This is a genomic window from Bradyrhizobium sp. WYCCWR15520, assembly GCF_056174665.1.
In genome coordinates, this window is the sequence record NZ_JBWBWM010000041.1 from 1 (window position 1) to 55,906 (window position 55,906).

At 63.6% G+C, this 55,906-nt stretch carries 55 protein-coding genes and 1 pseudogene (1 of these 56 cut by a window edge); 23 read left to right on the top strand and 33 right to left on the bottom strand.

Annotated elements, in window-relative coordinates; all coding sequences use genetic code 11:
• A pseudogene (locus tag AC0QUY_RS34105) lies at window positions 1–280 on the bottom strand (hypothetical protein); the annotation flags it as partial.
• 37 nt (window positions 281–317) lie between these two features.
• A complete protein-coding gene (locus AC0QUY_RS34110) occupies window positions 318–1,610 on the bottom strand; it encodes an adenylosuccinate synthase (RefSeq protein WP_161849616.1) in 1,293 nt (430 codons plus the stop codon).
• A 337-nt stretch (window positions 1,611–1,947) separates the two neighbouring features.
• On the opposite strand from AC0QUY_RS34110, the gene ybaK reads away from it, so the two are divergent.
• On the top strand, window positions 1,948–2,421 hold the full coding sequence (ybaK, locus tag AC0QUY_RS34115; protein ID WP_161849617.1) for a Cys-tRNA(Pro) deacylase: 474 nt from the start codon (window positions 1,948–1,950) through the stop codon (window positions 2,419–2,421).
• A 17-nt stretch (window positions 2,422–2,438) separates the two neighbouring features.
• On the opposite strand, the gene AC0QUY_RS34120 is transcribed toward ybaK, so the two are convergent.
• Window positions 2,439–2,630, bottom strand: coding sequence for a hypothetical protein (locus AC0QUY_RS34120; protein WP_475390381.1), 192 nt, complete (start codon window positions 2,628–2,630; stop codon window positions 2,439–2,441).
• Between the two features lie 358 nt (window positions 2,631–2,988).
• Here AC0QUY_RS34120 and AC0QUY_RS34125 point away from each other — a divergent pair, with 358 nt between their 5' ends.
• The 3 genes from AC0QUY_RS34125 to AC0QUY_RS34135 all read left to right on the top strand — a co-directional run bounded on the left by AC0QUY_RS34125 (window position 2,989) and on the right by AC0QUY_RS34135 (window position 6,100).
• Window positions 2,989–3,915, top strand: coding sequence for a DMT family transporter (locus AC0QUY_RS34125; RefSeq protein WP_475390382.1), 927 nt, complete (start codon window positions 2,989–2,991; stop codon window positions 3,913–3,915).
• Between the two features lie 116 nt (window positions 3,916–4,031).
• Complete coding sequence (locus AC0QUY_RS34130; protein ID WP_475390383.1) at window positions 4,032–4,847, top strand: MlaD family protein; 816 nt, start codon at window positions 4,032–4,034, stop codon at window positions 4,845–4,847.
• Window positions 4,848–4,945: 98 nt separating this feature from the next.
• Window positions 4,946–6,100 carry an alpha-hydroxy acid oxidase gene (locus AC0QUY_RS34135; RefSeq protein ID WP_161856174.1) on the top strand — a complete coding sequence of 385 codons (1,155 nt, stop codon included), beginning with the start codon at window positions 4,946–4,948 and terminating at the stop codon, window positions 6,098–6,100.
• Window positions 6,101–6,104: 4 nt separating this feature from the next.
• Here the strand turns inward: AC0QUY_RS34135 and AC0QUY_RS34140 are convergent, their stop codons facing one another.
• The 4 genes from AC0QUY_RS34140 to AC0QUY_RS34155 form a co-directional block, all read right to left on the bottom strand.
• A complete protein-coding gene (locus tag AC0QUY_RS34140) occupies window positions 6,105–6,929 on the bottom strand; it encodes a hypothetical protein (RefSeq protein WP_475390384.1) in 825 nt (274 codons plus the stop codon).
• 397 nt (window positions 6,930–7,326) lie between these two features.
• Window positions 7,327–7,908 carry an amino acid synthesis family protein gene (locus AC0QUY_RS34145; protein WP_161849622.1) on the bottom strand — a complete coding sequence of 194 codons (582 nt, stop codon included), beginning with the start codon at window positions 7,906–7,908 and terminating at the stop codon, window positions 7,327–7,329.
• Window positions 7,905–8,771 carry a fumarylacetoacetate hydrolase family protein gene (locus AC0QUY_RS34150; protein ID WP_161849623.1) on the bottom strand — a complete coding sequence of 289 codons (867 nt, stop codon included), beginning with the start codon at window positions 8,769–8,771 and terminating at the stop codon, window positions 7,905–7,907. Before AC0QUY_RS34150 ends, AC0QUY_RS34145 begins: the two co-directional genes overlap by 4 nt.
• A gap of 158 nt (window positions 8,772–8,929) precedes the next feature.
• Complete coding sequence (locus tag AC0QUY_RS34155; RefSeq protein WP_475390385.1) at window positions 8,930–9,631, bottom strand: GntR family transcriptional regulator; 702 nt, start codon at window positions 9,629–9,631, stop codon at window positions 8,930–8,932.
• A gap of 121 nt (window positions 9,632–9,752) precedes the next feature.
• Between AC0QUY_RS34155 and AC0QUY_RS34160 the strand changes: the two genes are divergently transcribed.
• From AC0QUY_RS34160 to AC0QUY_RS34180, 5 genes are all read left to right on the top strand, one after another.
• Window positions 9,753–10,748 (top strand): zinc-dependent alcohol dehydrogenase family protein, encoded by a 996-nt coding sequence (locus tag AC0QUY_RS34160; RefSeq protein ID WP_475390386.1) that lies wholly within the window; start codon window positions 9,753–9,755, stop codon window positions 10,746–10,748.
• A gap of 51 nt (window positions 10,749–10,799) precedes the next feature.
• Window positions 10,800–11,708, top strand: coding sequence for a VOC family protein (locus tag AC0QUY_RS34165; protein WP_475390387.1), 909 nt, complete (start codon window positions 10,800–10,802; stop codon window positions 11,706–11,708).
• A gap of 56 nt (window positions 11,709–11,764) precedes the next feature.
• Window positions 11,765–12,775, top strand: a complete 1,011-nt coding sequence (locus AC0QUY_RS34170) for a tripartite tricarboxylate transporter substrate binding protein (RefSeq protein WP_475390388.1) — start codon at window positions 11,765–11,767, stop codon at window positions 12,773–12,775.
• A 284-nt stretch (window positions 12,776–13,059) separates the two neighbouring features.
• Window positions 13,060–13,998: a DMT family transporter gene (locus AC0QUY_RS34175; RefSeq protein WP_475390389.1), complete on the top strand. Its 939-nt coding sequence runs from the start codon at window positions 13,060–13,062 to the stop codon at window positions 13,996–13,998.
• Window positions 13,999–14,157: 159 nt separating this feature from the next.
• Entirely contained in the window at window positions 14,158–15,075 is a 918-nt protein-coding gene (locus AC0QUY_RS34180; RefSeq protein WP_246738628.1) for a Bug family tripartite tricarboxylate transporter substrate binding protein, read from the top strand.
• 113 nt (window positions 15,076–15,188) lie between these two features.
• On the opposite strand, the gene AC0QUY_RS34185 is transcribed toward AC0QUY_RS34180, so the two are convergent.
• Window positions 15,189–16,874 (bottom strand): methyl-accepting chemotaxis protein, encoded by a 1,686-nt coding sequence (locus AC0QUY_RS34185; protein ID WP_475390390.1) that lies wholly within the window; start codon window positions 16,872–16,874, stop codon window positions 15,189–15,191.
• Window positions 16,875–17,130: 256 nt separating this feature from the next.
• Between AC0QUY_RS34185 and AC0QUY_RS34190 the strand changes: the two genes are divergently transcribed.
• From AC0QUY_RS34190 to AC0QUY_RS34205, 4 genes are all read left to right on the top strand, one after another.
• Entirely contained in the window at window positions 17,131–18,174 is a 1,044-nt protein-coding gene (locus AC0QUY_RS34190) for a C-terminal binding protein (RefSeq protein WP_161849630.1), read from the top strand.
• Window positions 18,175–18,246: 72 nt separating this feature from the next.
• A complete protein-coding gene (locus AC0QUY_RS34195; protein ID WP_161849631.1) occupies window positions 18,247–19,593 on the top strand; it encodes an ABC transporter substrate-binding protein in 1,347 nt (448 codons plus the stop codon).
• Window positions 19,594–19,724: 131 nt separating this feature from the next.
• The gene (locus tag AC0QUY_RS34200; RefSeq protein ID WP_161849632.1) at window positions 19,725–20,681 is read left to right on the top strand and encodes a carbohydrate ABC transporter permease; all 957 of its coding nucleotides are present in this window, start codon (window positions 19,725–19,727) and stop codon (window positions 20,679–20,681) included.
• Between the two features lie 52 nt (window positions 20,682–20,733).
• The gene (locus tag AC0QUY_RS34205; protein WP_371419443.1) at window positions 20,734–21,576 is read left to right on the top strand and encodes a carbohydrate ABC transporter permease; all 843 of its coding nucleotides are present in this window, start codon (window positions 20,734–20,736) and stop codon (window positions 21,574–21,576) included.
• A gap of 3 nt (window positions 21,577–21,579) precedes the next feature.
• On the opposite strand, the gene AC0QUY_RS34210 is transcribed toward AC0QUY_RS34205, so the two are convergent.
• From AC0QUY_RS34210 to AC0QUY_RS34235, 6 genes are all read right to left on the bottom strand, one after another.
• Window positions 21,580–22,410 carry an energy transducer TonB gene (locus tag AC0QUY_RS34210; protein ID WP_161849634.1) on the bottom strand — a complete coding sequence of 277 codons (831 nt, stop codon included), beginning with the start codon at window positions 22,408–22,410 and terminating at the stop codon, window positions 21,580–21,582.
• A 6-nt stretch (window positions 22,411–22,416) separates the two neighbouring features.
• Window positions 22,417–22,860 carry a TonB system transport protein ExbD gene (gene exbD / locus AC0QUY_RS34215; RefSeq protein ID WP_475390391.1) on the bottom strand — a complete coding sequence of 148 codons (444 nt, stop codon included), beginning with the start codon at window positions 22,858–22,860 and terminating at the stop codon, window positions 22,417–22,419.
• A 16-nt stretch (window positions 22,861–22,876) separates the two neighbouring features.
• The gene (gene exbB, locus AC0QUY_RS34220; protein ID WP_475390392.1) at window positions 22,877–23,662 is read right to left on the bottom strand and encodes a tonB-system energizer ExbB; all 786 of its coding nucleotides are present in this window, start codon (window positions 23,660–23,662) and stop codon (window positions 22,877–22,879) included.
• A gap of 31 nt (window positions 23,663–23,693) precedes the next feature.
• Window positions 23,694–24,209 (bottom strand): heme utilization cystosolic carrier protein HutX, encoded by a 516-nt coding sequence (gene hutX / locus AC0QUY_RS34225; protein WP_475390393.1) that lies wholly within the window; start codon window positions 24,207–24,209, stop codon window positions 23,694–23,696.
• Window positions 24,210–24,222: 13 nt separating this feature from the next.
• Window positions 24,223–24,558, bottom strand: coding sequence for a heme-degrading protein HmuQ (hmuQ, locus tag AC0QUY_RS34230; RefSeq protein WP_057839794.1), 336 nt, complete (start codon window positions 24,556–24,558; stop codon window positions 24,223–24,225).
• 134 nt (window positions 24,559–24,692) lie between these two features.
• Window positions 24,693–27,044 (bottom strand): TonB-dependent hemoglobin/transferrin/lactoferrin family receptor, encoded by a 2,352-nt coding sequence (locus AC0QUY_RS34235; protein WP_475390394.1) that lies wholly within the window; start codon window positions 27,042–27,044, stop codon window positions 24,693–24,695.
• A gap of 258 nt (window positions 27,045–27,302) precedes the next feature.
• On the opposite strand from AC0QUY_RS34235, the gene AC0QUY_RS34240 reads away from it, so the two are divergent.
• The 5 genes from AC0QUY_RS34240 (at window position 27,303) to AC0QUY_RS34260 (ending at window position 31,833) form a co-directional block, all read left to right on the top strand.
• Window positions 27,303–27,509, top strand: coding sequence for a hemin uptake protein HemP (locus AC0QUY_RS34240; RefSeq protein ID WP_475390395.1), 207 nt, complete (start codon window positions 27,303–27,305; stop codon window positions 27,507–27,509).
• Between the two features lie 19 nt (window positions 27,510–27,528).
• Window positions 27,529–28,482 carry a heme/hemin ABC transporter substrate-binding protein gene (locus AC0QUY_RS34245; RefSeq protein WP_475390396.1) on the top strand — a complete coding sequence of 318 codons (954 nt, stop codon included), beginning with the start codon at window positions 27,529–27,531 and terminating at the stop codon, window positions 28,480–28,482.
• Entirely contained in the window at window positions 28,479–29,570 is a 1,092-nt protein-coding gene (locus AC0QUY_RS34250) for a FecCD family ABC transporter permease (protein WP_475390397.1), read from the top strand. The genes AC0QUY_RS34245 and AC0QUY_RS34250 overlap by 4 nt, the downstream gene beginning before the upstream one ends.
• On the top strand, window positions 29,567–30,373 hold the full coding sequence (locus tag AC0QUY_RS34255) for a heme ABC transporter ATP-binding protein (protein ID WP_475390398.1): 807 nt from the start codon (window positions 29,567–29,569) through the stop codon (window positions 30,371–30,373). The genes AC0QUY_RS34250 and AC0QUY_RS34255 overlap by 4 nt, the downstream gene beginning before the upstream one ends.
• 107 nt (window positions 30,374–30,480) lie before the next feature.
• Window positions 30,481–31,833: an esterase-like activity of phytase family protein gene (locus tag AC0QUY_RS34260; RefSeq protein ID WP_475390399.1), complete on the top strand. Its 1,353-nt coding sequence runs from the start codon at window positions 30,481–30,483 to the stop codon at window positions 31,831–31,833.
• 65 nt (window positions 31,834–31,898) lie between these two features.
• Here the strand turns inward: AC0QUY_RS34260 and AC0QUY_RS34265 are convergent, their stop codons facing one another.
• The gene (locus tag AC0QUY_RS34265) at window positions 31,899–32,756 is read right to left on the bottom strand and encodes a hypothetical protein (protein WP_246738398.1); all 858 of its coding nucleotides are present in this window, start codon (window positions 32,754–32,756) and stop codon (window positions 31,899–31,901) included.
• Between AC0QUY_RS34265 and AC0QUY_RS34270 the strand changes: the two genes are divergently transcribed.
• The 3 genes from AC0QUY_RS34270 (at window position 32,722) to AC0QUY_RS34280 (ending at window position 34,902) form a co-directional block, all read left to right on the top strand.
• Entirely contained in the window at window positions 32,722–32,970 is a 249-nt protein-coding gene (locus AC0QUY_RS34270; RefSeq protein WP_475390400.1) for a hypothetical protein, read from the top strand. The genes AC0QUY_RS34265 and AC0QUY_RS34270 overlap by 35 nt on opposite strands.
• 68 nt (window positions 32,971–33,038) lie before the next feature.
• Entirely contained in the window at window positions 33,039–33,614 is a 576-nt protein-coding gene (locus AC0QUY_RS34275; RefSeq protein WP_475390401.1) for an alpha-ketoglutarate-dependent dioxygenase AlkB, read from the top strand.
• 49 nt (window positions 33,615–33,663) lie between these two features.
• Window positions 33,664–34,902 carry a DUF763 domain-containing protein gene (locus AC0QUY_RS34280; protein WP_475390402.1) on the top strand — a complete coding sequence of 413 codons (1,239 nt, stop codon included), beginning with the start codon at window positions 33,664–33,666 and terminating at the stop codon, window positions 34,900–34,902.
• 61 nt (window positions 34,903–34,963) lie between these two features.
• Here the strand turns inward: AC0QUY_RS34280 and AC0QUY_RS34285 are convergent, their stop codons facing one another.
• From AC0QUY_RS34285 to AC0QUY_RS34340, 12 genes are all read right to left on the bottom strand, one after another.
• The gene (locus AC0QUY_RS34285) at window positions 34,964–36,646 is read right to left on the bottom strand and encodes a mucoidy inhibitor MuiA family protein (protein ID WP_475390403.1); all 1,683 of its coding nucleotides are present in this window, start codon (window positions 36,644–36,646) and stop codon (window positions 34,964–34,966) included.
• 180 nt (window positions 36,647–36,826) lie between these two features.
• Window positions 36,827–38,416 (bottom strand): phosphoglycerate dehydrogenase, encoded by a 1,590-nt coding sequence (gene serA / locus AC0QUY_RS34290; RefSeq protein ID WP_475390404.1) that lies wholly within the window; start codon window positions 38,414–38,416, stop codon window positions 36,827–36,829.
• Window positions 38,417–38,452: 36 nt separating this feature from the next.
• Complete coding sequence (locus tag AC0QUY_RS34295) at window positions 38,453–39,196, bottom strand: enhanced serine sensitivity protein SseB C-terminal domain-containing protein (protein WP_475390405.1); 744 nt, start codon at window positions 39,194–39,196, stop codon at window positions 38,453–38,455.
• A 66-nt stretch (window positions 39,197–39,262) separates the two neighbouring features.
• Window positions 39,263–40,435 carry a phosphoserine transaminase gene (locus AC0QUY_RS34300; RefSeq protein WP_161856177.1) on the bottom strand — a complete coding sequence of 391 codons (1,173 nt, stop codon included), beginning with the start codon at window positions 40,433–40,435 and terminating at the stop codon, window positions 39,263–39,265.
• Between the two features lie 79 nt (window positions 40,436–40,514).
• Window positions 40,515–40,709: a hypothetical protein gene (locus AC0QUY_RS34305; RefSeq protein WP_475390406.1), complete on the bottom strand. Its 195-nt coding sequence runs from the start codon at window positions 40,707–40,709 to the stop codon at window positions 40,515–40,517.
• Between the two features lie 254 nt (window positions 40,710–40,963).
• Window positions 40,964–41,434 (bottom strand): GNAT family N-acetyltransferase, encoded by a 471-nt coding sequence (locus tag AC0QUY_RS34310; RefSeq protein WP_475390407.1) that lies wholly within the window; start codon window positions 41,432–41,434, stop codon window positions 40,964–40,966.
• Window positions 41,435–41,451: 17 nt separating this feature from the next.
• A complete protein-coding gene (locus AC0QUY_RS34315; RefSeq protein WP_475390408.1) occupies window positions 41,452–42,042 on the bottom strand; it encodes a glutathione S-transferase family protein in 591 nt (196 codons plus the stop codon).
• Window positions 42,043–42,124: 82 nt separating this feature from the next.
• Window positions 42,125–42,952, bottom strand: a complete 828-nt coding sequence (locus AC0QUY_RS34320; RefSeq protein WP_475390409.1) for an outer membrane protein — start codon at window positions 42,950–42,952, stop codon at window positions 42,125–42,127.
• A gap of 214 nt (window positions 42,953–43,166) precedes the next feature.
• Window positions 43,167–43,991 carry an outer membrane protein gene (locus AC0QUY_RS34325; RefSeq protein WP_475390410.1) on the bottom strand — a complete coding sequence of 275 codons (825 nt, stop codon included), beginning with the start codon at window positions 43,989–43,991 and terminating at the stop codon, window positions 43,167–43,169.
• Window positions 43,992–44,337: 346 nt separating this feature from the next.
• Entirely contained in the window at window positions 44,338–45,597 is a 1,260-nt protein-coding gene (locus AC0QUY_RS34330; RefSeq protein WP_475390411.1) for an MFS transporter, read from the bottom strand.
• A gap of 149 nt (window positions 45,598–45,746) precedes the next feature.
• Window positions 45,747–47,093 carry a phosphoglucosamine mutase gene (gene glmM, locus AC0QUY_RS34335; RefSeq protein WP_161849655.1) on the bottom strand — a complete coding sequence of 449 codons (1,347 nt, stop codon included), beginning with the start codon at window positions 47,091–47,093 and terminating at the stop codon, window positions 45,747–45,749.
• A 218-nt stretch (window positions 47,094–47,311) separates the two neighbouring features.
• Window positions 47,312–47,545, bottom strand: coding sequence for a hypothetical protein (locus AC0QUY_RS34340; protein WP_475390412.1), 234 nt, complete (start codon window positions 47,543–47,545; stop codon window positions 47,312–47,314).
• A 55-nt stretch (window positions 47,546–47,600) separates the two neighbouring features.
• Here AC0QUY_RS34340 and AC0QUY_RS34345 point away from each other — a divergent pair, with 55 nt between their 5' ends.
• Complete coding sequence (locus AC0QUY_RS34345; RefSeq protein ID WP_475390413.1) at window positions 47,601–48,737, top strand: alpha-hydroxy acid oxidase; 1,137 nt, start codon at window positions 47,601–47,603, stop codon at window positions 48,735–48,737.
• 253 nt (window positions 48,738–48,990) lie between these two features.
• On the opposite strand, the gene AC0QUY_RS34350 is transcribed toward AC0QUY_RS34345, so the two are convergent.
• From AC0QUY_RS34350 to AC0QUY_RS34375, 6 genes are all read right to left on the bottom strand, one after another.
• Window positions 48,991–49,431, bottom strand: a complete 441-nt coding sequence (locus AC0QUY_RS34350; RefSeq protein ID WP_161849658.1) for a YybH family protein — start codon at window positions 49,429–49,431, stop codon at window positions 48,991–48,993.
• Window positions 49,432–50,209: 778 nt separating this feature from the next.
• Window positions 50,210–50,836 (bottom strand): single stranded DNA-binding domain-containing protein, encoded by a 627-nt coding sequence (locus tag AC0QUY_RS34355; protein WP_161849659.1) that lies wholly within the window; start codon window positions 50,834–50,836, stop codon window positions 50,210–50,212.
• An 83-nt stretch (window positions 50,837–50,919) separates the two neighbouring features.
• Window positions 50,920–51,498 carry a hypothetical protein gene (locus AC0QUY_RS34360; RefSeq protein ID WP_475390421.1) on the bottom strand — a complete coding sequence of 193 codons (579 nt, stop codon included), beginning with the start codon at window positions 51,496–51,498 and terminating at the stop codon, window positions 50,920–50,922.
• Window positions 51,499–51,632: 134 nt separating this feature from the next.
• Window positions 51,633–52,466, bottom strand: a complete 834-nt coding sequence (locus tag AC0QUY_RS34365; protein WP_475390414.1) for a shikimate dehydrogenase — start codon at window positions 52,464–52,466, stop codon at window positions 51,633–51,635.
• Between the two features lie 134 nt (window positions 52,467–52,600).
• A complete protein-coding gene (locus AC0QUY_RS34370; protein WP_475390415.1) occupies window positions 52,601–54,649 on the bottom strand; it encodes an elongation factor G in 2,049 nt (682 codons plus the stop codon).
• Window positions 54,650–55,065: 416 nt separating this feature from the next.
• Window positions 55,066–55,545, bottom strand: coding sequence for a DUF992 domain-containing protein (locus AC0QUY_RS34375; RefSeq protein ID WP_475390416.1), 480 nt, complete (start codon window positions 55,543–55,545; stop codon window positions 55,066–55,068).
• 279 nt (window positions 55,546–55,824) lie between these two features.
• On the opposite strand from AC0QUY_RS34375, the gene AC0QUY_RS34380 reads away from it, so the two are divergent.
• Window positions 55,825–55,906: the beginning of a type II toxin-antitoxin system RelE/ParE family toxin gene (locus AC0QUY_RS34380; RefSeq protein ID WP_161849663.1), read on the top strand. 290 nt of this gene lie beyond the right edge of the window; 82 of the gene's 372 nt are visible here — the first part of the coding sequence; the start codon lies at window positions 55,825–55,827; its stop codon lies beyond the right edge, outside the window.

Here is a 55,906-nt window from a genome sequence, read left to right on the forward strand (position 1 = left end):
CGCGGCGGAAGGCATCGCCGCCGCGCGCAGCGCCGCCACCGCCGGGCCGCGAGGCCTCGCGGGCGCGCTGGGCGGCTTCCGATTCGACCTTGCGCACGGCCTCTTCCAGCGACAGCCGCTCGCGGGTGATTTCCGATTCGGAAAGCGGCGGCTGAACGCTGCGCAACTGCGCGATCAGCGCGGTGCGAGCCCGCTCATAGAGCGCACGGCGGCTCTCGCCTGGAGCATTCGGGTCCAGGCCTGCAATAGCGCGTGCGATCAGCGGGTAATAATCAGCCATTTCTCTTCAATACTGCAGGCCCGGAAGTAACATCCCGTTAAGCCTCGAACGGGTTCTGTACCAGGATAGTATCCTCGCGTTCGGGGCTGGTGGAAAGCAATGCAATGGGACAACCCACGAGTTCCTCGACCCGACGGACATATTTGATGGCCTGGGCCGGCAGATCCGCCCAGGACCGGGCATTGGCGGTCGGCTCTTTCCAGCCCTCGATGGTCTCGTAGACCGGGACCACCCGGGCCTGGGCGCCCTCGCCCGCCGGCAGATGGTCGATCTCCTTGCCGTCCAGCATGTAGCCGGTGCAGACCTCGATGGTGTCGAAGCCGTCGAGGATATCGAGTTTGGTCAGCGCCAGACCGGTAATGCCGCAGGTGCGGACAGTCTGTCGCACCAGCGCGGCATCGAACCAGCCGCAGCGGCGCTTGCGCCCGGTGTTGACGCCGAATTCCTTGCCGCGGCGGCCGATCTCCTCGCCGATCTCGTTATTCAGCTCGGTGGGGAATGGTCCCTGGCCGACCCGGGTCGTATAGGCCTTGCAGATGCCGAGCACATAGCCGACCGCGCCCGGGCCCATGCCGGTCCCGGTCGCCGCCTGCGCCGCCACCGTGTTGGACGAGGTGACGTAGGGATAGGTGCCGTGGTCGACGTCGAGCAGCGCGCCTTGCGCGCCTTCGAACAGGATGCGCTTGCCCTCGCGGCGCTTGATGTCGAGCAGCCGCCAGACGGTTTCTGCGTAAGGCAGCAGCTTCGGCGCCAGCGCGGTGAGCTCTTTGAGGATATCGTTGCCGTTGAATTCTTCGAGGTTGAGGCCGCGGCGCAGCGCGTTGTGATGCGCCAGCAGCCGGTCGACCTTGTGCGGCAGCGCGTCGAGATCGGCGAGGTCCATCAGGCGGATGGCGCGGCGGCCGACCTTGTCTTCATAGGCCGGGCCGATGCCGCGGCGCGTGGTGCCTATCGCAGTGCCTGCGTTGGAGGATTCCCGGAGCGCATCGAGCTCACGGTGCAGCGGCAGAATCAGCGTGACGTTTTCGGCGACGCGCAAATTTTCCGGGCTGATGGCGACGCCCTGGCCCTTCAGTTTCGCGACTTCGTCGAGGAAGGCCTGCGGATCGAACACCACGCCATTGCCGATGACCGCGAGCTTGCTTGGCCGCAGTACGCCGGACGGCAGCAGCGCCAGCTTGTAGGTCTCGCCATTGATGACGAGCGTATGGCCGGCATTGTGGCCGCCCTGGAAGCGCACGACGATATCGGCCTGCTCCGACAACCAGTCGACGATCTTGCCCTTCCCTTCGTCGCCCCACTGGGCGCCGACGACGACAACATTGGCCATTTCTAAAGTGTTCCCTGCAAATCTGGTGGTCCCAACATGATCTCTCCGGAAAACCGGTATCCACTTTTCCGGATCATGCGCCCTTTAGTTTTGACGCGTTTTCTTCACGCGAACCGGTATCCACTTCGCTCGAAAACGCTATAGCTTGCCCAGCCAAAATCACGGCCGGGGCCGTTCGCATGCGGGGCACCCACCGGATAAAGGAAGCGGGTGCTCTAGGCAAGCAAGAAGGCGGTTTTAGGGGGTCCTTAGAACGGCTCCAACCCATTGATATCCCCCGAAAATTTGGGGCCGCTTGGCGACGAACGCATTAACATCCGGCAATGACGGAAGGGCCATGTCGAAAACCACCCGCGCAACGCAGGCTTTGGAAAAGCTCGGCGTCAAATTCACCCTCCATGCCTACGACTACGACCCGGATGCGGCGAGCGTCGGACTGCAGGCCGCCGAAGCGCTCGGGGTGCCGCCCTCGCGCGTGCTCAAGACGCTGATGGCCGAGGCCGACGGCAAGCCGGTCTGCGCCGTGGTGCCGTCGGATTGCGAGGTCAGCATGAAGAAGCTCGCGAGCGCCTTTGGCGCCAAGGCCGCGAAGATGATGCGGCCGGCGGATGCCGAACGGCTGACCGGCTACCATGTCGGCGGCATCTCGCCGTTCGGGCAGAAGAAGCGCGTGCCGGTCGCGATCGAAGAGGCCGCGCTCGGTCATCCAAGCGTGTTTCTCAATGGCGGCCAGCGCGGCCTGCAGATCGAGCTCGATCCGAACGACGCCGTGCGGGCGGCGGGCGCGATCGCACGGGCGCTCGTGGCGTGAGCGGCCTCGACGCCGGCCTATTGGGTGAGCTTCGGCTGCGCCTGCGCCCATAGCATCGCCTCGATGATGGCCGCGCGCAGTTTCGGGCGCTGCTCCTCATCGCATTCGATGAAGGCAAGTATGGAGTTGGCGCGAACGGCAAACTGGTGGCGCGTTTCGGCTTCGGCTTCTTCGGCCGGCATCGGCTTGTTCAAGGAATGGCCCATCATCTAGAAATTCGACCTCACGGAGAGAGGAAGCTGCCGACGTCGCAGTCGCCTTCAAAAGCCGTGGTCCCAACGATCGAACGGACGCTCAATACGAAATAACGCCAAATAACTCACTGCATGCGGCCCGAAAAACAAACACAGGTTGGGTCACATGAATCAATCGTCCTTTGATTGCATATTTGCCTGGCGGCTGGCAACCCCAAACAATGGGCAAGGCGCCCTGCATGGTCGCGATGCATCCTGCACCATTGATGAGCGCCACAAATCCGTGTCTGTGACGAGGGCCGGGCCACATTTCCGGCCCGGCGATGCCAGCCGGGCGCGGGCCGCGGCATCATGACCGGGGCACTATTCTCGAATGTCGGCTACCGAACATAGGTCGTCAGCGCCTTCAGCAAACTGGCTCGCCAACCAGCCTTACCTCTTGCTGAGCATCACCGCGCTGTGCTGGGCCGGCAACGCCATCGTCGGGCGGATGGCCGCCGGCCACATCGCGCCGGTGACGCTTTCATTCCTGCGCTGGTCGTTCGCGTTCCTGATCATCCTCCCTTTTGCCTGGAAACATCTGGCGCGCGACTGGAACGCGATCCGCGGCCGGCTCGGTATCATGATCGTACTCTCGATCACCGGCATCGGGGCGTTCAACACGCTGCAATATTGGGCGCTCGAACATACCCAGGCGCTGAACACGCTGCTGTTGCAATCGGCCGGGCCGCTGGTGGTGGCGGTGTGGTCGCTCGCGCTGCTCGGGGTGCGGCTGACGTTGGCGCAGGCCGCAGGCGTTCTGTTGTCGATGGCGGGCGTGGTCATCATCCTGATGCATGGCGACCTCACCAAACTTTCCAATATCGAATTCAACCGCGGCGACCTGATCTTCCTCGTGGCGCTCGCGATTTTCGGACTCTATTCGGTGCTGTCGCTGAAGCGCCCTGATATCCACGGCCTGTCGTTTGTCGCCTTCACCTTCGGCGCCGGCGCGGCCTGCCTGATCCCGCTGTTGATCTGGGAATTGTTTGCGCGGCCGTTGATGCAGATCGATGCGGCGAACCTGTTGACGCTCGCCTACGTCGCGCTGTTTCCCTCCACCCTCGCCTATCTCTGCTTCAATCGCGGCGTACAACTGATCGGCGCCAACCGCGCCGCACCCTTCTTTCACGTGGTGCCGGTGTTCGGAACCATCATGTCGATCATCTTTCTCGGCGAGCATCCTCAGGCGTTCCACTTCATCGGCTTTGCGCTGGTGCTGACCGGCGTGTTTGTGGCATCGCGGAAGCAGGCGGACTAGCGACGACGGACTATCGCTCCCCTCTCCCCGCTCTTCGCGGGGAGAGGTTAAGGAGACCCGCAATGACTTACGGTGGTAAATCCGCTATCTGTTGAGCCGTTTGCAAAGGCATTTTGATGCGCGTTCGCGCCACCAATCTGATGATCGGCACCCTGACCCTGGCCCTGATCGCCGGGTCGCTCAGCGCGTGGCTCGGTTATCAGAAGCTCGCCGGGGCCAAGCAGAAGGTGCCGTTTCGCGTGGTCTTCGAAGGCTCGGCTTCCGGCCTGCGCAACGGCGGCAGCGTGAATTTCGCCGGCATCCGGGTCGGCGAAGTAGTGTCGCTGCAGCTCGACCATCCGCGCCGCGTGGTCGCGCTCGCCATGATCGACGGCAACACGCCGGTAAAGAGCGACACCCAGGTCGGCCTCGAATTCCAGGGCCTGACCGGGATCGCCGCGATTTCGTTCACCGGCGGATCGGACGAGGCGGCGCCGCCGCCCAAGGGCGCGGATGGCATTCCGGAGCTGACCGCCGACCGCGACGGCACGCTCAACACCCAGGAAAAGATCCGCGTCGCGCTGCGCAACGTCGACAAGGTGATCGCCGACAATGAGGTGGCGATCAAGGATACGTTGCGGAATTTCGAAACGTTCACTGCCTCGCTGTCAGGCGACGGCGCGAAGATCACGTCCATCATCGGCACCGCCGAGTCCAGCATCAACGCCGTCGACGGCGCGCTGACCAAGACCAAGGACTTCCTCGGCGGCCTCGCCAGCGACAAGTATAGCGGCGAGTTGCTGCCAACCGTGATCTCGATGCGCGAATTGATCGAAAGTTTCGACAAGAAATCCGGGCAGGTCCTGTCCGATGCGCGAAAGATGCTCGGCGAGGTCAGTGCCGCCATCAACAAATCGGACCCGAGACCTGCCGCTCCGCCCCGCCGCCGCTAGGCCGCCAACAAGAACCAGAAGATGGAACGCCCGTCGTGCTCGACAAATCCACCAGCTTGACTGCACCGCCCGCGACCGTGACCCGCGCCGACAGCACGGTGCCGCGGCATTTGCAAAAATATCTCGCGCTCGACGATTTCGAGGCGACCGCGCGGCGGCGGATTCCGAAATTCCTTTACGGCTATATTTCCGGCGGCGCCGAGACCGATGCCGCGATGCGCGACAACCGCAAAGCCTTCGACGAATACGGCTTTGTGCCGCGCGTGCTCAACGACGTCTCGGGGCGCGACCAGACCACGACGCTGTTCGGCAAAACCTATGCCTCGCCGTTCGGCATTCCGCCGATGGGCTCTTCGGCGCTATCAGCCTATCGCGGCGATATCGCGCTGACGCAGGCGGCGAAAGCCGAAAACGTGCCGATGATTTTAAGCGCCTCGTCGCTGATCACGCTGGAAGATGTTCGCGCTGCCAACCAGGCGGCGTGGTACCAGGCCTATCTCGCCGGCCTGCCCGAGCGCATCGAGCCGCTGGTCGATCGCGTGGCGGCGGCCGGTTACGACACCTTCGTCGTCACCGCCGACGTGCCGGTGCCGCCGAACCGCGAGAACAACATCCGCAACGGCTTTCAGGTGCCGCTCGCAATCACGCCGCGCGTGTTCTGGGATACCGTCACCCATCCGCACTGGCTGTTCGGCACCTGGGCGCGCACGCTGATCAACCACGGCATGCCGCATTTCGAGAACATGGACGCGCAGCGCGGCCCGCCGGTGCTGGCAAAGAACCTGATGCGCAACATCGGCGCCCGCGATCAGCTCGCCTGGAAGCACGTCGAGCTGATCCGCAGGAAGTGGAAGGGCAAGCTCGTGGTCAAGGGGCTGGTGTCACCGGCGGACGCTAGAATCGCGCGCGAAAGCGGCGTCGACGGCCTGATGCTCTCCAACCATGGCGGCCGCCAGCTCGACTACACGATATCAGGTCTGCGCACGCTGCCGGAAATCGCCGCCGAAGCGAAAGGCATGACCATCATGGTCGACGGCGGCATCCGCCGCGGCACTGACGTAATCAAGGCGCTTGCGCTCGGCGCACATTTCGTCTGGATCGGCCGCCCGTTCCTCTACGCAGCGATCGCCGGCGGCGAGCCCGGCGTACAGCGCGCAATCGCGCTACTGAAAGCCGAGATCGACCGTGACCTCGCGCTGCTTGGCATCCGCAAGCTCAGCGAGATCACACCGGATCTGGTGCGGAAGTTTTAGGGCTCTAATTGCGCCAACCGAAAGATTGCAGGAACGACGGTACCTGCAACGACGGGGCCGGCAATGGCGATGTCTGGGCATTTTGCACAAGCTGGCCCTGTTGCTGGGCTCGGGCATCTTGTGCGGGCGGCTCCTGTACCCGTGCATTTCGCTCCCGCCGGAGCTTTTTTCGGGAATTGTGCACGGCCCGTATCTCTGCTCGCGCATTATGGACCGCCCGGGCGTTTCGGCGCTTTTGCACCGGCCGGGAAGATGCCCGGGGATTATCCGCAACCTGTGCCAGGGAATTTTGCACAGCCTGTGTCGGGGCATCCTGCACGGGATGCACGGGCGCGACCTGCGCCTGCGCATCTTTCTCGTCCGCCCAAGCCTGGAATTGCTTAAACAGGGCTTCAGTTACCGGCTCACTACTTTCTGTCTGACTTTGACCGGTTTCTGTCTGACTCTGACCGGCGGGTTCAGAGGCGACAGCAACTTCGTCGCGGATTGGCGCGTCCTGTACGGTCGGCAGCAAAGCTTGAGCGTCGGCTGTCGATTGAACTGTTGGCGTCGACTGATCGGTGTCAGGTTTGACCGCCGACTTGTCGATCAGTGAAGCCGTGACGTTTGCAAAAGAAGCCGTGACATCTGCAAAGAGCGTCGACAGATTTCCTACCGATAAAATTGCAATGCCGATAGCTGTCGCCGTTGCAACCAAAATACTCGCCTTGAGGACTAGCGACGAGACAGCAGCTGTGTCCCAGGCTTTCCCGATACCCTGCGCCTCAAGTTCATCGGCGAGAAAGACAGGCAAAGGCTGACCTGGACTAAAACCGTCTTTCGTCGGCATTAGGTGATGCCTCCTCTTGATGTCGTTGTCAGCGAGTACCCTCTATCGAAGTCCAAAACGCGGAGGAATCTTGACTTCACTCGGGCCGGGGAACCTACACCGTCGGTGGAACCCACAATTTACTGTCGGTGCTCGGCTTTCGGGAACTCGCGTTGCTCGCCGCAATAGGCTCCCGCAGGCGGTGCGAGGCATTTCACAAAGCCGAAGTTCCCGATCGACATGCTGGTCGTTCAGAGCGCGCTAAGCGTCGGCATGTCCCTGGTCGGCGGCGAGCTTGAAGAGACGAGCCGCCTCGCGGTCGTCTTTTTGTAGAATGTCAGCCGCGTCTTTGGCAGCGCGTCCTCGCGCTGTCCGCTTTGTCGAGTGAAGGCATCGGTTTGGTGCGAAAGCGCGACGCTCACCTCTGCCCGTCGTGGACTGAAATCTGGTCCACCGATAGGCCACCGAGGCGCGCGTGCGTCCGGCCGCCGGTCGCCATCACGAGGCCAAATACGATCTCGTCGCGCCGCGGCGCGTCCCAGATCGTCATCTCGGCGGTGCCGAAATGGCTGCGCACATAGGCCGCCTCGATATGACCGAGAGGTATCATCAGCCGTGTGCCGATCGCGCCGACGGTCTTGGCCGCGGGCACGATCGCTTTCGCCTGCGAAATCACTTCGCGGATCGCGGCGCCTCCGGCCTCGTGCCAGACCGCGCCATGCTCGAGTTCGCCGTCGCCGCCGACGATCGCGCCCTTGCCATAGGCTTCGATGGCGGCCTTGCCGCCCAGGCGCTCGCACAAGGTCCGGGCCAGTTGCCGGCCGAGATCGCGCAGGCCCGTCTGAAACGGCATCAGGTCCGGCTCATAGCGGCCGGCATAGGGATTGTTGATGACGGCAAGCGCGGTACCGATCAATAGCGGCTGCGTCCGGCGCGGGCCACGCTCGTGCCAGACTTCCTCGATCGAGACCTGCGTCTTCCTGATGTCGTACACCGTCACTGCGCGGCCTCGTCGACCACGGGGTTACGCAGCACGCCGATCTTTTCCACCTCGACCTCGACGACGTCGCCGGGCACCAGGAACATCGGCGGCTTGCGCGTAAAGCCGACGCCGGCCGGCGTGCCGGTGGCGATGACGTCGCCCGGCATGAGGTCGAATATCTCGGACGCGTAATTGATCAGCCGCGGAATCGAGAAGATCAGGAACGACGTGTCCGACTTCTGAACGGTCGTGCCATTGACGCGGGTTTCGAGCTTCAGCTTGGTCGGATCGGGCAATTCGTCCGTCGTGACCATCCAGGGCCCGAACGGCCCGGTGCCGACAAAGTTCTTGCCGGCCGCGATCTGCTGCGCGTGCCGCTGATAGTCGCGCACGCTGACATCGTTGTAGATCGAGTAGCCGGCGACATGGCCCATCGCATCGGCCTCGGAGATATGGCGGCCGGGCTTACCGATGATCACGGCCAGTTCGCCCTCCCAATCCAGATGCGTCGATACTTTGGGGCGGATGACCGGCGCGTCGTGGCCGACCTGCGAGCGCCACACCCGCAGGAAGATCGGCGGAAACGCGGTGATCTCCCGCTGCATGCCGAAGGCGACCGCCTCCTGGTGATGGTCGAGATAGTTGCGCACGGCACAGACGATCTTTTCCGGGCGCGGGATCACCGGAAGGTATGTGACGTCGGACAGTTTCAGGTCCGGCTTGAAGCCGGCCACGATATGATCGCGCTTTTCGAAATCGCCGCTTGCGATGAAGTCCTGCAGCGTGGCGTGGGGCAGCTTGGCCCCGAGGTCGACCACGCCGTCGCCGACGATCGCGCCCCAGGTCTCCCGGCCATGGTTCAGAAATGAGAGCAGCCGCATGCGACGGGTATCCTTCTCAGTTTGTCGGTTTGGATGGCTAGAATTTCGCTGAGATGTACTATTTTCGAAAATTATGCCGAATGCAATCGAAATTCGCCGCTCGAACGGCGTTCGGCTGAAATGCAGGGGGATTAGGAAGCTTTGAGGCCGGCGGCCGATCAGGTCGCGCCGATCGCGCCGGCGGCGTATTTCGCCACGTTATCGGAGGTGGTCTGGATGTGGCTGCAGATCAGGTCGCAGGCCTGATCGGCGTTGCGGCTGATAGCGACCTGCATCAGGGCGCGATGTTCGCCGGCCTTGTCGCGCTGGCGCGGCCTGAACATGGCCGACAGGTTGCGGTAGCGCTCGGCGCGGTCAAACAGCGCGTTTCGCATGGCAAGCAGCGTCGGCGATCCCGAAGCCGAGACCAGCGCCTCATGGAACTGGCGGTGCGCCAACTTCCATTCCGCATTGTTGGCATAGTCTTCCGGCGCCCGCTCCTCGATCTTCGCGAGCCGGTGAAGCGACGAAATAACCCTTATTTCCCAGTCGTCATCGCCCTTTTCGATCGAGCGGCGCAGCAGATCGACCTCAATCAGGATGCGGGCGTGCGTGAGGTCGGCGAGATCCTCCAGCGTCACCGGCGCGACCTTGTAGCCCCGCTGCTCCTCGGTCACGACCAGGCCTTCCGCCGCCAGCGAGGTCAGGGCTTCGCGCAGCGTCGTGAAGCTCGCGCCGAACGCCAGGCGGAGCGCGTCGAACTTCAGCGATTCATTGGGCTTGAGCCGGCAAGTGACGATCTCGTTCCGCAGCCGGTGGGCGATATCGGAAGCGAGCGTCTTGCCGAATTCCTTGCGTGCCTTGAGGGCCGTCGTGCTCATTGATTCTCTCGTGACAAAGCCAGACGATCCTAGACCAACAGAATCCCGTTGCAATAATTTTCGTAATGAGCAATATTTTCGAAAATACTTGCTTGGGATGAAATCGGGGGGCCGTGCTCGCATGAAGGCTGTATTGGTGCATCGTCCGGGGGGCCCGGAGGCGCTCGACTATGTGGAGGTGCCGGTGCCGGCATTGGGCGCCCGGGACGTCCTGATCCGCGCCCAGGCCTTTGGCGTCGGCCAGCCCGACAAGCTCATCCGCAGCGGCGTCTACAAATGGATGCCGCCGTTGCCGGCCAATCCGGGCAATGACGTCGCCGGCTATGTCGACGCCGTCGGCGCTGATGTGACCGAGGTCTCCGCCGGCCAACGGGTGCTGCTCAGCGCGCGCGACCTCGCCCAGCGCGGCGGCTGCTACGCCGAGTATGTTGCAGCGCCTGCGGACGCCGTACACCTGCTGCCCGAAAACGTCGCGTTCGAGGACGCGGTTTGCCTGGCGAACTACCAGGTGGCCTGGGCGCTGCTGCACCATTGCGGCGCCGCCACGCCGCCCCGCTCCGTCCTCGTCATCGGGGCGGCCGGCGGCGTCGGAACCTCGCTGGTGCAGCTTGCAAAGATCGCCGGGATGAAGGTGATCGGAACGGTCTCGACCCCGGAGAAAGCTACCTTCGCGCGCCGGATGGGCGCCGACGAAACCATCTTCTATCGCGACGAGGACGTCATCGCCCGCACCCGCGCGCTGACGGACGGACGCGGCGTCAGCCTGGTGCTCGATCACGTCTGCGGCCCCGAATTCTATTCCTATCTCGGCGCGCTCGATAAATGGGGCACCATCGTCTCCTACAACGCGTTTGCCGGCCTGCCGGCGGAGAACGCGATGCGCGAGATGCGAAAATATCTCGATATCTGCCCGGCGATCCGCTGCTTCTCCTTTCACATCTACGATCACGACCGCGAAGGCCGGCGCGAGATCATGCGCAAGGTGATCTCCTATCTCGCAGAGGGCGCGATCCGCCCCTCGATCTTCAAGCGCTTCAAGCTCTCGGACGTGCGCTCCGCACATGAACTGCTCGATTCCGGCGCGGCGTTCGGCAAGATCGTGATGACCCCGGATTGAGAGCAGCGCGATGCCTTCAATCCAGGCCCATACCGTTCACGAGGTCACTAGATGATTAAGGTCAAGCGGCTGCGACACGCCATCGTTACCAGCCCCGACATCGAGGCGCAGCTCGACTACTACCAGTCGATCATCGGGCTCGGCGTCATTCAGCGCAGCGACGGCCGGATTCTGCTCGGCACCGAGTCCGACGAGTTGACGCTGGCGCTGGAGCGCGGCACAGCCTCGCAACTGACCTCCATTGCCTATGAAGTGGCACCCAATCTCGATCCCGCCGACCTGCAGAAATCGCTCGCAGACCACGGCATCAAATCGGAGATCAGGAGCGACACGGCGCCGGGAATCGCGAAGGCGCTGGTCTTCGACGATCCGGACGGGCACCGGATCGAATTGTTCTCCCGATGGGAGTTCTGCAAGGCCGTCGAACCGATCCGTGGCCTTGCCGTCGCCAAGCTTGGCCACGTCGCGCTCCACACGCCAGATCCCGAGCGGACAGCCGAATTCTTCGGCGACGTTCTCGGCTTCCGCGTTTCCGACCGCATCGAGGAAAATTTCGTCTTCATGCGCTGCGGTCCCGAACATCACGCGATGAATTTTGCCCGGGGCACCGACGGCCGGCTTCATCACCTCGCCTTCGAGCTGCGCGACGCCTCGCATATGCATCAGGCCTGCGACCTGCTTGGGCGCAACCGGTTTCAGATTCTCTGGGGACCGGTCCGGCACGGACCCGGCCACAACGTGGCAGTCTACCACCACAATCCCGACCGCCATCTGATCGAGCTCTATTACAGCATGGACGTGATGCTCGACGAAGAGCTCGGCTATTTCGAACCCCGTCCCTGGCACCGCGATCGTCCGCAGCGGCCGAAGACGTGGATGGGACTGCCGCGCGACGTCTGGGGCGTCGGCCCAGCCAAGGAGGCGACCGAATTTTCTCCGGAGATGCGCGGCGCGAAGTAATCGCGCCGCGCATCTCCGGGACCGACATTCAAAAACAAACATCAGGGATGAAACAGATGGCTCGATCGTTGAACGTCCTGCATGGACGATGGTTTGCCCTGCGCTGCTGCATCGTTGCCGCCGCGCTGAGCCTGGCCTGGCTGGCGCCTTCGATTGCGGCCGCGCAATCCTATCCCAACCGGCCGATCCGGCTGCTGCACGGCTTTGCGGCAGGCGGCGCCGCCGACACCATGGCACGCATCGTCTCCGAGGGTCTTTCCAAGCGGCTGGGCCAGCCGGTGATAGTGGAAGCCAAGCCAGGCGCCGGCGGCAATCTCGCGGCAGACGCCGTCGCCAAATCCGCGCCTGATGGTTACACGATCGGCCTCGTCACGGGAGCGCACGCGATATCTGGCGCGCTCTACAAGCAGCTCGCCTATGGCCCTACCGACAGTTTCGAGATGCTGTCGACGATGGTGTACTACGCGCTGGTGATCGCGGTTCGTGCGGACTCTCAGGCCAAGACGCTTTCGGACCTGCTTGCGATGGCGAAAGCCAAGCCCGACGGGCTCAGCTACGGCTCGGTCGGCTTCGGCAGCACGCATCATCTCGCCGGCGAATTGTTGAACGTCACCGCCGGCACCAAGATGGTGCACGTCCCCTATCGCGGCGACTCCCTGACCGTCACCTCCCTGCTCGCCGGAGACGTTCCCGTGATTGTCGGGACCACCGTGCTGCTCGCCGGCCAGATCGACAGCGGCGCCATTCGCGGCCTCGCGGTGACCTCGCCCGCGCGCACCAAATTGCTGCCGAACGTGCCTTCGGTGCAGGAAGCCGGGGTCAAGGATTTCGACGTCAGAACCTGGGCGGGGCTGGTGGCTCCGAAGGGCACGCCGCCCGACATCGTGAAGCGACTGCATGCGGAGATCCAGTCGATGTTGGCGGATCCAGCGGCGAAGACGGCGCTGGAGACGGCAACCGGCGGCGAAGTCCGCGGCAGCACGCCGGAAGAGATGCGAGCGCTGATCAATGCCGAAATCGGCAGATGGACGAAAGTCATCAACGACGCTGGCATTCCGCGTATCTGAGGGGCTCCACCCGTCATTGCCTGCGACAAACGCGAAGCGTTTGCGCAAGGGAGCGAAGCGACGACTTGTCCGCCGAAGTTCGAAGGTGGAAGCAATCCATCTATCCGTTATGCCGCACGATGGATTGCTTCGCGGAGCCTGTCATCGGGAGCGCATTTCGCGCGACCCGTTGGCTCCATCCGGGCCCGGATTCCCGCCCAAGGACAATCCGCAGGACATTGTAGCATTGCGTGCGCGGGACTTGTCGTGTGGCGGAAAATCCGGCCCTATCGCGCCTCGCGACCATGATCAAACCCGCACCAGCGCCGCCGTCCTTTCGTCCCGTCCGGTGGCTGACCAACCAGCCCTATCTGCTGCTGACCCTGACTTCGCTGTTCTGGGCCGGCAACATCGTGCTGGCGCGCCACGTCGCAGGCCACGTGCCGCCGCTGACGCTGTCGTGCGTCCGCTGGATAGGCACCTTTCTGATCCTGTTGCCCTTTGCCTGGCCGCATCTGAAGCAAGACTGGCCGGTGCTCCGCGCGCATCTACCGATGATGCTGTTTTTGTCGCTGGTAGGCTTCGCCTACAACAACGCGATCTCCTACTGGGCCCTGCAATATACCGAGGCGCTGAACGCGCTTCTGATCCAGTCGGCGGGACCACTGTTCGTCGCGCTGTGGTCGCTGGCGCTGTTCGGCGTCCGCCTGACGGGGGCGCAGCTTGCCGGCATCACCATCTCGCTCGCGGGCGTCCTGACCATCATCCTGCGCGGCGATTTCGGCGCGCTCGCCAATATCAGCTTCAACCGCGGCGATCTGATGTTTGCGAGCTCGCTGGTGTCGTTCGGACTGTATTCGGCGCTGATCCCGCGCCGGCCGGTGACGCATGCGCTGTCGCTGATCTCGTTCACCACCTGTTGCGGCGCGCTGATGCTGGTGCCGTTCTCGATCTGGGAGTTTTCCACCGGCGCCACATTGAAATTCGACTTCGTCTCGATGGCGACGCTGGGCTATGCCGTGATCTTTCCCTCGACGCTGGCGTACCTGTTCTTCAACCGCGGGCTGGCGCTGATCGGCCCCAATCGCGCCGCGCCGTTCTTCCACCTGGTGCCGGTGTTCGGCTCGGCGATGGCGATCCTGCTGCTCGGCGAGCAGTTGCGGTTATTCCATCTGGTGGGCTATGCGCTGGTGCTGGCCGGCGTCGTGATCGCGTCTCGGCGGGCCTCGGCGAAGAAGCCCTAGCAGCCGCTGCGGCCTAGCGTCTTACCGGCTTCCACTTTGTCCCACGGCAGGTTAGCTTGCCGGCCAATTCAACATAAGAACAAATGAGGAAACGACTTTATGTTTGCGTTATTGAAACGGTACCGGCACGTCGCCGCTGTGGCTCCCCTCACGCTGGCGATGATCGCCACGGCTGCCGCGCAGGCGCCCTACCCGAACCGCAACATCACACTGGTGCTGCCGTTCGCCGCCGGCAGCGGCACCGACACCACGACGCGCATCATCTCGAAGGAGCTCGGCACCGCGCTCGGCACCGGCATCGTGATTGAAAACAAGCCGGGTGCCAACGGCTCGCTCGCGGCGAGCCAGGTCGCCCGCTCCGCGCCTGATGGCTACACGCTGATGGTGTCGACGAACACGCCGCATTCGGCAAATCCGTATCTGATGAAGAACATGACCTACGACCCGGTCAAGGATTTCACCCCGGTCGCGCGGACCGGCGACCTTCCCTTCATGCTGGTGATCCATCCTGACGTTCCGGCGAACTCGGTGGCCGAACTGATCGCGCTGGCGAAGAAGGAGCCGGGCAAATACTCCTATGCCAGCGGCAGTTCGGCGGCGATCGTCTCCGGCGCGACCTTCGCCCGTCTCGCCGGTATCGATCTGCTTCACGTTCCCTACAAGAGCTCGCCGCCCGCCTTGACCGACCTTATCGCCGGCCGCGTCTCCATGATGTTCATCGACGTTCCGACCGGCCTGCCCCACGTCAACGCCAAGGCGCTGAAGGCGCTCGCGGTCACCACCAAGCAGCGCTCGGCGTTGTTGCCAGATCTCCCGACCATGAACGACACGGTGAAGGGTTTCGATATCACCTCGTGGCAGGGCTATTTCGGCCCGGCTAATTTGCCGAAGGACGTCGTCACGAAGCTGAACGCGGAGATCCGCAAGGTGGTCGAACGTCCCGACATCAAGAGCCAGCTCGCCGAGCGCGGCATGGAAGCGTTCTCCGGCACGCCGGAAGAGTTCGACGCCTTCGTGAAGGAGCAGCTCAAGGTATGGGAGAAGCTGATCACTGAAGCGGGAATCGAGAAGCAGTAGGGTGAGGAGGCGCTCTCTCCTCGTCATTGTGAGCGAAGCGAAGCAATCCATACCTCCGCACGGGGAGAGATGGATTGCTTCGTCGCTTGCTCCTCGCAATGACGGGTGAGACCTTACGCCGCCCGGACCTTGCCTAAAAACTCGTCGACCGCGCTGCGCAGCATGCCGGACTGGGTGTCGAGCTCGCGGGCGCTTGCCAGCACTTCGGATGCCGCCTTGCCGGTTGCGGCCGCGGCCGTGGTGACGCCGCCGATATGGGCCGAGATCTCGTTCGATCCGGCCGCCACCGACTGAATGTTGCGGGCGATTTCGCGGGTGGCGCCGCCCTGCTGCTCGACCGCGGTCGAGATCGAGACGGTGATCTCGCTCATCTGCGCGATGGTCTCCGAGATGCCGCCGATCGAAGCCACCGCTTCGCTGGTCGAAGCCTGCATCGCCGCAACCTGCGAGGAGATTTCTTCCGTCGCCTTCGCGGTCTGGTTGGCAAGCGCCTTCACTTCGGATGCGACCACCGCAAAGCCGCGGCCGGAATCACCGGCGCGCGCCGCCTCGATGGTAGCGTTCAATGCAAGCAGGTTGGTCTGCGCCGCGATCGAGTGGATCAGCTTGACCACTTCGCCGATCTTCTCCGCGCCGGTCGAGAGCGCGCCGACAGTGGCGTTGGTGCGCTGGGCGTCGTTGACCGCCTTGGTGGCGATCTCGCTGGAGCGCGCCACCTGACGCGAAATTTCCGTGACCGAGCTGGAGAGCTCTTCCGCGGCGGATGCGACCGTGCCGACATTGTCGGATGAACGCTGGGAGGCTGCGTCGACGGTCGCTGCGCGCGCGCTGGCGTCGCTGGCGGTCGCCGTCATCGACTGCGCGGTAGACTGCATGCCCGCTGCCGCTGTCGAAACCGAGCGAACGATGCCGGTGACGCTGCGTTCGAAGTCGCTGGCGATATTCGCCATCGCTGCGCGGCGCTCGGCCTCGGCGCGCGCCTGCACCTCGGCTTCCTTCTGTTCGAGCCCGCGGATGCGTATCGCGTTGTCCTTGAAGATCTGCACGGTCGCGGCCATCGCGCCGATCTCGTCGCCGCGGCCGGTGCCGGGAATTTCACCATCGAGCCGGCCCTCGGCGAGCTCCTGCATGCGGGCGCCGAGCTGGGCCAGCGGCTTCGAAATGCTGCGGCCGATCATCCAGGCGATGCTGCCCGCCACCAGCGCGATGCCGAGAATGGCAAGCCCGAGCACGAGCGCAATCGGCTTCATCTTGGTGTCGAGATCGTCGAGATAGGCGCCGGTGCCGACAAACATGTTCCAACCGGGGATCGGAACCACGTAGGAGAATTTGCGGATCAGCGCTTCCTCTCCGGGTTTGCGGAATTCGTAGCGCAGCATGAATTCGCCGTTCGCCGCGACGCCGTCGCGCAGTTCGCGCACCAGCTTGCGGCCACCGGTGTCGATATCCATGCGGTTCTGGCCGATCTGGCTGGGAACCGGCGCCAGCACGGCGACACCATCCATGGTGTAGGCGAACACGTAGCCATTGCCGTTGTCGAAGGTCAGCGTATTGCCCCGCTTGCTGAACTCGGCGATCGCCGCTTCCTTGGTCATCTGGCCCGCGGCAACCTGCTTCTGCAGGCCGAGCGCCATGTTGCGCGCCATGTCGACGATCGCTTTGGTCTGCTCGACGCGCGCATTGAGCATCTCACGCTGCATCAGATAGCCTGCGAGCACGCCGGCGGCGGAGAGACCGAGCAGGGTCACGCCCACGAGAATACCCAGCTTGGGGGTGATCTTGAGATTGGTCAGCTTCACGGGGATCTCCGGAAATAGGCGCGTGGCACGCGATTGGCCGATTGATTTGGCGCATTCTATCGTGAGACCCTTTAGCGCTTTGTTACGAAGGTCAGCGGAAATCCGCCGGGAAAGCAGTGTTTCCAATGCAAGAGCAACCGGCGATTGTAGCCTGAGCGGGTCAGGTCGCGTAAAAGGTGAAGTTGCGTCAGACAAGAACGTGGCGGCGCCCGCCGCCTCAAACCAACACCGAAGAATAAAATCGGGAGAGCAGGAAATGCCGAAATTCAGGGTGGTAACGCCGAAAGGCGCGAGCTTCACGGTCGCCGGCGGCGGCTATGACTATGAGAAGGAAGCGCTCGATCCGATCGGGGCCGAAATCATCGAGGCGCCGGCCAACGAGGCCGAATTCATCGCCGCGGCCAAGACCGCGGACGCGATCTACGCCAAGGGCATGCCGATCACGAAAGCGATCATCGACGCTCTGGAAAACTGCAAGGTGATCACGCTCGGCAGCGTCGGCGTCGACTCGGTCGACGTCAAGGCCGCCACCGCCCGCGGCATTCCCGTCACCAACATTCCCGACACCTTCATCGAGGAAGTCGCCGACCACGCCATGATGCTGCTGCTGGCAGGGTTCCGCCGGCTGGTCGAGCAGGACAAGATGGTGCGCACCGGCCGCTGGTCGGAGGGCCGGCCCGCGCTGTTGAAGATCCCGCGGCTGATGGGCCAGACGCTCGGCTTCATCTCGTTCGGCCGGGTGGCCCGCGCGGTCGCCAAGCGCGCCGCCCCCTTTGGCTTGCGCATGATGGCCTACGACCCCTTCATCCAGGAAACGCTGATGTACGACCACGGCGTGATCCCCTCGACGCTGTCGGAGGTGCTGTCGCAGTCGGATTTTGTCTCGATGCACGCGCCGGCGCGGCCCGAGGTGCACCACATGCTGACCGAGAAGCATTTCCGTCAGATGAAAAATTCTGCCGTCTTCATCAATACCGGCCGCGGCGCCACCGTGGACGAGGAAGCGCTGATCAAGGCGCTGCAGGAGGGCTGGATCGCGCACGCCGCCCTCGACGTGCTGGAGAAGGAACCGCCGTCTCACAACAACCCGCTACTCTCCATGGAAAACGTCACTCTGACCGCCCATGTGGCGTCGGCATCGGCACGTTTTGACGAGGCGCGCAAGCGGCGCGTGGGCTACGAATTGTCACTGGTCCTGCAGGGGATGTGGCCGGTAAGCTGCGTCAATCCGTCTGTGCTGCAAACGACCTCGCTCCGCCGCTGGCAACCCGTCAGCATGGACCGCGGCCCCAACAGCTAGAGACGGCGGAAAACGTTCCAAACGACGTTCACCGGCGATTCAACGCTGGGAACCAGAACAGGGAGAGACTCCATGAAGAACGACATCACCCGTCGTGAAGCATTGGCTTTGGGCGTTTCCGTCGCAGCGCTCGCCGCGACCGGTGCATCCGCGCAGACCGCATCCACCATCAAGGCCGCCGACGTTCCTGCACCGAAGCTTGCGATCGAAAAAGGCGCGTCCTTGCGCATGCTGCGCCCGGTGCGCTTCGTGCAGGCCGATGAGGACGTGTTCCGCGCCAATGCCGCCAAGTTCAGCAAGGAGACCGGCGTCGAGGTCAAGGTCGACTTCGTCGGCTGGGAAGACATCAATCAGCAGACCGCGGTGACGTCGAATTCCGGTGCCGGCCCCGACATCATCATCGGCTTCTCCGACGCACCGCACATCTACATCGACAAGCTGGTCGAGCTGACAGACGTCGCCGACTATCTCGGCAAGCGCTACGGCGGCTGGCTGCCGCTGGCCCAGAAATACGGCAAGCGCAACAAGAGCGATGCCTGGATTGGATTGCCATTCGGCGCCACTGCCGGCCCCCTGATCTACCGCAAGTCGGTGCTGCAATCGATCGGCTTCGACAAGGTTCCAGAGGACCATGCCGGAATTCTGGATCTGTGCCAGAAGCTGCACAAGGCGGGCAAGCCGGCCGGCTTTGCGCTCGGCAATGCCAAGGGCGACGGCAACGGCTTCGCCAACTGGGCGCTATGGTCGCACAACGCTTCCCTGCTCGATGAAGAGGGTAACGTCGTCATCAACAGCAAGGAGACCATCGCCGCCCTGAAGTGGGTCAAGGATATCTACCCGAGCTTCATTGCCGGCACACCGTCGTGGAACGACGTCAGCAACAACCGCGCATATTCCTCGCAGGAAATCTCGCTGACCGCCAACGGCGTCTCGCTGTATTTCTCGCTGAAGAACGATCCGGCGACCAAGGCGATCGCCGATGACAGCGAGCATCAGTTGCTGCCGAAGGGCCTGGCCAAGGTTTCACCGATGGCCGGACTGACGCTGAACGCGATGCTGTTCAAGCACAGCCAGTATCCCAACGCCGCCAAGGCATTCCTGCAATTCATGCTGGAAAAAGACCAGTATGAGCCGTGGCTCAACGCCAACTCCGGCTACTGGTCGCAGCCGCTTGCCGCCTACGCCGAGGCCGCAGTTTGGTCCAGCGATCCCAAGGTCAAGATCTTCAAGGACACGATGCAGAGCACCTACTATGACGGCTACAAGGGTCCGATCTCGACAGCGACCGGCGCCGTCAGCGCCGATTACGTGCTGATCCAGATGTGCGCGGCCGTGGCAACCGGCGCATCGACTCCGGAGGCCGCGGCTGCGGAAGCCGAGCAGCGCGCGAAGCGGTATTTCCGGCGGCAGGGGCGCTGATGACTGACGTTGAACCGTAGATCTGGATCAACCGTCATTGCGAGCGAAGCGAAGCAATCCATAGCGCCGCACAGGAGAGATGGATTGCTTCGTCGCTTCGCTCCTCGCAATGACGACCGTGGATGAATTCAATGTCTGTAACCACCCTTCCCTCGCGCGGCATGGCGCTCCGGCAACCGGGCTGGATCGCGCGGCTGCTCGACTACAAGCCGTTCCTGATCGTGATGTGCCTTGCGCCGGCGATCGGACTGTTGACGGTGTTCCTCACCTACCCGCTCGGCCTCGGCGTTTGGCTTGCCTTCACCGACACCACGATCGGCCAGCGCGGCATCTTCATCGGACTTGAGAATTTCCAGTACCTGCTCAAGGATCCCCTGTGGTGGAACGCGGTGTTCTACAGCGTCTTCTATACTGGCGTCGCTACAATAGGGAAATTCGCGCTCGGCTTCTGGCTGGCGCTGCTGCTCAACAACCACTTCCCGCTCAAGAGCCTGTTGCGCGCCATCGTGCTGTTGCCGTGGATCGTGCCGACGGTGCTCTCCGCACTGGCGTTCTGGTGGATCTACGATCCGCAGTTCTCGATCATCTCCTACCTCCTGGTCGACGTGCTGCATATCCGCTCGACCAATATCGACTTCCTCGGTACGCCTTGGCCGGCGCGATTCTCGCTGATCGCCGCCAATATCTGGCGCGGCATCCCCTTTGTGGCGATCTCGCTGCTGGCGGGGCTGCAAACCATCTCGCCCTCGCTCTATGAAGCGGCGATGCTGGACGGCGCCAGCGCCTGGCAGCGCTTCCGCTACATCACCTTCCCGATGATGATGCCAATCCTCGCGATCGTGATGACGTTCTCGATCATCTTCACCTTCACCGACTTCCAGCTCGTCTACGCCATCACCCGCGGCGGGCCGGTCAATTCTACGCATCTGCTCGCCACGCTTGCGTTCCAGCGCGGCATCGCCGGCGGCGAGCTTGGCGAGGGCGCGGCGATCGCGGTGTCGATGATCCCGTTCCTCGTGTTCGCGACGTTGTTCAGCTACTTCGGCCTCGCGCGCCGCAAATGGCAGCAGGGAGAAGCCAATGACTGACGTAACCGCCTCACCCGGCAACAGCAACGTCGCCAGCGCCACGCCCGATACCATGGCGTGGGATTCCCGCGCGCGGCGGGTGATGATGATCTACCTGCCGCTGGCCTGCTTCGTGCTGATCCTGCTGTTCCCGTTCTACTGGATGGCGATCACCTCGTTCAAACCGAACGCGGAGCTTCTGAACTACAAGGAGCACAATCCGTTCTGGATCTCCTCGCCGACGCTGGCGCATATCAAGCACCTTTTGTTCAACACCGCCTATCCGACCTGGCTCAAAACCACGATGTTCGTGGCGATCGGCTCGACCTTCCTGTCGCTGTTCGCGAGCACGCTCGCGGCCTACGCGATCGAGCGCCTGCGTTTCCGCGGCAGCCCTTACGTGGGCCTCGGCATCTACCTCGCCTATCTGGTGCCGCCCTCGATCCTGTTCATTCCGCTCGCCACCGTGATCGTGCAGTTCGGCCTGTTCGACTCGCCGATGGCGCTGATCCTGGTCTATCCGACCTTCCTGGTACCGTTCTGCACCTGGCTCCTGATCGGCTATTTCAAGTCGATTCCCTATGAGCTGGAGGAATGCGCGCTGGTCGACGGCGCGACGCGCTTGCAGATCTTGCGCCGGATCACGCTGCCGCTCGCAGTGCCCGGCCTGATCTCGGCTGGCATCTTCTCCTTCACGCTGTCGTGGAACGAGTTCATCTACGCGCTCGCCTTCATCCAGAGCGGCGCCAACAAGACGGTGCCAGTCGCGATCCTGACCGAACTTGTCACCGGCGACGTCTACCAGTGGGGCGCGCTGATGGCGGGCTCGCTGCTCGGCTCGCTGCCGGTCGCGCTGTTCTATTCGCTGTTCGTGGATTACTACGTGTCGTCGCTGACCGGCGCGGTGAAGGAATAGTGATTAGTGGATCCCGAACGACACCGGCATGGTGAAGCTCATCGAGGCCTGCTTCATATCAGGCGGAAAGGATGGGAAGGGTTGTGCGCGGCGAAGCGTCGCGAGACTCTCCGCATCGAGCGCAGCATGGCCGGTTGATCCGACGAGTTTGCTCGCCATCACCTGACCGGTACGGCTCAGGGTGAAATTTACCCGGCCGACGCCCTGTTTGCCGGCGGCTTTGGCTTCCGGCGGATATTGCTTGAAACGCCGCAGATGGGCGAGGACGAGCTGGTTGTAGGACGCAATCGCCGCTGCTGATGCGCCGGCGCTGGCGGCCGACGCGGCCGGCGCCTGACGTTCCGCTTTCGGAGACGCTGTCGTGCGCGGCGCAGGCGGTGCCTCCGTCGGCTTCTTCGCGTCCACACGGACCACCTTTGGCTTCACCGGCGCCGGCTTTTTCTCGGGCTCGACCTTGGCAGGCTCGGGCTTTGGCGGAGTTGGCTCGGTCTTCTGCTCCGGCGGTGCGACGACTTCGGGCTTTTCCTGCGGCGGCGTCGGCGCGATCTGTTCCTGCACGGCTTCCGCCACGGCCGGCTCCGGCGGTGACGCATCCGCCTGCTGCATCACAGGCCCCGGCGCGAGATCCATCGGCGTCGGCTGCGGCGAGGCGGTAACCGGCGCCATGTCGACCATGATCGCCGGCAGCGAGACGCCGGGCACCGGCCGCTGCGTGCTCCAGTTCATCGCCAGTGCGATCAGCGCGGCATGCGCGGCTACAATTGCGAACGCCGATGCTCCCCAGCGCCGGACGGCGGCCTGGTCGGAGAGATCGTGCAGGGCGAACGCGTTCATCGCAGTTCAACTACGGCCGTCGAGGCCGACCAGCGCGATCTTCAGGTAGCCGGCGTTGCGCAACAGGTTCATCACCTCCATCAGGTCGCCATAGCTGACGGTCTTGTCTGCGCGCAGAAAGATGCGCTCGTTCTTCTCGCCCTTGGTGGCGGCATCGAGGGTCGCGGTCAGCGTATCGCGTGCGATCACGTCCTCGCCGACGGCGACCGAAAGGTCCGGCTTCACGGTGACGAACACCGGCTTGTCCGGCCGCGGCGACGGCTCGACGGCGCTCGCGGGAAGATCGACGCCGAGATCGACGGTTGCGAGCGGCGCCGCGACCATAAAAATGATCAGGAGCACCAGCATCACGTCGATGAACGGCGTGACGTTGATTTCATGGGCCTCGACAAGGTCGTCGCTACCGCCGCGCGCCCGACCACCAACTACGCTACCCAGTTTCGCGCCCATCGTTCACCCTCCTCGCTCACTCGGCAGCGCGCGCGAGACGAAACGAGCCGCGGTCGCCCTCGCGGCTGATCAGCAGCAGCACCATCGCCGAGGCGTCGCCGAGCAGCGCACGATGGGCCGTGATCGTGCGGGTGAGATGATTGTAGATCACGACCGCCGGAATCGCCGCGACGAGACCGAGAGCGGTCGCCAGCAGGGCTTCCGCAATACCCGGCGCGACCACCGCAAGGTTGGTGGTCTTGGCCTCGGAAATGCCGATGAACGAATTCATGATGCCCCAGACCGTGCCGAACAGGCCGACGAACGGCGCGGTGGCGCCGATGGTCGCGAGCACACCGGTGCCGCGCGCGATCTGCCGCGACATCGCCGCCTCGACCCGCTCCAGCCGCAGCGCCACCCGTTCCTCGAGGCCGTCGTCGAAATGGCCGCCGGAGAGGCTGGCCTCGCGCGCGGCTGATAGGATGATCTGCGCCACGGCATCGCGGCCGCCGCGGCTTTCCTGCTCTGCCTTGGCCAGCACCGTGTCGGTTTCCAACATGCTGAGACGCCGCCTGGCAGTCGACGTCTTGCGGCGGATCTCGATGGTTTTTGCCAGCCAGATCGTCCATGTCACGAGCGAGGCGAAGGCGAGCCCGACCATCACCGCCTGCACCACGACGTCCGCATTCACGAACATGTTCCAGGGCGACAGATTGCGTGGCAGCAGCGCGACATCGGTGGCGGCGTACGCCGCCCTCGGCAAGGCTGCCACGCCGGCCGCGCCACACCAACGGATCATAATTTCCAGCACGCTTCGCTGCATGATCGCCTCCCGGGTTGACGATACGGATCGGCTACGCCGCGCGGGCGGGCGCGATCCTCTCGCTAAGCGCGTGAAAGCGCTCCAACTGGTCGCCGCGCAGCGCCCGCGTCTCGTCACGGCCGACGAACACCTTGAACATGATGCCGCCGTCCACATTGACGAACGCTATGAAGGCCGACGACTTGCCCATGAACGGTCGCTCGACAAAGGCGATCGCCGCGCAACGCCCGTGGCGGAGATGGCCGTGCAGCCCCTTCGGCTGCATCAGGTTGAAATAACCGCGGCCAACCTCGCCCGCCGGAATGGCGCCGGTGAACTCGAAGATCGCGTCGTCGGTGTGGACGATCAGCGTCACCTCGCCCCATTGCGCGACATCGTTCATCGCGGCGCCAAATTCGCTGCCGCCGCCGATACGCACCATCGTTTCCGGCATCGCCTCGAGCACGGCACGCGCGGTAACTTTCCGCTCCCGCGCCACGTCCTCGATCACCGCGCCCGGATTCTCCGCCATATGTGCCTTGAGGTCGGCAAGCTCCGTGCTCAACATCGCACCCTCCCCGTTACGCGGCGGCGCTGGACTTGCGCTCGCTCAGGATCACCTCGAAACCTTCGAACTTGGGATGGCCGAGGTAGAGGCTTTCACCGGTCTTGTTGTCGGCGCGGGCATGGGCGCGGCGGAACTCTTCCGATTTGGTCCAGGCTTCGAACGCGGCCTTGTCGACCCACACCGTATGCGACGAATACAGCGTGTGATCCTCGGCGACGGGACCCTTGAGCAGATGAAACTCGACGAAGCCGGCCATGCTGCTGAGATAGGATTCGCGCGTGCGCCAGACGGTCTCGAAGGCCGCTTCGGAGCCAATCTTCACCTGGAACCGGTTCATTGCGATAAACATCTGAAATCTCCTTGCTGGGTTGCTGGGCGCGCCTGGCATACCGTTTGAGTTGGTTGGAAACATGGATGCACCGAAGCCGCGCTGGAGCATCAGCGCGGCCCGGTGCAACTTTGTTGGTTTGTCAGCTCGTCGAACTACACTCCGCCAAAGTGGATCTTCAATCCGGCCTTGTAGACCCTGCCCGGTCCAGGGCTCGACCACAACACGTCGTTCTGCGTGGTGCCATCAACCGAACTGCCGGGGATGGCGTAAGGCCGATAGTACTGGTTCAAGAGATTGTCGATGGAAGCCGAGAACACAATGTCCTTGGTCGCCTTCCAGGTCAGGTACAGATTGACCAGTTCATACCCCGTCGAGGGCAGATAGCCGGCGGGCACGTCGTTGTTGGCGCCGAACGAGGACCATTGCGCGGCCAAGATCAGCCTGCGGTCGAGCAGCCGCACGCCGCCGGTGGTGGTGATCTTGCGCGGCGTGATGGTCGAAAGCCCGATATTGGTCGCGACGTTCTTGCCGCGGATCAGATGGCCGGCAACGCCGACATACCACAGCCCGGCGTCGTACATTGTCTCCGCCTCGATGCCTTCGATTCGGGCCTGCGCAATGTTCTGGTACTGATAGAACCGGTTGAACGTGCCGAAGGGCGGAACCGGAACAGGGCCAAAGGCGACGGCGTCGATGTAGTCGCTGACGTCATTGCGGAACACGTTGACCTTGCCACGGAAGCTGTCATCGGCGGTAAAGATACCGTTATATTTCAGATTGACGCCGGCCTCCTTGTTCTTGCCGACCTCCGGCCGCAGGTTCGGATTGGGCAGGAAGCAGAACAGGCCAACCGTGCCGTCCGCGCAAGTGAAGAACGCCGGACCGCCGCCCGTGGGGTGCGCACCCGAAACCAGGGTCTCCGTGATCGATGGCGCGCGATAGCCTTCAGCATAACTGACATAGGGCGTGAAACCCGCCACCGGTGTCACGCCGATGGTGATCTTCGGCGAGAACCTGTCACCACCGCCACCGGTCGCCACCGTCGGCGAATGCAGGTCGTAGCGGTCGTAACGGATCGCGCTGACGGCCTCGAACCAGGTCGAATAATTCTGCTTCAACTGCGCGAAACCGCCGGAAACGGTGCGCAGGCCACTGGGGGTGGTGATGTTGGAGTTGCCGCGGCGATCGAAGGTGCTCACGTCATCCTGAAAAGCATCGACGCCGAACGTGACCGCGTTGCGCCAATCGCCGACGTTGAACCTCGTCGTATTGTTGACGTCGATCCCGAGCGTATCGAGCACGTACCCCCGCCTGTCGCCGACGCAGCCCGAGATGTTGTTGCCGAACGTGCCGCCACAAAAGACCGTACCGGCGGTGCTGTTATGATAGGTCTTGACCTGGTCGTTGTCGGTACGATTGCCGTACAGCGACATATTCCAGTCCCATAGATTGTCGCTGGGCTTGCTGTACTTCCAGGTCAGCGTTCCCGTGTAGTTCTTGACATCGGAGGCATAGACCGACGAGCCCTGGAACAGCGCGCGCTGCGCCGGGGTCAGCACCGGCCCGCGATTGAACTGGCCGATGCTGTATTGGTAATCCTGGAAGATGCCGCCGAGCTTGATCTCGTGGCCGTCAGCGGGGCGAACGGTGACCTTCATCAGGCCGGCCGCGAGTTCGTTGCCGGAATTACCGATCTCGGTGCCGTTGCCGTCCTTGTAGTTGCCCTGGGTGCGGTACACCGCGCCGCCGAACACATCGACATCGGGAGTGGCACGGACGCCGCCGAAGATCGAGCCGAGGCCGCGAGCATCGTTGGTACCGCCGGAGCCGGTCATGTCGACACCCCAGCGCTCACCCGGGCGCACGACGTCGTCGATGTCCTTGGTGCGGAACGAGACCACGCCGCCGATCGCGCCGGAGCCGTAGATGTTCGCGGTCGGCCCGCGCACGATATCGACGCCGCCGACCAGCTCGGGCTCAAGGAAGAACGAGCCGTTGGCATTGTGGCCGGTGCGCTGATAGTTCTGCCGCGCGCCGTCGACGACGACCGCGACGCGGCCGAAATCCTGCAGGCCGCGGATATTGATGACGGTCGAAGGATCGTCGCCGCGCTCCTGGAACGAAACACCTGGTACGTTGTAGAAGATATCGGACAGACGGTTCGGCTGCAGGCCCTGGATCTGCTCCAGCGTCACCACGCTGACCGGCGCCAGCGCGTCGATCGCACGCTCCTCCGTCTTCGACGCCACTATCGTGAGGGTATCGAGCGATTGCACCGGCCCGGTCCCAATCTGCGCGCGCGCGTTCATCACGGGCGCCGCCACCTGCTGGTCCTGCAAGGGTTTCGCCGATTTGCGTTTCGCCTGCTTCTTCTGCTCGGAGCCGCGCGCGACCGTCTCCGCTTCGAGCACCTGAGTGAACGCCGAGGTTGTTGATAACAACGCAAACGAAAATGCCGACGCGCCCAAAACCAAGGCGCGCGAATGCCTAGCCCCGAAAGCCATACTGCCCCAACCTGTTATTTGTCTCTTGGATCTGGCTGGCGGGCGTCGCGGTGATGCGCGGCTGCTTGCTGGCTACCAATTTTCGCGACCGGGCACCCCCGCACGTATCGCATTCATCTTGGTTACGCCGCGTTGCGGGAACGGTCAATAATGCCACCGGGCACTTTATATCGATTGTAAAGTGCAGCGGTTGGATTGCAGCCCCGCCCAACTGTACAAGCTTAGATCGATTGAATTTTTCGGGGCACCAAACGCGAAATGTCGACAGCAGGGGGAAGCAAGCTCGGAGAAGCCCGAACACAATCGGCAAATGCCGCTGCCGCGACGAGATCTCTCGTTGTCAACGGCAACCGGATCGATAGCCGCGAGCTGTTCGCCGCCGAGCGCGAGATCATCATCGCACATGGTGCGGAGAACTATCGCCTGCGGCTGACGTCGCAGAACAAGCTGATCCTGACCAAGTGACCGACCAGGTAAACCCGAAATGACAATTTGTCGCACACTCGCGGTGTCGGCTGCGGCGGGCTGCTTCCTGCTCGGCGGCGTGGCGCTCGCTGCCGGCATCACCGTGCATGATGCCCGCGACCGCGACGTCACCATCGGCGACTCCGGGCGGATCGTCTCGATCGGCGGCGCAATCACCGAAATTCTCTATGCGCTCGGTTTCGAGGACCGTCTCGCCGGCGTCGACTCGACCAGCCTCTATCCGGCCGCGGCGCTGCGCGACAAGCCGAATGTCGGCTACATGCGCCAGCTTTCCGCCGAGGGCGTGCTCGGTCTTAATCCTTCGCTGGTGCTTGCCGTACAGGGGTCCGGGCCGAAGGAAACCATGGATGTGCTGGACGCCGCCAAGGTGCCGCTGGTGCTGGTGCCCGAGACCTTCTCCGAACAGGGCCTGATCGAGAAGATCAAACTGGTCGGCCACGCCATGGGCGCGGACAAGCAGGCCGAATGCCTAACCGCAGCCGTCTCCGGCGACCTGGCGCAATTGCGCGAGCTGCGCGCCAAGGTGACGAAGCCCGTGCGCGTGATGTTCGTGATGTCGCTTTTGAACGGTCGCGCCATGGCCGCCGGCAAAAACACCGCGGCGAACGAGATCATCGCGCTTGCCGGCGGCGTGAACGCCATCGACGGCTATGAGGGCTACAAGCCCATCAACGACGAGGCGATCGTCGCAGCCAAGCCGGACGTCGTTCTCTCGATCCAGCGCGGCAAGGACTCGCTGGACGCCGAAGCCGTATACGTCCATCCGGGCTTTGCGCTGACCCCGGCTGCGGCCAACAAGGCCTTCATCTCGATGGAAGGCCTCTATCTGCTCGGCTTCGGGCCGCGCACGGCGGCTGCCGCGCGCGATCTCTCGATCAAGCTCTATCCGGCACTGGCGCCGCAGGCGGAGAAGTTTGCGCCGGCGGCGCTGACGGCCAACTGCCGGTCATGACGGTGTTAGCCGGAGCCAGCACGGGGCGGCGCGTCGGATATGCGTTTCGCCCTCCCGCCTCCCTTACCATCGTGTGTCTGCTCGTTGCGCTCGTCGGCACGGCACTGATCGCGCTCACCATGGGCGCTGCCGGAATTCCGCTGGCGCGACTGCCCGCCGCACTCGGCCTGTGGACGGACGCCGCGCCGGCGCCAACGCTGGCGCGCGACCAGCTTGTCGTGTGGTCGATCCGGATTCCGCGGATCGCCGCGGCGACGATGATCGGCGCGCTGCTCGCGGCATCCGGTGCGATCATGCAAGGGCTGTTTCGAAACCCGCTCGCCGATCCCGCGCTGGTCGGCGTTTCCTCCGGCGGCGCACTGGCGGCAGCGGCGGCGATCGTGTTCACCGACAGCCAGATGGGGCAGAGCCTGCGCTTCATGCAGCATCAACTGCTGCCGATCGCGGCGTTTGTGGGTTCGCTGGCGACGACAATCATCCTCTATTCGATCGCCAGCCGCTCGGGACGGACGTCGATCGCGATTTTCCTGCTGGCAGGCATCGCGATTGCTGCCATCGCCAATGCGGGCATCGGGCTTCTGGTATTCATCGCCGACGATCGCCAGTTGCGCGATATCACCTTCTGGATGCTGGGATCGCTGAGCGGAGCGACCTGGCCCAAGGCCACCACGCTGGCGCCGGTGCTGGGGTGTGCGGCCATCGCCTGCGTCTGGATCGCGCGCGGGCTCGACGTGCTGGTGCTCGGCGAGGCTGAGGCGTTTCACAGCGGCGTCGACGTCGAGCGCCTGAAGCGGATTTCGATCGTGCTGGTGTCGGCGATGACCGGCGTTGCCGTCTCCGTCTGCGGCGTCGTCGGCTTTGTCGGCATCGTGGTGCCGCATCTGCTGCGGCTGGTGGTCGGGCCCGCGCATCGACTGCTGCTGCCGGCTTCGATGGTGCTTGGCGCGGTGCTGCTGGTCGGCGCGGATACGATGGCCCGCACCATCGTGGCGCCCGCGGAAATGCCGATCGGTATCCTCACCGCGGCGGTCGGCGCGCCGTTCTTCCTGGGGATGCTGCTGCGTCAGCGCGGACTTGTTTCGCTGTGACCGCCCTTCTCGAAGCGCAGTCGGTCTCGATGGTTGTCGGCGGCGCCACGCTGGTCGACGGTATCGACCTTTGCATCAAGGCGGGCGAGATGGTTGCCATCGTCGGCCCCAACGGCGCCGGCAAATCGACGCTGCTGCGGATGCTGTCCGGCGACCTCTGCCCGACGCGCGGAAAGGTCAGGCTGAAGCAGCGCGACATCCGCCTCTATCCGCCGCGCCTTCTCGCGTTTCACCGCGCGATGCTGTCGCAGCACGTCAACGTCACCTTCCCGTTCACGGTCGAGGAAATCGTCCATATGGGCGCGGGCGATGCCGGCCGCGCCACCGCCCAGCCATTGGTTGACGCGGCGCTCGGCGAGGTCGGGCTAGCGCATTTCAGCCAGCGGCAATTGCCGACGCTTTCCGGCGGCGAGCAGCAGCGCGCGCATTTTGCCCGCGTCCTGGTGCAGCTCGCCAGCGGCGAGGCAAAGCATGGCCCTGGCCTTCTCTTGCTGGATGAGCCGACCTCCAGCCTCGACATGCGCCACCAGGTCGATCTGGTGGAAACAGCGCGGCGGCGAGCGCAGAATGGCACGGCGGTCATCGCCGTGCTGCACGATCTCAATCTGGCCATGCGCTTCGCCGACCGGATCGTGCTGCTGCATCGCGGCCGGCTCGCCGTCGACGGCGGCCGCAGTGAAGCAATCACAGCCGAGACCATCCGCCGGATTTTTGAGGTGGACGTCACGATCGACTATACCGATCAGGGCGTGCCGTTCCTGCTGCCGCAGACGATGCGGCCCGCTGGTCCGCCCACGGCATAACGCGGCAACGCTTATCCAAGGGCGTTACAGGTTCTTCACGGAACTGTCAGCTAATTGTAACAACCGCTCCGCAAGACAGGCGCACCGTCATCCACAGGAGATCCGCCATGCGCGTGTCATTGCTCTGCTCCGTCGCGTCTGTCTTTCTGGCCAGTGCCGCCTTTGCGCAAGGCGAAGGCGAGTTTCCCGCCACGCTGAAAGGCCACGCCGTAATGCCGGCCGAGACCTTCATCGATGCGCCCGCCGACGCGCCGGCCGATCTCAAGACCGCGGGCAAATACACCACCGGCAAGCGCATCGATGCTGCCGGCACCGTGATGGGCAAGTCCTATGAGCGGCCGACCGGCGTCTCGCTGCCGTTCAAGGGCCAGCCGCTGCAGGGCCATTCCGGCATCAAGGTGATGCCGGACGGCACGTTCTGGGTGCTCACCGACAACGGCATGGGCTCGCGCTACAATTCGGCCGATTCGATGCTCTATCTCAACCGCCACAAGATCGACTGGGCCAGCGGCAAGATCGAGCGGCAGGAAACCATCTTCCTGCACGATCCCGACAAGAAGGTGCCGTTCCGCATCCTGCATGAGGACACCGCCAAGCGTTACCTCACCGGCGCCGACTTCGACACCGAAGGTTTTCAGATCGTCGGCGACACCTTCTGGATCGGCGACGAGTTCGGCCCCTACGTGCTGAAGGCCGACAAGACCGGCAAGATCCTGGCGGTGTTCGAGACCACCGCCGACGGCAAGCCGGTGCGCTCGCCGGATCACTGGTCGGTGCAGTCGCCGGCGGCGCCGGGCGCGAGCTACACCACGGTCAACCTGCGCCGCTCCAAGGGCTATGAAGGTTTTGCCGCTTCGAAGGACGGCAAATTCCTCTATGGCCTGCTCGAAGGCCCGCTGTGGGACGCCGAGAAAAAGGACGTCGAAAAGATCGATGGCAAGGAAGCCGCACGTATTCTCGAATTCGACGTCGCGGCGGAAAAATTCACCGGCCGCTTTTGGCAATATGTGTTCGAGCAGAACGGCAACGCCATCGGCGACTTCAACATGATCGACGCGTCAAGCGGCCTGATTATCGAGCGCGACAATGGCGAAGGCACCGCCGACAAGGCCTGCCCGGCCGGCCAGCGCGGCGAGAACTGCTTTCCCGATCTCGCCAAATTCAAGCGCGTCTACAAGGTCGAGCTTTCCGACGCCAATGTCGGCAAGCCGGTGCGCAAGATCGCTTATGTCGACCTGATGAAGATCCGGGATCCCGACAAGAAGGCACGCAGCCCGCTCAATGACGGCGTGCTGACGTTCCCGTTCTTCACCATCGAGAACGTCGATCGCGTCGACGAGACGCATATCATCGTCGGCAACGACAACAATCTGCCGTTCTCCTCCAGCCGCGATCCCAACAAGGCCGACGACAACGAGTTCGTGCTGCTGGAAGTGGCGGAGTTCCTGAAGGCGAAGTGAGCGCCGTCGCCGCCTCACTCCCTCTCCCCGTGAGGAACGGGGAGAGGGAGACAACCCGTTCTGCGCTACGGCAGCACTGTCCTTCGCCGGCTGAGCGCATTCGACCGCTCGATCCATTCCGGCAGTGGCGCACCATCCCGGTGCCGCCCGCCGGCGCAGGCGGCCGCCCAGGCCGCGACAGCACCGAGCAATATCGCGGTCGCTACCGAGAAGGCGAGGATGATGGTGCTGCGCCGCGACCTCGCGATCGCCGTCTTGGCGTTGGCGATCACGCTATCGACCCGCTTTTCCGCATCGGGTGCAGAAAGCCCAGTCAGCGCGCCAACCTGCTGAATGAGATAGGTACGGTCGTCGGCGCTCAAGCCGCTGTGGCTCGAGGTGGTGAGCAGGATGCGGCCGGCTTCGGCGCGCTCGGCGCTGAGATCGGTATTGGGCGCGCGACGGCCGGCGCGAAACAGCCGGTCCAGCTCATAGCTCAACAGCGGTTCGGCCGCGCTCGCCTGCGCGGAGGTGCGCATCGAGGGCGTCCGGCTGATCGTGGCCGCGCCGATCAGGGCGGCGAGAATGGCGCCCATGACGACAGCGAGCGCCCAGGAGCCGAGGCCATGCGCGCCGTCGACGTGCTCGGTTTCCTCCACCGTGGCCGCGCCGACCGGGACACGGCTATGTCCAGCGATGTAGCCGCCGAGGCCGAAGCTGAGCACGGCCTGAATGATCAGGTAAAGTCCGGACAGGATTGCCAGTGCTGCAGAAGCATCGCGCCACGTTGGCGCTGTCGACGTGACGCCGAGGCCAATGGTGACGGCGAACGTCAGCAGCACCGACGAGAGCGCCGTCGCCGCGAACGCCCCCAGCACAATCGGCGACCACTGCAGGAATCGCGGCGCGATGTCGGTGCGCGCCGCGGGCGTGACGTTTTCCATCGGTTTCTCCATGGCGCTAGCGAAGGCCGAAGAACGACAGAATCGCCAGGATCACGACAATGAGGCCGACAAGATAGATGAGACCGTGCATGGTTTCCTCCGTATGCCCTGCCTCCATTTCTCAATCGACAATCTGCCGGAATCGGCAAAGTTCCTCACGCTGACAGGAAAAAGAAGCAATCCACCGCGCGCGATTGCGGTTCAGAACCACTGAGTCCGTTCTTTCATGGGTCGGCTCAATCCCCATATCTGGTCCATGCGAACATTTCCGAGAATACCGGCATGACAGGGCAGCTCGCCCTCTTTGCCGACGAACAGAGCCCGCCGGCAGGCCTGCAATACGTCGCCGAATTCATCGCGCCGGATCTCGAGCGCGAACTCATTGACCGCGTCGCGGCCCTGCCGCTGCAGCCGTTCCAGTTCGGCTCGTTCGAGGGCAAACGGCGGGTTGCGTCGTTCGGATTCCGTTACGATTACACGCTGCAGCGGCTGCAGCCGGCCGAGCCGATCCCAGGCTGGCTTGCACCCCTGATCGAGAAGGTCGAGGCACATGGCGGACCATCGACCCGCATCGGCCAGGTTCTCTGCACCGAATATGACACCGGCGTCGGGATCGGCTGGCATCGGGACAAGCCGCATTTTGATCGGATCTTCGGCCTGTCGCTCGGCGCCTCGTGCAAGTTCCGCTTCCGCCGGCCTGCTGGGGAGAAGTGGCAGCGCTACACGCTCGAGGCAGCGCCGCGCTCGCTCTACATGATATCAGGCGAAGCTCGGCGGGTCTGGGAACACAGCATTCCGGCCGTCGAGGCACCGCGCTATTCGATCACCTTCCGGACGATGGTCGATCGAAAGACCTGACGGCCCGGGCCTGATAAACTACCGCTCGATTGAGATCTCGCAGGAGCCGATGGCAAGACGTACCGGCAGCGCCGACCTCCCCCTGCATGGCGGACGCGTTCCCGCCTGGCTCGGCGTGCGCATGTCCTCGCTCGGCGCCATCATCACGCAAGGCATCGTGCATCATTACGGACGCGATGAATTCCTGCGGCGGCTGTCGCATCCGTTCTGGTTTCAGTCATTCGGCGCGGTCATGGGCATGGACTGGCACTCGTCCGGCATCACCACCAGCGTCATCGGCGCGCTGAAGCGCGGACTGAAGCCGCTGGAGGGCGAGCTTGGCATCCACGTCTGCGGCGGCCGGGGACAACATTCGCGCAAGACGCCCGACGAGCTTCGCCTGCTCGGCGAACGCATTGGCTTCGATGCGCCGCAATTGGTCCGGACCAGCCGACTCGTCGCCAAGGTCGACAGCGCCGCCGTGCAGGACGGTTTCGATCTCTATCTCCACGGCTTCTTCGTCACCGACGACGGCAAATGGACCGTGGTGCAGCAGGGCATGAACGGCGACAAGCGGCAGGCCCGGCGCTACCACTGGCACTCCGAACAGCTCGAAAGTTTTGTCGACGAGCCGCACAGCGCGATCGACGGCCCGGCGCAGGGCGAGATCGTCAACCTCACCGACCGCCGGGCGGAGCGCTCGCGCGCGGCGCAGCTTGAATTGCTGGGCGAGATGGGCCCGGCTCGCATCGTCCATGAGCTCGCCGCGATCGAGCGCAACGAGCCGGCGCAAGCCCTGCTGCCGCATCTCGTCATGCCCGCGCACCATGACGTCCGATCAAGTGACGTGTTCAGCCGCCGCCTGCACGGCACGCTGGCAGCGGCGGCCGAGCGCGGGCCGGTCGATTTTCCGGAATTGCTGCTGACGCCCGGCGTCGGGCTGCGCACCGTTCGTTCGCTCGCCATGGTCGCCGAAGTCGTCCATGGCGCACCGTACCGTTTCGCCGATCCCGCCCGCTTCTCGCTGGCGCATGGCGGCAAGGACCGCCATCCCTACCCCGTACCGATCAAGGTCTACGATGAGACCATTCGCGTGCTGAAGTCAGCGGTACAAAATGCAAAACTCGGCCGCGACGAAGAGATGCAGGCCTTGAAGCGGCTCGATGACCAGTCACGCCGGCTCGAACGTTCGGCGCAGGGGCCGTCGCTCGACACGTTCATTGCGGGCGAGCGCGCCGCTTCGCCAGCGCTAGACGGCCGCTCGGTGTTTGGATGGGAAGCGGAGTTGAATGCGGCCAAGCGCAAATGAGCACGGACGCTTCCTCTCCCTCTCCCCGTGAAGAACGGGGAGAGGGAGAGACGCCGCCGCCCTACCCCGCCGGCACCATCACGACGCCCTTGTCCTTGGGCCAGCGTATCCGCCAGGCGAAGTTGATGTCCCTCACCTCGCCTGCCTTGGCCTCAAACGCCCATTCCAGCACGCCGCGCCGATCGCGCACATTGGTCGCGGAGGGCGGCGTCGTGGAGGACAGCATCTCGACCTGGATCTCCTCGTTCTCGCTGACCGGCAACTGGTCCTCGATCGCGATCCGGATCGGGAAATCATGGCCGTTGCGCACCGTGGTTTTGAACGCGCGCTCGTCGGTCTTCGAGGTCGTCACGATCAGACCGGCGGAGCCCTCGTTGCGCTTGAGGACGTTGCGTTCGATCTTGATCTTGTCGTCGGCGCCGAAGCCGAGCCGCACGGTCTCGTCCTTGGCCGCAGCAGCCATCTGGCCGCGGCCGACGAAGACGCCGTCGCGATAGATCGAAACGCGTCCGGACAATAGCGGCGCATCCTCATTCTGCTTGAAGCTCGCTTCGAGGAACGCGGTCGGATCCCTCACCGGCGCGGCGCGCACCGCGAGATCGGGCGTGATGGTCGCGGTGGAGACGCGCAGGCTCTTGGCGCCCTCGCTGGCGCCGACGGAGACGCGGCCCGGAATTTTGAACACCACCTGGAAGCCGCTGACGTCAGCCGTGGCCTGCTGCTCGTCGGCCCGCTCCCGCACCTCCGCCATTTTGCCCCCGAGGGGTTCCGCGATCCTCGGCGCAGGCGCCGCATCGCGGAATCGCATCCCCTGCTCCACTACGCCGCTCGCCGACGCCTGAGGCCGCGGCAGTTGCGGATACTGCACGATCAGCGAATTGAGTTCGGGCGCGTTGCCGCCGCGCGCCGTGCGCACGGTGGAAACGGCGAGCGCGACATTCGACCAATCCTCGCCGGTGTTTTGCGTGATTTCGGCGCGGCGCACCAGTTCGAGCGCCGGCTTGCGATCCTTGGCGCCAGTGTCGAGCCGGGCGTCGTAGAGCGGCGTCCAGCGCGCATTGCGCACCGCATAGGTCACCCGCAGCGTCGCCTTGGTGGCGGCGGCGGCCGCAAGTTCGATCCGCACCTCAAGCTTGTTCGGCGGCTTCTGCGCCTTGTCCTGTTCAAGCCGCGCGATTTCACGGTCGAGTTCGCGCTGCTTGCGCTGGGCGTCGCGGATCGCGGCATCGGCGCTGGCGATTTCGTCGCCGACCGCGGCAAAGGCCGTGCGCCATTCGGAGATCGGCCGCGCCTCACCCTTGTCGCCGATGCCGGCCGGCGAAGTATCCGCAAAACGTTCGGCGAATTTGCGCCGGGCGGTCGCCGCATCGATCGCGCCTTGCAGATTGGCGCGCTCGTCCTTCAGCGTCTCGATGCGCTTGTCGAGTTCGGGCAGGTTCACCGGCGGCGCCGCGCGCGGCGATTTGGCATCGATCGCGCCGATCGTAAGCTTTGCGCCGGCCTCACCCTCGACCCGCAGCGAGGACGGGTCCAGCGTCAGCGGGAAATCCTTGAGGACGGCGGAATTCTCGCCGGCCAGCAGGTCGACCGTGATGAGGCGCGTGACGCTGGCGCCGTCGGGGTAGACAGTCACGGCGTCTACCGCCGAACTGGCGGCCACGTCAGCCGCGCGCACCCCGCCTGCGGCAAACGCCGCCAGCACGGCGACGCTCGCCGTCAAAAAACCGTTCGCTTTCAATCTCATGGATTTCTCTCCTGAACCGTTCGCCCGATGGCGACGCGCAAGCAATGCCATCACCCCGGTCATGAGACGCGGCAAGCGAGAGACCGGTTCGATTGAGATTTGAGGCTTCCATGCGGCTTCGCCGCGGCAGGACCGCGGCGAAGAGTAACTCCCCCTCCGAGAGGGAAGGACCGACGCGGCCTAGAACACCAGCGCCTTTGCCTGCTTCACCTGCGGCAGCGCCTGCACCTTGCTCAGCACGTCAGCGGGTACAGGACCGTCGATCTCGACCAGCGCGATGGCGTCGCCGCCCTGCTTGGTGCGGCCGAGATGGAAGGTAGCGATGTTGATCTGGGCCGCGCCGAGCAGGCTGGCGAAGCTGCCGATGAAGCCGGGCTTGTCCTCGTTGGTGACGTAGATCATCGATTTGCCGAATTCGGCATCGACCCGGATGCCTTTGATGTCGACCAGCCGCGGCTTGCCGTCATGATAGACAGTGCCGGACACCGAGCGTTCCTGCCGTTCGGTGGTGACGGTCACGGTGATCAGGCTTTCATAGTCGCTCTGCGCCGCGCGCACGATTTCGTCCACCACCATGCCGCGCTCCTTCGCAACAACAGGCGCGGAGACCACGTTGACCTCGCCCAGCATCGGCCGCAGCAGGCCCGACAGCACCGCCGAGGTGATCGCCTTGATCTTCATCTCGGCGACGTGCCCCTCATAGGTGATCTCGGTCTTCAGGATCCCGCTCTCGGTGAGCTGGCCGGCGAACGAGCCGAGCTTCTCGGCGAGCTCGATGAACGGCTTCAGCTTCGGCGCTTCCTCCGCCGTGATCGAGGGGAAGTTCACCGCGTTCGAGATCGCGCCGGTCAGCAGATAGTCCGACATCTGCTCGGCGACCTGCAGCGCGACGTTCTCCTGCGCTTCCGTGGTGGAGGCGCCGAGATGCGGCGTGCAGATCACGTTGGGATGGCCAAACAGCACGTTCTTGGTGGCGGGCTCCTCGACGAACACGTCAAAGGCTGCGCCCGCGACATGCTTGGAATTCAGCGCGTCGAGCAGCGCCTGCTCATCGACCAGACCGCCGCGGGCGCAGTTGATGATGCGAACGCCTTTCTTCATTTTCGCAATCGCCGCCGCGTCGATGATGTTCCTGGTCTTCTCGGTCAGCGGCGTGTGCAGCGTGATGAAATCGGCACGCTTGAGCAGTTCATCGAGTTCGACCTTCTCGACGCCGATGTCCTTGGCGCGCTCGGGCGACAGGAACGGATCGAACGCGACCACCTTCATGCGCAGGCCGAGCGCGCGGTCAGCGGCGATCGTGCCGATATTGCCGCAGCCGATCACGCCCAGCGTCTTGCCGGTGATCTCGACGCCCATGAAGCGGTTCTTCTCCCACTTGCCGGCCTGGGTAGAGGCATCGGCCTGCGGAATTTCGCGCGCCAGCGCCAGCATCAGCGTGATCGCGTGTTCCGCGGTCGTGATCGAATTGCCGAACGGCGTATTCATCACGATGATGCCCTTGGCGGTGGCTGCGGGTATCTCGACATTGTCGACGCCGATGCCGGCGCGGCCGATCACCTTGAGCTTGGTCGCCTTGTCGATGATCTTCGCGGTCGCTTTCGTCGCCGAGCGGATCGCAAGGCCGTCGTAATTGCCGATGATCTCGGCGAGCTTGTCCTTGTCCTTGCCGAGATTGGGCTGGAAGTCGACCTCGACGCCGCGATCCCTGAAGATCTGCACGGCTGCGGGGGAGAGCGCGTCGGAAATGAGAACTTTGGGTTTGGTCATGGGATTTCTGCCTGAAGTGTCCTGAGGAAGCCGCCATTAGACGGCGGTGATCGAAATTCCAGTACGTAGTGTGGAGGCGAGCGAACTGCCCTCGAGTGGCACGGCGTCGAGTATTCTCCCCCCGAGAATATCGTCCGTGAGCGCGCGGCCGATCGCGTCCTGAACGTCCTGCCACGCGCCCGAGTGATCGATGCCGAGCATCCAGCTTTGTTCGTTGTTGCCCGGCAGCATCGCCAGCATCAGCCAGGCGCCCTGCACCGTTTTGACGGCGCTGAGTTCGCGGGCCAGCGCAGCGATCAGGTCGACGGGGATTTCCCTGGGATGACCCAGCAGCACCTGCTCGGATTTCTCCGTAACGATGGTCCGCGGGCGATCGTCGAACTCGCCGGCCAGCAAACGCTTCACTTCAGCCGGCGTGAATTCCTTGCCGTAGTCCGAGCCTGGGTTGAGCAGGAACGGTGCATCGGGATAACGCTCGAACAGATCGCGCGTCCGGTCCGGCGCGGCGATGTGATCGCCGCTGAACCAGATGCGCGCCCGCGACGGCGAAGTGAAGAACGGGATCAGCCTTTCCTCGCCGCGCATCGCGTTCGGCAGCGCCAATTTGGCGCCTTGGGGTATCGTGACCTTGCCGTCGGGCCCCGGAACGATCGGGCGGTCGGGCACCAGCACGACGAAGATCTGTGCATCCATCAGCGCGCGCGCGAAGCCGGGCCGCTCGGCCGGCTCGGCCGATGCACGCATCAGCAAACGCTCGATATCGTTCTCGGGCTCGAACATGGAATGGCCTGTGGAGATGTTGCCGTGCGGAAAATCCGCACGGCCGAACTACACGTCGCCTTAACGTCAAGCTGCCTTGGGCAGTGCCGCCTTGGTCTCGGCGAACGCCCAGTCGATCCACTGCGTCAGCAGCGCGACATCGGAGGCTTCCACGGTGGCGCCGCACCAGATCCGCAGGCCTGCCGGCGCATCGCGGTAGTAGGCGAAGTCGTAACCGGCGGCTTCCTTCTCCACCAGCGCGACGAGTTTCTTGGAAAACTCCGCCTGCGCGTCCGCATTGAGGGAGGTGATCGCGGGATCGACGAACTTCAGGCACACCGACGTGTTGGAGCGGATCGACGGATCCTTCGCCAGGAAATCGATCCACGGCGTCTTCGCCTTCCAGTCCGACAGCACCTTGGTGTTGGCGTCGGCGCGCGCGATCAGGGCCTTGAGGCCGCCGATCGATTTCGCCCAGTTCAGCGCATCGAGATAATCCTCGACGCACAGCATCGACGGCGTGTTGATGGTCTCGCCCTCGAAGATGCCCTGGTTGAGCTTGCCGCCCTTGGTCAGACGGAAGATCTTCGGCAGCGGCCAGGCCGGCTTGTAGGTCTCGAGCCGCTCCACCGCGCGCGGCGAGAGGATCAGCATGCCATGCGCGGCCTCGCCGCCCAGCGCCTTCTGCCAGGAGAAGGTGACCACATCGAGCTTTGCGAAATCGAGCGGCTGCGCGAAAGCGGCCGAGGTCGCATCGCAAATCGTGAGGCCTTCACGCTTCGCGCTGATCCAGTCGGCGTTCGGCACGCGCACGCCCGAGGTGGTGCCGTTCCAGGTGAAGACGATGTCGGAAGCCTGATCGACCTTGCTCAGGTCGGGAAGATCGCCATACCCGGCATGCAGCTTGGTGACGTCCTTCAGTTTCAATTCCTTGACGATGTCGCTGACCCAGCCCTCGCCGAAGGATTCCCAGGCGATGGTGGTGACGGGCCGCGCGCCGAGCAGCGACCACAGCGCCATTTCGACCGCGCCGGTATCCGACGCCGGCACGATGCCGATCTTGTAATCGGCCGGCACCTCAAGCACTTCGCGCGTCAGTTCGATCGCGAGCTTGAGCTTGCTCTTGCCGATCTTCGCACGATGCGAGCGGCCGAGGGCTGCGTCCTTGAGATTTTGGGGGTTCCAGCCGGGGCGCTTGGCACAGGGGCCGGAAGAAAAATGCGGCACGTTCGGCCGCGAAGCGGGCTTCGCTACGGTCATCATCTATCCTTCCAGATAGTAAGCCTCCCGTTGGGGGGAGGTGTCCCGCCGCGGTCATTAGGGGAATCGGGCCCGATCGTCAAGGAACTTCGGGATCTTCACGTTCGATTGATGTGGGCTCGTCCGCGCCGGGAGCCGGTTCGTGCTGCAAAAGTTCAGCCGCATCGGTGACCAGTTTGGCGGCCTCCCGCCGGCTCGAAACCTTCAAAATACTGGTCTCTCCGGCCTGCACGATGTACTCGCTTCCAATCCGTACAATCGAATATTTTTTCATCGGAAATCCCCAAGCTGCCCAAGCCCCATGGGAGACGTCGGCATAGCGGAGACGTTCCGGTCCGTAAAATCACGGACGTACGCGTAGTTTATCGGTTGTTAACCGGATCGCAGAGCTAGGACTACCTCAGGCATTCGTCGCTCATGCGCTTCAACTGCAGTTGGCTGACCTTTATTCCGACGCGTTTTCTTCGCGCGAAGATTCCACCCCCGGATCAAGTCCGAGGGCACGCTCGCTCGAAAACGCGATGGCGATCAAAATCGCAACGTCATGCCGACATGGCTGCGCGCGAAGCCCAATCGCTCGTAAAACCGCTGCGCATCGACACGGGTGTGATGCGTCAGCAGTTCGAGCAGCTTGCATTCCCTCGCGCGCGCTTCCACCACTGCCCATTGCACCATCTGCTCGCCGATGCCGCGGCTGCGGCAGCGGCTGGCAACGCGGACATCCTCGATCAGGCCGCGCGAGGCGCCCTGCGAGCTCAGCCCTGGCAGAATGCATAGTTGCAGGCAGCCGACCACCGTGCCCTCGCCGTCCTCGGCGACGACGAGGAGAATGTTCGGATCGCGCTGCACTTTTGCAAATGCAGTGAAATAGGATTGCGGCAGCGGGTTTTCGATCCGCTCGCGGGGCCCGCCGAGCGGATCGTCCGCCAGCATGGCGACGATGGTGCCGACGTCCTCGCGACGCGCGGGGCGAATGGTGATCTCCGAGATGGCAGACATGGCAATTTCCGGTGAAGTTAGCGCGCCGGCGGCAGGCCGAGGAATTTTTCGGTTGCCCCGATCCAGCGGCGCACCGCGGCATAGCCGTCGAGATGGAAGCCGCCCTCATGCGCCACGCGCGTATAGGCCAGCAGCGAAACGTCAGCCAGCGTGACGGCGTCCCCGACCAGAAACGGCGTCAGCGCAAGCTGATGCTCCATCCGCGCCAGCGCTGCATAACCGCGCTTGACCTTTTCGGGATCGAGGTCGGAGACCGGCTTCTTCAGGTAGAACATCTGGAAGCGGCACACCGCGATATAGGGCTCGTGACTGTACTGTTCCCAGAACAGCCACTCGTCCATCTTGCCTTCTGCGAACGCGTCCGCGGGGATCAGGCCGGAACCGCGGGCGAGGTAACGGATGATGGCGTTGGATTGCGCCAGCGTGCGGCCGTCGTCGAGTTCGACCGTCGGCACCTGGCCGGCGCCGTTGAGCTTGAGAAATTCCGCTGTCCGCGTCTCGCCCTTGAGCGTATCGACCGCGACCCAAGTGTAGGGCAGCGCGAGATGATCGCACACCCACTTCACCTTCAGGCAGTTTCCGGAATTGGTGTCGCCGTAGACCTTCATGCGTCGCCCCTTGTTAGGGCGGCAGTGCAACAGGCGGCGGCAATTCTGTCAACGGCGCCGGAGCGGCGCCGCCATCACGCAATCAAAACTTGTAGCCGAGACCGGCGCGGACCGTGTTGATGGTGGTATCGACCTTCGAGGTGAACCGGAGATATTCCCACTCGGCGCGCAGGAAGAGGCCCGCGTACAGCATCACGTCAACGCCGACACCGCCAGCGAAGCCGGTGATGAAATGAGCGTTGGCGTTGTCGGTCAGGTTACCGCTTCCCTGGTAGTCGGGAAGCGGTGGAACGGCCGCGCCGACATATTCATAGTAAGCGGAATAGGATGCCCAGCGATTGATATTCGCCCGCCCCATTGCAATGCCGGCAAAGCCATAGGGCAGAAAGTTGTCGATCGCGTATCCGCCGCGCACCCGCAGCGAGCCATAGTCGGTGACCTTCATCGTAGCGGCCGAGGCGACGGCAGCGGTGGTCACGTAGTTGGTCGGAAACTGAAACGAGCGGGCTTGCGAGCCCATGTTGGACCCAAAGAAATTGCCGTGGGTATAGTTCAGCTCGATGCCGACGACGGCTTCGGTCCACTGCCAGTTATAGCCGACGAACCCGCCATAGCCGCTGTTCTGCATATGGGCCTTGCCGAGCAACGGCCACTTCGAGATGTCGAACTCCGCTTCGATATCGAGATTGTTCATGAGCTTGGCGAGCAGGTCCTGGGCGGAATTGGTGAAGTCCATGTCCGCGGCGCCGTGAGAAGCGTGGGCGCCGACATAGGCGCCGCTCCAGTTGACGCTGCTTCTGCTCAGCCCCTCGGTGAAGCTGCCGCGTAGAAAAGGAAGGTCCGGCATATCGGCCGCCTGCGCGCCGCTTACCGCCCCACACATCACAGCCACCAACAACAATCGACGCATCGCAACGCTCCATTCCCACACTCTGAACTTGACGCTGATCATCGCCTGTTAACCTTAACCAATCGTTGTTGCGCCCTGCGATTGGCGCATTCTTGCCGAAAAGCAGTCGAAGATTTTTCGCGCGCGCCTTCCGCATCGCCATGCGAGCCAAAAGCAAAACGGCGCGGGAGATACCCCGCGCCGTTCGGCAGTCGTTAACGAATGAAGGTTGCGATTAACCTTTGCGGATCAGCGGCGGCGGTGCGTAGACCTGCGGGCTGGTCAGATCCCAGCGCACGCCGAGCTTCAGGTCGTGCGAGGTGATGTGCTTGAAGGTGGTCGGGTTGTAGATGGCGTTGGTGCCGTCGAAGGTACGCAGATCGCCGGTCAGGCCATCGCCCATGTCAAGATAGCGGTAGGCAAGTTCGACGGTGAAGTTCGGCGTGACCCTGTAGGCGAGACCGGCATGCGCGGCCCAGGCGAAATTCCACTTCGCGACGTTGTCGCCGAAGGCGAGACTCGATGATGTGACGCCACCAAAATTGGTGATGCCATGGTCGGTGAAGTTTGCAATCGAAACCCGCGCGCCGCCGACACCGGCGCCGATGAACGGCGTGACGCACCACCAGGTGCCGAGATCGACATAGGCGTTGGCGAGGACGACCCATTCCGACTTGGTGGCGTGATAGGTATCGGTGCCGAAGCCGCCCGGGAAGGTGATGACGTCTTTGCCGAGGAATTGCGAATTGCCGCGATACTCACCAGTCACGTCAGCGCGGAACCAGTTGTTGACCTTGTAACCGACGCCAAGGCCGAAGATGCCGGCGGTGCCGAAGGTGTTCGTCTGCCTCGACGTAGTACCGTTGGCGTCGAGCGCGTTGTTCAAACGATCGACGCGCTGGTTGCTGAAGCCGATGTCGCCGCGCAAATACCAGCCGCCGAAATCCTCGACCACCGGGGCCGCGTACGGAGGAGGCGCGATGGGCATGTCGGCAGCGAACGCCGCCGAGGACAATAGAGTCGCCGCACCGGCGGCAATGAATGACTTAACGCTACGCATGGGCTTCGTCCTCTGTCCGGTGAGGCTGACTGCAAAAAGGCCCCACTTCAAAAACTCACGGACGGACGATGGCATTAAATGCTTAAGCGGCGCTTAACCCTAATTTTTAAGGTTGACAATCTCTCACTTTTCTCGCGACGCCGTCTGCGACGCGAGTCGCAACGCCTTCTACAACGCGGGAAAAAATAGCAAAGCCGCCCAACATCCTAACGATGTATTGAAGAAATCAGGCGCGCGATCGCGGCGTTAAGATTTTGTTGACGCGAGCGGCAGCGCCCTCGCCCGCTTGGTTTTCCCGCAGGCGCACCTTGGCATTCGAGTACACCGTACCGCTCCCCGGATCTGCTCAACGCATGTGTCTGGGCATTTTCGGCAGAAACACCGCAAGCAGACCAAGCGCCGGCAGGAAGGCGCAGAGGTGATAGACGAAGGCGATGCCGGTGTGATCGGCAAGCTTGCCGAGCACCGCCGCACCTAGTCCGCCGATACCGAAGGCGACGCCGAAGAACACGCCCGAGATCATGCCGAAGCGATGCGGCATCAGTTCCTGCGCGAAAACGATGATCGACGCCGTCGCCGAGGAAATGATCAGGCCGATGAAGATGGTGAGCACGGCGCTCGCGTAGAGTCCCGCATAGGGCAGCGCCAGCGTGAACGGCAGCGCGCCTGCTATCGAGAACCAGATGACGTATTTGCGCCCGAAGCGATCGCCGAGCGGCCCGCCGAAGAACGCGCCCGCGGCATTGGAAGCGAGAAAGAGGAAGAGGTAGAGCTGGGCTGCCTGCGTCGACACGCCAAACTTGTCGATCAGGTAGAAGATGTAATAGCTCGACAGGCTCGACACGTAGAGTTGCTTCGAGAACAGCAGCGCGACCAGCACTGCGAGCGCTATTTTGACGCGCCTTGAATCCGGCAGGTCCGGATGACGTTCCACCGCGGCCGATTTCCTGGTCGCGATCTGCGGCTTGTACCAGGCGCCGATCCGCCACAGGATCACGATCGCCAGAAACGCGATCGATGAGAACCAGGCGATAGAGGGCTGGCCGAACGGCACCACGATCAGCGCCGCCAGCACCGGCCCCATCGACGTGCCAAAACTCCCGCCGAGCTGAAACACCGATTGCGCCATGCCGTAACGACCGCCCGAGGCGAGCCGCGCGATCCGCGCCGACTCCGGATGGAACACCGCCGAGCCGAGGCCTACCAGCGCCGCCGCGATCAGAATGATGGGAAAGAGATGCGCGACGCTGAGCAGCAGCAAGCCGAAAAATGTAAAACCCATGCCGATCGCAAGCGAGAACGGCTGCGCCTTCTTGTCGGTGAAATGCCCGACCAATGGCTGCAGCAGCGACGCGGTGAACTGAAACGCCAGCGTGATCATGCCGATCTGCGAATAGTCGAGCGCGTAGGCGTCTTTCAGGATCGGATAGACGGAAGCGATCAACGACTGCATGGTGTCGTTGAGGAAATGCGAGAAACTGATGCCGGCGAGCACGATGTAAGCCGGCCCTGCCACGGCCGCTTTCGCAGCGAGGCCAGGTGCCGCGTCCGACACAACGACCGGCGCGGTCTCGGTTTCCTCACTGACGATGACGGGCTTGTTCAACGGCGCATTCCGAAGAAGGATTGGCGGGACGGCAATGCTTGTTTTTCTACGGCCGGAATCCCCTCGCGACCAGCAGCAATAGCCGATGGCTGCGATGCGCTGCTGCGCACCGCCGATCAACAGTTACATCTATGCCGGATAAAACGCGCTTATGCGGCTGCGGCGTGGCCGAGCGCGTTGACGATCTGGTCGACAACGTCCTCGACCAGGTCACGATCGTCGCCCTCGCCCATCACGCGAATGACGGGCTCGGTGCCGGAGGAGCGGACCAGCAGGCGGCCGTGGCCGTTGAGGCGGTTCTCGCCGTCCATGATCGCCGATTTCACATCGGCATGGTCGAGCGGCTTGCCGGAGCGATAGCGCACGTTCTTCAAAATCTGCGGCAGCGGATCGAACCGATGGCAGACCTCCGATACCGGACGGCGGAGTTTTTGCACGACGGCCAGCACCTGCAGCGCGGCGACGAAGCCGTCACCGGTCGTGGCGTAGTCGGACAGGATGATATGGCCCGAGGGCTCGCCGCCGAGATTGTAGCCTTGGCTCAGCATCTGCTCGAGCACGTAGCGATCGCCGACCGGCGTGCGCACCATGCCGAGGCCCTGCCCTTCGAGGAAACGCTCGAGCCCGAGATTGGACATCACGGTGGCGACGATGCCGGGCTTGGCGAGACGGCCGTCTTCCTTCCAGCTTTGCGCGATCACCGCGAGCAACTGGTCGCCATCGACCACATGGCCGCGCTCGTCGACGAGAATGACGCGATCGGCGTCGCCGTCGAGCGCAATGCCGATGTCGGCGCGCATCTCGCGCACCTTCTTGGCCAGCGTCTCCGGCGAGGTCGAGCCGCATTCCTTGTTGATGTTGAAGCCATCGGGTTCGACGCCGATCGCAATGACGTCGGCGCCCAGTTCCCATAGCGCTTCCGGCACCACCTTGTAGGCGGCGCCATGCGCGCAATCGATCACGACGCGGAGGCCCTCGAGCGAGAGCTCGCGCGGCAGCGTGCGCTTGGCGAATTCAATGTAGCGGTCATGGACGCCGTCGATGCGGCGGGCGCGCCCGAGGCTGGCGCTCTGCGCCAGGCGGCGGTCGATCGGCTCGTCGAGCAACTGCTCGATCTGCTTCTCGACATCGTCGGAGAGCTTGAAGCCCTGCGGGCCGAACAGCTTGATGCCGTTGTCCTCGAACAGGTTGTGCGAAGCCGAGATCATCACGCCGAGATCGGCGCGCATCGACTTGGTCAGCATCGCAACCGCCGGCGTCGGCATCGGGCCGAGCAGCAGCACGTCCATGCCGACCGAGGTGAAGCCGGCTACCATGGCGTATTCGATCATGTAGCCGGAGAGGCGCGTATCCTTGCCGATGACGACGCGGTGGCGATGCTCGCCGCGCTGAAACACCAGGCCGGCCGCCTGCCCCACCTTGAGCGCGAGCTCCGGCGTGATCAAACCATTGGCGCGGCCCCGAATTCCGTCGGTACCGAAATATTTGCGGCTCATCTAACCCCCCGGCCATTCCAGGGTCTTCGTCAGGCCATCACGGCCACGAATCCCCGAACGCCCACCATCGTAGCGTGCAAGGTGCTTATAATCCCTCGACGACTAAAATGGCTTCAAAAAATGTGATTAATCATTACGGCTGTAAGGGGCCGCGGCCAACCTATAAGCGATTGGTATACCTGGATATTCCTGCGAAAGGCAGATCTGGAACCGGGGCGCTAGTTCCCCCGCTTGGCGTGGTGATCGCCTCTGGTCGGCGGCGGCTGGGTGACGCTGACGGGGTCTGACGCCGGAAAGGTCGCTTCCAAACCTTCGTGCAGGGCGTCGTCGAGCCGGCGCTTTTCCTCGCGATCGGCCCAGCGGGGCTCGTCGTGGGCACCTATGCGCGGTCCGGTCATGGGATGTCCCTCCCAGTCGGGAATGGCCCTGCGAGATGCGATTTGGCTCGCCATCCAATCATGCTAGATGACGACACGACTACGAAATTCAAGAAGGGCCGGGACGTCCATGAAGCACATCACCTGCATTGAGGATCTGCGCCAGTTGCACAAGCGCCGGGTTCCCAAGGCGTTTTTCGACTACGCCGACCGCGGCTCCTACACCGAGGACACGCTGCGCGCCAATTCCGAGGATCTGCAGCAGATCAAGTTCCGCCAGCGCATCCTGGTCGACGTCTCCAAGCGCGATCTCTCCACCACGATCCTCGCCGAGCCGGCCGCGATGCCGTTGATCCTCGCGCCGGTCGGCCTGCTCGGCATGCAACATGGCGACGGCGAGATCCATGCCTGCCGCGCAGCGCAGGCGGCCGGAATTCCCTTCACCCAGAGCACGATGTCGATCTGCTCGATCGAGGATATCGCCTCCGCCGTCGACAAGCCGTTCTGGTTCCAGCTCTACGTGATGAAAGACCGCGGTTTCATCAAGGCGTTGATCGAGCGCGCCATCGCCGCGAAATGCTCGGCGCTGGTGTTGACCGTCGATTTGCAGGTGATCGGCCAGCGCCATCAGGACATCAAGAACGGCATGACAGTGCCGCCGGAATGGTCGCTGGCGAAGCTGATCGACTTTGCGAGCAAGCCTTCATGGGTCGCGGGCGTCTTGCGCGGCAAGCGCCGTACCTTTGGTAACATCGTCGGCCACGTCAAAGGCACCGAGGATCTCACCAAGCTCTCGGAATGGACGGCGTCGCAATTCGATACCTCGCTGAACTGGAAGGACCTTGATTGGATCCGCTCGATCTGGCCGGGCAAGTTGATCCTAAAAGGCATTCTCGACGTCGAGGATGCCGAACTCGCGTCAAAAACCGGCGCACAGGCGATCGTCGTCTCCAACCACGGCGGCCGGCAACTCGACGGCGCGCCATCGTCAATCGAGGTGCTGCCGGAGATCGTCGATACCGTCGGCTCGAAGATGGAGATCATGTTCGACGGCGGCATCCGCACCGGCATGGACGTGGTGCGCGCGCTCGCGCTCGGCGCCAAATCCTGCATGATCGGCCGCGCCTATGCCTATGGCCTGGGCGCTGCCGGCGAAGCCGGCGTCGCCAAGGCGCTCGACATCCTGGCCAAGGAAATGCTCACGACGATGGGATTGTGCGGCGTCAACACCATCGCGGAGATCGACGACAACGTGCTGGCGGTTTAGACGGGCTCTTCCCGTCGTCCCGGACAAGCGAAGCTGCTTTCTTCCTTCTGGAGAAGGTGCCTTGCCAAAGGCAAGGCGGATGAGGGGTCTCTATCCGCGAAAACAGCCACCTCACCCGTCTCGCCGCCGCTACGCTGCGTAGGGAGTGGCAGCGCGGGGCGAAAATGCCGAATTCAAGGCCGCGCGAACTGTGGAGATGATGCGTCGCGCTCAGTCGTCTTCACACCGCCGAGGGCGGGTTGCGGACGTCACCTCAGTTGAAGGTCTGAAGCCTCAGCTTCAGCGCGCCACCCGCTTGGCGCTCGAATACATGCATGGCTAGCCCGCTAAAGGGCGTCGGCTTACCCTCCTTGTCCTTGCCCGTAGCGCTCCACTTGGCCGTGCCGAAGACGACCTTGTCGTCTCCGCCAGCGTCAATGACCTCCAGCTTGTGGCCGGTCACGCCGTTCGCGAAGAGCCCGGCCCAGAATTTTTCGATCTCCGCTGGACCCGACACCACCTGGTGCGAGGGCGGCATCAGCTTGGCAGTCGACACATAGTCGGCAGCGAGCGCCTTAGCGTCCTGCTTGTTGAATGCGGCATCCCAGGCCGCGTACGCCTTTTCGACATCACTCTTGGCGTCGGCCGCGATCGAGACCGCCGGAGCGGCGGTTAGCAGACAAAAAAGCAATGCTGATGTTTGAGCCAATTTCATAGGATGCTCCTCTGTTGGACTGATGCGTTTCGCGCTCCCAAACGTTCAGACGATGGAATCGTTCGGATACTGCGACGCTTCCGGTACGGCCACCGATGCCTCCGGTAATGGACTTCCTCCTGTCGTGCGTCCCTCAGACCGGGGGCATTGCAATGCAAACGCGGACGCGGACGCGGACGCGCCGAGCATTCAGAAAGGCGGAAGTTTTGAAAGGCCTGCCGATGGCACCAGCGCTGCCACTTTGAAGAAACGGAGATTTCGGTACGTCGCCGTTTAACGGACAGCAGATGGCAAGCAACGTTTGCCTGCAGCGCTTAATGCTCTCGGCCCAAGGGAAAATCAATATGACGGAAAGCGTACTCAAGGAGGATTACTGAGTTCCATCGATTCTAGCGTGCGATTGCTCAGGACGACATGCTCCCCTTGCCGCGGCAAACAACGTGATGATTGAAGAGACGGATCACGACACCTTGATACAGCAACTCTCATTGCCTCCTCTCGTCGCCCTCGCATTACCAACGCAAATCCGCGCGTGCTTGCGCTGTGCGCCAAGGATCATGAGCCTGTGCGGCGTAAACACCATTGACGATCGCGTGCTCGCGGTTTGAGGCAAGCTCTATCCCTGTCGTCCCGGACAAGCGACGTGCGATCCGGGACCCATAACCACCGATGCTTATAATGTGTGGAGCTGGAGTCCCAGCTTGTCCAACAACAAGCAGTCGTGGTTATGGGTCTCCGCGTTCGCGGGGACGACCCGTTGAGAGAGCTGCGCCTACTCTCACATCGGCGGCGTAATTCCGTCGCGGCCGACATTGACGCGCGCGGCTTCCAGCGTGCCGTCGTCCTTCTTCACCGCGCCGAAGATGATGATCTTGGCGCCCGGCTTCAGCTCGGACCTGTCGCCGGCGACGAAGGTGACGACAGGCGTACCCTCCGGCACCACGACTTTCTTTTCGCCGTCCTTGTATTTGACCAGGATGTTCTGGCCATCGGTGCCCTTCACGGTCTGGGCTACGGTGGCATTGGTCATGGTCGAGTTCGGCCGCGCGTCCCAGGGCCGGAAACCTTCGGCCGCGCCGCGCTGGTTTTCGGGGAAGATATGCACCGCGACCGCCTTCTGGGTGCCGTCCGGCTCCGGCATGCCGGTGACGCCGATATAGGAGCCTTCCTTGATCTCGGACAGCTCGGTCTTGGCCACGCCGAACACGGCGACATTGTCGGTAACACGCACTTTCATGTCGGTGCCGTCGCGCGACTTGATCGACAGCATCGGCCCCTCCACGGCCTCGATGGTGCCACGAATCCGAACCGTCGGCGGCTGTTGCGCCCAAGCCTCCGTCGCAAGCAGAGCGACAAAGCCCAGCGAGGCCGCGAGCACGCGCGGGCCTGAAGAAGATTTCAGCATAGTATTCCTCCCGAGATGTATTTGGCGCCCAACTCAACGCAAACACCGCGCGGGAGTAGCTATTCCTATTCCACGAGGCGACTTCACATCGGCGGGGTCAGGCCGTCGCGGCCAACGCTGACGCGGCTGGTCTCGAATGAGCCGTCGGGCAGCTTCTTCATGAAGGCAATCACCTTGGCACCTGGCTTGAGGTTGGACTTGTCGGCGGGAACGTAGGTCACAACCGGCGTCTCCGGCGATACGACCACCTTCTTCTCGCCGCCCCGGTATTTGATCGTCAGGGTGTGACCGTCATTGCCGACCACCGAATCCGCCACCGTGGCGTTGGTCATCGTAGAGTTGGGGCGGAGATCATAGGGTCGCGAGCCCTCGCCGGTGCCGCGCATGTTTTCCGGAAACACATGCACCTCCACCGCGTTCTGGCTGCCATCGGGGCCCGGCACCGTGGTGGTGCCGATGAAGGAGCCGACCTTGATGTCGGACAGCGCAATCTTGCTGATCCCGACGACGTTGAGGTCGCGGGTCATGTTCAGCCTGACATCCTCGCCGCCGCGCGACTTGACCGCGAGCACGTCGCCATCGACTGCCTCGATGGTGCCGCGAACGCGCGTCGGCGTCGGCGGCTGCTGGGCGATCGCGAAAAGCGTGGAGCCTGCCACCATCGCGATGGCGACAAGCGGGCGAACGAGCTGATAGCGGGGGATGGACATGCGGGGCTCTCCGGTGGCGGCACTGACGTAGCCATTGACCCCGGCTATTCAAAAAAATTCCGGCTCAATAGTTCGCGATCAGCCGATCATGTATTCGTGAGGTCGGCCTCGACCAGTGCGCGCAGTTCCGCCGTCACCTCGGGGCGTTGTCCGAACCACAGTTCGAAGCCGCGCACCGCCTGGTGCAGGAGCATGCCGAGCCCATCAGCCGTCTTCAGCCCGCGCGCGCGTGCGGCCGCAAGCAGGGGCGTGTCGAGCGGGACATAAACGAGATCGGCGACGACGGCGTGTGACGGCAACTGCCCGACATCGAGTTCGAGCGGCGGCTGCCCCTTCATGCCGAGCGAGGTCGTGTTCACCAGAAGGCCGGCACGCGGCAGGATATCGCCGAGCGCATCCCACGCCACGGGCAAGACGCTCGCGCCGAACTGGTCCGCCAGCGCGCTCGCGCGCGCCATGGTACGGTTGACAAGATGAACGCGCTTGATGCCGCGCTCGCGCAAGCCGAACACCACCGCGCGCGACGAGCCGCCGGCTCCGAGCACCAGCGCATCCTCAGTTCTGTCCCAGCCGGGCGCGCTGGCGTCGAGATTGTTGATGAAGCCTTCGACGTCGGTGTTGGTCGAGCACAATTCGCCGTCCGCGAACCACAGCGTGTTGGCCGCGCCGACGGCGCGGGCACGCTCGTCCGGCTTCGACAGGACAAGCGCTAGCTCCTTGTGCGGAATGGTGACGTTGGCGCCGACGAAGCCGCGCAGCGACAGGCGGAAGATGAAATCCTTGAACTCGTCCGGCGGCACCGCCTCGATGACATAGCCGCCCTCGATGCCGAGTGTCCGCAGCCAGTAGTGATGGATCAACGGCGAACGCGAATGCGCGGCCGGCCATCCGATCAGGCAGGCGGCAGGGGGCTTAGACACGAAAAACAACCTCCTCAAAGACGTCGATGGCCGGGATAAACCCGGCCACGACGATCAATTTATCTTCCCTGGAGGCGTGTCAAGCCGAACGCGGGTCACCGCGGCCGGTTTGGCCGCGGCGATCCTGCCGGGAGCTACGCCGCGACGCGATGCGCGGCGATGATCTGGTCGGCGGCGCGGCCGGTGACCTCGGCCATGCGGTCGAACTGGCGGGTGAAGCCGCCGGCGCCGGCGGTGGCGGATCGCAGCTCCACGATCAGATCGCCGATCTCCGCCTCCGGCATGGTGGCGCGGACGCAATCCCAGCCCGCCCAGCCCTCGCGGGTGTCGAAGCCGAGGATCTGGCCGCGCCGCGCCGACAGGATGGCGTTGATCTTCGCCGTCGCTTCCGTCGGGCAGACGATCTCCACCATGTGGATCGGCTCCAGCAGCACCGGCTGGCACTGCGGCAGCGCCTCGCTCATGCCGATCCGCGCCGCCGTGCGGAAGGCGAGATCGGAGGAGTCGACGCTGTGATAGGAGCCGTCAGTCAGCGTCACATCGACGTCGATGACGGGGAAGCCGAGCGGGCCCTTGGCAAGGCCGTCGATCACGCCCTCTTCCACCGCGCCGATATAGTTGCGCGGCACCGCGCCGCCGACGACCCTTTCGTGGAACTCGAAGCCCGAGCCGCGCGGCATCGGCTTGATTTCCAGCACCACGTCGCCGAACTGGCCGTGACCGCCGGACTGCTTCTTGTGGCGACCGCGCTGGGTGATCGATTTGCGGATGGTCTCCTGATAGCCGATCGCGGGCGGCTGCGACTTGACGTTGACGCCGAAGCGATCCCGCAGGCGTTCCAGCGCGACGCGCAGATGCATCTCGCCCTGCCCCCACAGTACGATGTCGTGGGTGCGCGGATTCTGGATCATCGTCAGCGACTGATCTTCCTCGTTCAGCCGCAGCAGCGCCTGCCCGAGCTTGACGTCGTCCTTGCGGTCGGTCGCCGCAAGCGACATCGCCAGCACCGGTGGCGTCGGCGCGACCTGCACCAACGCGGCCGGCGCGGTCTTGCCGCCAGACAGCGTGTCGCCGGTCTTGACCGCGTCGAGCTTGCCGAGCGCAACCGTCTCGCCGGCTTCCGCCGCAGGGCGCTTGGTGTCGTGCGCGCCGTTGACGGCAAGGATGCCGGAAACCCGCCCGGCTTCGCCGGAGGAGGATTGCAGCGTCGCGCCGTCTTCGAGGCGGCCGGCAAGCAGCCGCGTCAGCGACAGCTTGCCCCCGTGCTGCAGATGCACCGTCTTGAACACAAAGCCCAGCGCTTCCTTTTGCGCGGATGCGCCGAGGCGTTTTGCCGTCTCGGCGACGCCGGGCGATTCATGCCGCAGCGCCTTCATCAGCCGCAGCACGCCGTTTTCGCGCGCGGCAGCGCCCAGCAGCACCGGGCAGATCAGGCCTTCGCGCAGCTCGCGGGCGAGATCGTCGAACACGGCGTCGCGCGGCGGCTGGATGTCCTCCAGCAACTGCTCCATCAGCGCGTCGTCATGGTCGGCGAGCTTCTCCAGCATCGAGAAGCGCGCTTCCTTCTCGCGGTCGAGATCGCCGCCTTCCAGCGCAATGACTTCGGAGGGCTTGTGCTCGCGATAGACGAAGGCGCGCTCCAGCGCGAGATCAACGAACCCTTCGATCAAGTCGCCCTTCCAGATCGGAATCTGCCGCAGCACCAGCGGCACGCGCGAGGCCGGCTGCAGCGTCGCCAGCGTTTCGCGGATGCGCTTGTTGGCGCGATCGATCTTGTTCAAAAACAGAAAACGGGGAATGCCGAGATCTTCCAGCTCGCGCAGGATGATCTGCAGTTGCGGCAGCTTCTTCTCGTCCGCCTCGCAGACCACGACCGCGGCATCGACCGCGGGCAACGCGTTGCGCATGTCCTGCGCGAATTCGATCGAGCCGGGACAATCGATAAACGTGTAACTGTCGCCCATGAAGGTGGTGGTGGCGGCGCTTAAGCCCACCCCCATCTTGTGATGGCGCGCTTCGGGACTGGCATCACCTACGGAAGTTCCGGCATCGACGCTGCCGGCATTCTTGATGGCGCCCGTTCGGGCAAGGATCGCTTCGAGGAGTGTGGTTTTACCGCTTTGGAAAGGGCCCACCAGCGCGATGCACCGTGGACCTCGGGGACTTCTGACGTCTTGTCCCATTGCCGCCTCCCTGTTTGGAGCTCGGCCCGTGATTGGGTCGGCGACCTTTGATGCTCCGCCTGTCGCGACGATTTGGCAAGCGGGAAAAATTCGCTGCGGTGCGATGTGAGGTGCGGACCAGATCCCAGCCGCGTCATTGCGCAAAAGCGGTTTAGGGTTCGGAGTCTTTCGGCCGTATTCCAGATAGCAATTGGATGTGGATGTCCTGTGCAACGATCTCTCGCGCCCAGTCCGCCTTTTCTTCCGAGATCAGCTTCGCAACCAGGAGTTCGTCGACCGCTGATGCGGCAGTATGCTTACTCCACTCCAAATCTGGGAGATAACGCACATAAGTCATTGGTACCTCAGGCGATAGCAGAAGGAACTAGGATGTCATGCTTCAGCGAGCCTGAGCATAGATTGCTTCGCGGGGAAAACTAACGCCCCGGCCGCAGTTCCAAACTTTCCAATCCGGCAGCAATGCTGACACCGACCTGGCCCTGCACGCTGAGCGGCTGCAGCGCGATCGAATTGGCGGAGCCGCCGACCAGCACGTTGCCGCCGACACCGACGCCGAGCGTCGCGCTGCCCTGCGCGCCGACATAATCGCCGGACAGGCCGCCTGGCCCGAGCCGCGCCGCCGGTGCAAACACGCCCCAGGCCAGCGCCGATTCCTGGGTGATGCCGAGATCGAGCCCGACTTTGCGGATGGTGGCGATGTAGCGGTCCTCCGGCATCCCTTCAGCGCGCAGCACGCAGCCGAGATTGGTGACGGAACCCACGATGAAACCGACGCTGGCGCCGCCGCGGCACTCCAGCACGCCGACCTGCAAGCGCTGCACCTGCTGCGCATTGGCGGCGCTGATCGACGAAGCCAGCGTGGCAAGCGCGGCAGCGGCAAGGATGAAAGGACGCATGAAGTAATCTCCGGCTGAAAAAAGTGATGCGAGCAGAGAATTAAAACAAGGCCGTGCCCGCAACGCTCGCATTTCTATGCCATAACGTCGCAGGCCGTGCCAGGTTGGCAGGAGGGTGCTTAACCATCAGAGACAAACATCATCCCGATGCGAGCGAAGTGAGATTTGGTCTGCGCATTTGCCTATCTGGAATTGACCCATCGAACTTCGCTGATCGGTCGCCAGCCCTAGCTTCAAAACACCCTTGACAGATGAATATAGGTATATATCTATAGATCTGTGAAAGATCTGCTCCGCGCTATTAAGCCTGCGATTTTTGTGGGCTCCAGCCGAAAGGACCTGCAAGGATTTCCAGCGGCCA

Coding starts and splice junctions, on each gene's coding strand:
- AC0QUY_RS34110 (WP_161849616.1), bottom strand. CDS start 1,610: ATGGCCAATGTTGTCGTCGTCGGCGCCCAGTGGGGCGACGAAGGGAAG.
- ybaK (WP_161849617.1), top strand. CDS start 1,948: ATGTCGAAAACCACCCGCGCAACGCAGGCTTTGGAAAAGCTCGGCGTC.
- AC0QUY_RS34120 (WP_475390381.1), bottom strand. CDS start 2,630: ATGATGGGCCATTCCTTGAACAAGCCGATGCCGGCCGAAGAAGCCGAA.
- AC0QUY_RS34125 (WP_475390382.1), top strand. CDS start 2,989: ATGTCGGCTACCGAACATAGGTCGTCAGCGCCTTCAGCAAACTGGCTC.
- AC0QUY_RS34130 (WP_475390383.1), top strand. CDS start 4,032: ATGCGCGTTCGCGCCACCAATCTGATGATCGGCACCCTGACCCTGGCC.
- AC0QUY_RS34140 (WP_475390384.1), bottom strand. CDS start 6,929: ATGCCGACGAAAGACGGTTTTAGTCCAGGTCAGCCTTTGCCTGTCTTT.
- AC0QUY_RS34150 (WP_161849623.1), bottom strand. CDS start 8,771: ATGCGGCTGCTCTCATTTCTGAACCATGGCCGGGAGACCTGGGGCGCG.
- AC0QUY_RS34155 (WP_475390385.1), bottom strand. CDS start 9,631: ATGAGCACGACGGCCCTCAAGGCACGCAAGGAATTCGGCAAGACGCTC.
- AC0QUY_RS34160 (WP_475390386.1), top strand. CDS start 9,753: ATGAAGGCTGTATTGGTGCATCGTCCGGGGGGCCCGGAGGCGCTCGAC.
- AC0QUY_RS34165 (WP_475390387.1), top strand. CDS start 10,800: ATGATTAAGGTCAAGCGGCTGCGACACGCCATCGTTACCAGCCCCGAC.
- AC0QUY_RS34170 (WP_475390388.1), top strand. CDS start 11,765: ATGGCTCGATCGTTGAACGTCCTGCATGGACGATGGTTTGCCCTGCGC.
- AC0QUY_RS34175 (WP_475390389.1), top strand. CDS start 13,060: ATGATCAAACCCGCACCAGCGCCGCCGTCCTTTCGTCCCGTCCGGTGG.
- AC0QUY_RS34180 (WP_246738628.1), top strand. CDS start 14,158: ATGATCGCCACGGCTGCCGCGCAGGCGCCCTACCCGAACCGCAACATC.
- AC0QUY_RS34190 (WP_161849630.1), top strand. CDS start 17,131: ATGCCGAAATTCAGGGTGGTAACGCCGAAAGGCGCGAGCTTCACGGTC.
- AC0QUY_RS34195 (WP_161849631.1), top strand. CDS start 18,247: ATGAAGAACGACATCACCCGTCGTGAAGCATTGGCTTTGGGCGTTTCC.
- AC0QUY_RS34200 (WP_161849632.1), top strand. CDS start 19,725: ATGTCTGTAACCACCCTTCCCTCGCGCGGCATGGCGCTCCGGCAACCG.
- AC0QUY_RS34205 (WP_371419443.1), top strand. CDS start 20,734: ATGGCGTGGGATTCCCGCGCGCGGCGGGTGATGATGATCTACCTGCCG.
- AC0QUY_RS34210 (WP_161849634.1), bottom strand. CDS start 22,410: ATGAACGCGTTCGCCCTGCACGATCTCTCCGACCAGGCCGCCGTCCGG.
- exbD (WP_475390391.1), bottom strand. CDS start 22,860: ATGGGCGCGAAACTGGGTAGCGTAGTTGGTGGTCGGGCGCGCGGCGGT.
- exbB (WP_475390392.1), bottom strand. CDS start 23,662: ATGCAGCGAAGCGTGCTGGAAATTATGATCCGTTGGTGTGGCGCGGCC.
- hutX (WP_475390393.1), bottom strand. CDS start 24,209: ATGTTGAGCACGGAGCTTGCCGACCTCAAGGCACATATGGCGGAGAAT.
- hmuQ (WP_057839794.1), bottom strand. CDS start 24,558: ATGTTTATCGCAATGAACCGGTTCCAGGTGAAGATTGGCTCCGAAGCG.
- AC0QUY_RS34235 (WP_475390394.1), bottom strand. CDS start 27,044: ATGGCTTTCGGGGCTAGGCATTCGCGCGCCTTGGTTTTGGGCGCGTCG.
- AC0QUY_RS34240 (WP_475390395.1), top strand. CDS start 27,303: ATGTCGACAGCAGGGGGAAGCAAGCTCGGAGAAGCCCGAACACAATCG.
- AC0QUY_RS34245 (WP_475390396.1), top strand. CDS start 27,529: ATGACAATTTGTCGCACACTCGCGGTGTCGGCTGCGGCGGGCTGCTTC.
- AC0QUY_RS34250 (WP_475390397.1), top strand. CDS start 28,479: ATGACGGTGTTAGCCGGAGCCAGCACGGGGCGGCGCGTCGGATATGCG.
- AC0QUY_RS34260 (WP_475390399.1), top strand. CDS start 30,481: ATGCGCGTGTCATTGCTCTGCTCCGTCGCGTCTGTCTTTCTGGCCAGT.
- AC0QUY_RS34270 (WP_475390400.1), top strand. CDS start 32,722: ATGTCGGTGCGCGCCGCGGGCGTGACGTTTTCCATCGGTTTCTCCATG.
- AC0QUY_RS34265 (WP_246738398.1), bottom strand. CDS start 32,756: ATGGAAAACGTCACGCCCGCGGCGCGCACCGACATCGCGCCGCGATTC.
- AC0QUY_RS34275 (WP_475390401.1), top strand. CDS start 33,039: ATGACAGGGCAGCTCGCCCTCTTTGCCGACGAACAGAGCCCGCCGGCA.
- AC0QUY_RS34280 (WP_475390402.1), top strand. CDS start 33,664: ATGGCAAGACGTACCGGCAGCGCCGACCTCCCCCTGCATGGCGGACGC.
- AC0QUY_RS34285 (WP_475390403.1), bottom strand. CDS start 36,646: ATGAGATTGAAAGCGAACGGTTTTTTGACGGCGAGCGTCGCCGTGCTG.
- serA (WP_475390404.1), bottom strand. CDS start 38,416: ATGACCAAACCCAAAGTTCTCATTTCCGACGCGCTCTCCCCCGCAGCC.
- AC0QUY_RS34295 (WP_475390405.1), bottom strand. CDS start 39,196: ATGTTCGAGCCCGAGAACGATATCGAGCGTTTGCTGATGCGTGCATCG.
- AC0QUY_RS34300 (WP_161856177.1), bottom strand. CDS start 40,435: ATGACCGTAGCGAAGCCCGCTTCGCGGCCGAACGTGCCGCATTTTTCT.
- AC0QUY_RS34305 (WP_475390406.1), bottom strand. CDS start 40,709: ATGAAAAAATATTCGATTGTACGGATTGGAAGCGAGTACATCGTGCAG.
- AC0QUY_RS34310 (WP_475390407.1), bottom strand. CDS start 41,434: ATGTCTGCCATCTCGGAGATCACCATTCGCCCCGCGCGTCGCGAGGAC.
- AC0QUY_RS34315 (WP_475390408.1), bottom strand. CDS start 42,042: ATGAAGGTCTACGGCGACACCAATTCCGGAAACTGCCTGAAGGTGAAG.
- AC0QUY_RS34320 (WP_475390409.1), bottom strand. CDS start 42,952: ATGCGTCGATTGTTGTTGGTGGCTGTGATGTGTGGGGCGGTAAGCGGC.
- AC0QUY_RS34325 (WP_475390410.1), bottom strand. CDS start 43,991: ATGCGTAGCGTTAAGTCATTCATTGCCGCCGGTGCGGCGACTCTATTG.
- glmM (WP_161849655.1), bottom strand. CDS start 47,093: ATGAGCCGCAAATATTTCGGTACCGACGGAATTCGGGGCCGCGCCAAT.
- AC0QUY_RS34340 (WP_475390412.1), bottom strand. CDS start 47,545: ATGGCGAGCCAAATCGCATCTCGCAGGGCCATTCCCGACTGGGAGGGA.
- AC0QUY_RS34345 (WP_475390413.1), top strand. CDS start 47,601: ATGAAGCACATCACCTGCATTGAGGATCTGCGCCAGTTGCACAAGCGC.
- AC0QUY_RS34350 (WP_161849658.1), bottom strand. CDS start 49,431: ATGAAATTGGCTCAAACATCAGCATTGCTTTTTTGTCTGCTAACCGCC.
- AC0QUY_RS34355 (WP_161849659.1), bottom strand. CDS start 50,836: ATGCTGAAATCTTCTTCAGGCCCGCGCGTGCTCGCGGCCTCGCTGGGC.
- AC0QUY_RS34360 (WP_475390421.1), bottom strand. CDS start 51,498: ATGGTGGCAGGCTCCACGCTTTTCGCGATCGCCCAGCAGCCGCCGACG.
- AC0QUY_RS34370 (WP_475390415.1), bottom strand. CDS start 54,649: ATGGGACAAGACGTCAGAAGTCCCCGAGGTCCACGGTGCATCGCGCTG.
- AC0QUY_RS34375 (WP_475390416.1), bottom strand. CDS start 55,545: ATGCGTCCTTTCATCCTTGCCGCTGCCGCGCTTGCCACGCTGGCTTCG.